The organism is Carboxylicivirga fragile (genome assembly GCF_050589805.1).
GTDB lineage: Bacteria > Bacteroidota > Bacteroidia > Bacteroidales > Marinilabiliaceae > Carboxylicivirga > Carboxylicivirga fragile.
In genome coordinates this window covers 1-57,671 of sequence record NZ_JBNGOY010000028.1, presented here as the reverse complement: position 1 = coordinate 57,671, position 57,671 = coordinate 1, and the positions used below count along the sequence as shown (strand labels likewise).

43 protein-coding genes and 1 pseudogene (1 of these 44 running past the window's edge) are annotated in these 57,671 nt (G+C 36.8%); 13 read left to right on the top strand and 31 right to left on the bottom strand.

Going from position 1 to position 57,671, the window contains the following annotated elements; genetic code table 11:
• The 4 genes from ACRD7B_RS13495 to ACRD7B_RS13480 all read right to left on the bottom strand — a co-directional run.
• Nucleotides 1-288, bottom strand: partial view of an MFS transporter gene (locus ACRD7B_RS13495; RefSeq protein WP_430825098.1) — the beginning only. Its footprint begins 1,266 nt before the window's first position; 288 of the gene's 1,554 nt are visible here — the first part of the coding sequence; its start codon is at nt 286-288; the stop codon falls past the left edge of the window.
• Nucleotides 289-352: 64 nt separating this feature from the next.
• Nucleotides 353-1,813: an aminoacyl-histidine dipeptidase gene (locus tag ACRD7B_RS13490; protein WP_430825097.1), complete on the bottom strand. Its 1,461-nt coding sequence runs from the start codon at nt 1,811-1,813 to the stop codon at nt 353-355.
• A 36-nt stretch (nt 1,814-1,849) separates the two neighbouring features.
• The gene (locus ACRD7B_RS13485) at nt 1,850-2,950 is read right to left on the bottom strand and encodes a DUF4831 family protein (protein WP_430825096.1); all 1,101 of its coding nucleotides are present in this window, start codon (nt 2,948-2,950) and stop codon (nt 1,850-1,852) included.
• Between the two features lie 173 nt (nt 2,951-3,123).
• Nucleotides 3,124-4,656, bottom strand: a complete 1,533-nt coding sequence (locus ACRD7B_RS13480) for an NAD(P)H-hydrate dehydratase (RefSeq protein ID WP_430825095.1) — start codon at nt 4,654-4,656, stop codon at nt 3,124-3,126.
• Between the two features lie 284 nt (nt 4,657-4,940).
• Here ACRD7B_RS13480 and ACRD7B_RS13475 point away from each other — a divergent pair, with 284 nt between their 5' ends.
• Entirely contained in the window at nt 4,941-6,473 is a 1,533-nt protein-coding gene (locus ACRD7B_RS13475) for a peptide MFS transporter (protein WP_430825094.1), read from the top strand.
• A 54-nt stretch (nt 6,474-6,527) separates the two neighbouring features.
• Here ACRD7B_RS13475 and ACRD7B_RS13470 read toward each other — a convergent pair whose 3' ends face one another.
• The 10 genes from ACRD7B_RS13470 to ACRD7B_RS13425 all read right to left on the bottom strand — a co-directional run bounded on the left by ACRD7B_RS13470 (nt 6,528) and on the right by ACRD7B_RS13425 (nt 16,909).
• Complete coding sequence (locus ACRD7B_RS13470; RefSeq protein ID WP_430825093.1) at nt 6,528-7,334, bottom strand: universal stress protein; 807 nt, start codon at nt 7,332-7,334, stop codon at nt 6,528-6,530.
• 255 nt (nt 7,335-7,589) lie between these two features.
• A complete protein-coding gene (locus tag ACRD7B_RS13465; protein ID WP_430825092.1) occupies nt 7,590-7,949 on the bottom strand; it encodes a hypothetical protein in 360 nt (119 codons plus the stop codon).
• Between the two features lie 139 nt (nt 7,950-8,088).
• On the bottom strand, nt 8,089-8,547 hold the full coding sequence (locus tag ACRD7B_RS13460; RefSeq protein WP_430825091.1) for a hypothetical protein: 459 nt from the start codon (nt 8,545-8,547) through the stop codon (nt 8,089-8,091).
• A 21-nt stretch (nt 8,548-8,568) separates the two neighbouring features.
• The gene (locus tag ACRD7B_RS13455) at nt 8,569-10,380 is read right to left on the bottom strand and encodes a V-type ATP synthase subunit I (RefSeq protein ID WP_430825090.1); all 1,812 of its coding nucleotides are present in this window, start codon (nt 10,378-10,380) and stop codon (nt 8,569-8,571) included.
• Nucleotides 10,381-10,388: 8 nt separating this feature from the next.
• Nucleotides 10,389-10,997: a V-type ATP synthase subunit D gene (locus ACRD7B_RS13450; RefSeq protein ID WP_430825089.1), complete on the bottom strand. Its 609-nt coding sequence runs from the start codon at nt 10,995-10,997 to the stop codon at nt 10,389-10,391.
• Nucleotides 10,997-11,500, bottom strand: coding sequence for a hypothetical protein (locus ACRD7B_RS13445; RefSeq protein ID WP_430825088.1), 504 nt, complete (start codon nt 11,498-11,500; stop codon nt 10,997-10,999). Before ACRD7B_RS13445 ends, ACRD7B_RS13450 begins: the two co-directional genes overlap by 1 nt.
• A 2-nt stretch (nt 11,501-11,502) precedes the next feature.
• Complete coding sequence (locus ACRD7B_RS13440) at nt 11,503-12,108, bottom strand: hypothetical protein (RefSeq protein ID WP_430825087.1); 606 nt, start codon at nt 12,106-12,108, stop codon at nt 11,503-11,505.
• Nucleotides 12,109-12,215: 107 nt separating this feature from the next.
• On the bottom strand, nt 12,216-13,526 hold the full coding sequence (locus ACRD7B_RS13435; RefSeq protein ID WP_430825086.1) for a V-type ATP synthase subunit B: 1,311 nt from the start codon (nt 13,524-13,526) through the stop codon (nt 12,216-12,218).
• On the bottom strand, nt 13,523-15,298 hold the full coding sequence (locus ACRD7B_RS13430) for a V-type ATP synthase subunit A (RefSeq protein WP_430825085.1): 1,776 nt from the start codon (nt 15,296-15,298) through the stop codon (nt 13,523-13,525). Before ACRD7B_RS13430 ends, ACRD7B_RS13435 begins: the two co-directional genes overlap by 4 nt.
• A gap of 348 nt (nt 15,299-15,646) precedes the next feature.
• Nucleotides 15,647-16,909, bottom strand: coding sequence for a cystathionine gamma-synthase family protein (locus ACRD7B_RS13425; RefSeq protein WP_430825084.1), 1,263 nt, complete (start codon nt 16,907-16,909; stop codon nt 15,647-15,649).
• A 142-nt stretch (nt 16,910-17,051) separates the two neighbouring features.
• On the opposite strand from ACRD7B_RS13425, the gene ACRD7B_RS13420 reads away from it, so the two are divergent.
• A complete protein-coding gene (locus ACRD7B_RS13420; RefSeq protein WP_430825083.1) occupies nt 17,052-17,540 on the top strand; it encodes an Lrp/AsnC family transcriptional regulator in 489 nt (162 codons plus the stop codon).
• A 9-nt stretch (nt 17,541-17,549) separates the two neighbouring features.
• Here ACRD7B_RS13420 and ACRD7B_RS13415 read toward each other — a convergent pair whose 3' ends face one another.
• Nucleotides 17,550-20,915, bottom strand: coding sequence for a ligand-binding sensor domain-containing protein (locus ACRD7B_RS13415; RefSeq protein WP_430825082.1), 3,366 nt, complete (start codon nt 20,913-20,915; stop codon nt 17,550-17,552).
• A 415-nt stretch (nt 20,916-21,330) separates the two neighbouring features.
• Between ACRD7B_RS13415 and ACRD7B_RS13410 the strand changes: the two genes are divergently transcribed.
• The 3 genes from ACRD7B_RS13410 to selD all read left to right on the top strand — a co-directional run bounded on the left by ACRD7B_RS13410 (nt 21,331) and on the right by selD (nt 24,537).
• The gene (locus tag ACRD7B_RS13410) at nt 21,331-22,371 is read left to right on the top strand and encodes a GMP reductase (protein ID WP_430825081.1); all 1,041 of its coding nucleotides are present in this window, start codon (nt 21,331-21,333) and stop codon (nt 22,369-22,371) included.
• Nucleotides 22,372-22,475: 104 nt separating this feature from the next.
• Entirely contained in the window at nt 22,476-23,504 is a 1,029-nt protein-coding gene (mnmH, locus tag ACRD7B_RS13405; protein ID WP_430825080.1) for a tRNA 2-selenouridine(34) synthase MnmH, read from the top strand.
• Between the two features lies 1 nt (nt 23,505).
• Entirely contained in the window at nt 23,506-24,537 is a 1,032-nt protein-coding gene (gene selD, locus ACRD7B_RS13400) for a selenide, water dikinase SelD (RefSeq protein ID WP_430825079.1), read from the top strand.
• A 16-nt stretch (nt 24,538-24,553) separates the two neighbouring features.
• Here selD and ACRD7B_RS13395 read toward each other — a convergent pair whose 3' ends face one another.
• The 7 genes from ACRD7B_RS13395 to ACRD7B_RS13365 form a co-directional block, all read right to left on the bottom strand.
• Complete coding sequence (locus ACRD7B_RS13395) at nt 24,554-24,910, bottom strand: hypothetical protein (RefSeq protein ID WP_430825078.1); 357 nt, start codon at nt 24,908-24,910, stop codon at nt 24,554-24,556.
• On the bottom strand, nt 24,907-25,458 hold the full coding sequence (locus tag ACRD7B_RS13390; RefSeq protein ID WP_430825077.1) for an RNA polymerase sigma factor: 552 nt from the start codon (nt 25,456-25,458) through the stop codon (nt 24,907-24,909). The genes ACRD7B_RS13395 and ACRD7B_RS13390 overlap by 4 nt, the downstream gene beginning before the upstream one ends.
• Before the next feature lie 3 nt (nt 25,459-25,461).
• Nucleotides 25,462-25,833, bottom strand: a complete 372-nt coding sequence (locus ACRD7B_RS13385; protein ID WP_430825076.1) for a DUF6249 domain-containing protein — start codon at nt 25,831-25,833, stop codon at nt 25,462-25,464.
• Between the two features lie 70 nt (nt 25,834-25,903).
• Nucleotides 25,904-26,116: an immunity 17 family protein gene (locus ACRD7B_RS13380; RefSeq protein WP_430825075.1), complete on the bottom strand. Its 213-nt coding sequence runs from the start codon at nt 26,114-26,116 to the stop codon at nt 25,904-25,906.
• A gap of 84 nt (nt 26,117-26,200) precedes the next feature.
• Entirely contained in the window at nt 26,201-26,563 is a 363-nt protein-coding gene (locus ACRD7B_RS13375) for a hypothetical protein (protein WP_430825074.1), read from the bottom strand.
• 135 nt (nt 26,564-26,698) lie between these two features.
• Entirely contained in the window at nt 26,699-27,670 is a 972-nt protein-coding gene (locus tag ACRD7B_RS13370; RefSeq protein WP_430825073.1) for a DUF4412 domain-containing protein, read from the bottom strand.
• A 164-nt stretch (nt 27,671-27,834) separates the two neighbouring features.
• Nucleotides 27,835-28,890 (bottom strand): DUF3810 domain-containing protein, encoded by a 1,056-nt coding sequence (locus ACRD7B_RS13365; protein WP_430825072.1) that lies wholly within the window; start codon nt 28,888-28,890, stop codon nt 27,835-27,837.
• Between the two features lie 238 nt (nt 28,891-29,128).
• Here ACRD7B_RS13365 and ACRD7B_RS13360 point away from each other — a divergent pair, with 238 nt between their 5' ends.
• Nucleotides 29,129-31,510 carry an ABC transporter substrate-binding protein gene (locus ACRD7B_RS13360; protein WP_430825071.1) on the top strand — a complete coding sequence of 794 codons (2,382 nt, stop codon included), beginning with the start codon at nt 29,129-29,131 and terminating at the stop codon, nt 31,508-31,510.
• A gap of 80 nt (nt 31,511-31,590) precedes the next feature.
• Here ACRD7B_RS13360 and ACRD7B_RS13355 read toward each other — a convergent pair whose 3' ends face one another.
• Nucleotides 31,591-31,929, bottom strand: a complete 339-nt coding sequence (locus tag ACRD7B_RS13355; protein ID WP_430825070.1) for a single-stranded DNA-binding protein — start codon at nt 31,927-31,929, stop codon at nt 31,591-31,593.
• Between the two features lie 170 nt (nt 31,930-32,099).
• Between ACRD7B_RS13355 and ACRD7B_RS13350 the strand changes: the two genes are divergently transcribed.
• Both ACRD7B_RS13350 and ACRD7B_RS13345 read left to right on the top strand, forming a co-directional pair.
• Nucleotides 32,100-32,456 (top strand): hypothetical protein, encoded by a 357-nt coding sequence (locus ACRD7B_RS13350; protein WP_430825069.1) that lies wholly within the window; start codon nt 32,100-32,102, stop codon nt 32,454-32,456.
• Between the two features lie 144 nt (nt 32,457-32,600).
• Nucleotides 32,601-33,770: an ATP-binding protein gene (locus ACRD7B_RS13345; RefSeq protein ID WP_430825068.1), complete on the top strand. Its 1,170-nt coding sequence runs from the start codon at nt 32,601-32,603 to the stop codon at nt 33,768-33,770.
• Between the two features lie 71 nt (nt 33,771-33,841).
• Here the strand turns inward: ACRD7B_RS13345 and ACRD7B_RS13340 are convergent, their stop codons facing one another.
• The 7 genes from ACRD7B_RS13340 to ACRD7B_RS13310 form a co-directional block, all read right to left on the bottom strand.
• Nucleotides 33,842-36,238: an ABC transporter permease gene (locus tag ACRD7B_RS13340; protein ID WP_430825067.1), complete on the bottom strand. Its 2,397-nt coding sequence runs from the start codon at nt 36,236-36,238 to the stop codon at nt 33,842-33,844.
• Between the two features lie 9 nt (nt 36,239-36,247).
• Complete coding sequence (locus tag ACRD7B_RS13335; RefSeq protein ID WP_430825066.1) at nt 36,248-37,756, bottom strand: DUF4933 domain-containing protein; 1,509 nt, start codon at nt 37,754-37,756, stop codon at nt 36,248-36,250.
• A gap of 119 nt (nt 37,757-37,875) precedes the next feature.
• Entirely contained in the window at nt 37,876-40,245 is a 2,370-nt protein-coding gene (locus tag ACRD7B_RS13330) for an ABC transporter permease (RefSeq protein WP_430825065.1), read from the bottom strand.
• Nucleotides 40,238-42,577, bottom strand: coding sequence for an ABC transporter permease (locus ACRD7B_RS13325; RefSeq protein WP_430825064.1), 2,340 nt, complete (start codon nt 42,575-42,577; stop codon nt 40,238-40,240). Before ACRD7B_RS13325 ends, ACRD7B_RS13330 begins: the two co-directional genes overlap by 8 nt.
• 36 nt (nt 42,578-42,613) lie before the next feature.
• Nucleotides 42,614-44,893 (bottom strand): ABC transporter permease, encoded by a 2,280-nt coding sequence (locus ACRD7B_RS13320; protein ID WP_430825063.1) that lies wholly within the window; start codon nt 44,891-44,893, stop codon nt 42,614-42,616.
• Between the two features lie 95 nt (nt 44,894-44,988).
• Nucleotides 44,989-45,681, bottom strand: a complete 693-nt coding sequence (locus ACRD7B_RS13315) for an ABC transporter ATP-binding protein (protein WP_430825062.1) — start codon at nt 45,679-45,681, stop codon at nt 44,989-44,991.
• Between the two features lie 68 nt (nt 45,682-45,749).
• The gene (locus ACRD7B_RS13310; protein WP_430825061.1) at nt 45,750-47,000 is read right to left on the bottom strand and encodes an efflux RND transporter periplasmic adaptor subunit; all 1,251 of its coding nucleotides are present in this window, start codon (nt 46,998-47,000) and stop codon (nt 45,750-45,752) included.
• Between the two features lie 188 nt (nt 47,001-47,188).
• On the opposite strand from ACRD7B_RS13310, the gene ACRD7B_RS13305 reads away from it, so the two are divergent.
• Together ACRD7B_RS13305 and ACRD7B_RS13300 are read left to right on the top strand one after the other, a co-directional pair.
• Complete coding sequence (locus ACRD7B_RS13305) at nt 47,189-48,559, top strand: sigma-54-dependent transcriptional regulator (protein WP_430825060.1); 1,371 nt, start codon at nt 47,189-47,191, stop codon at nt 48,557-48,559.
• On the top strand, nt 48,549-49,880 hold the full coding sequence (locus ACRD7B_RS13300) for a sensor histidine kinase (protein ID WP_430825059.1): 1,332 nt from the start codon (nt 48,549-48,551) through the stop codon (nt 49,878-49,880). Before ACRD7B_RS13305 ends, ACRD7B_RS13300 begins: the two co-directional genes overlap by 11 nt.
• Nucleotides 49,881-49,883: 3 nt before the next feature.
• On the opposite strand, the gene ACRD7B_RS13295 is transcribed toward ACRD7B_RS13300, so the two are convergent.
• The gene (locus ACRD7B_RS13295; protein WP_430825058.1) at nt 49,884-51,335 is read right to left on the bottom strand and encodes a carbon starvation CstA family protein; all 1,452 of its coding nucleotides are present in this window, start codon (nt 51,333-51,335) and stop codon (nt 49,884-49,886) included.
• Nucleotides 51,336-51,683: 348 nt separating this feature from the next.
• Here ACRD7B_RS13295 and ACRD7B_RS13290 point away from each other — a divergent pair, with 348 nt between their 5' ends.
• The 3 genes and pseudogenes from ACRD7B_RS13290 (at nt 51,684) to ACRD7B_RS13280 (ending at nt 57,138) form a co-directional block, all read left to right on the top strand.
• Nucleotides 51,684-53,600 (top strand): beta-N-acetylhexosaminidase, encoded by a 1,917-nt coding sequence (locus tag ACRD7B_RS13290; protein ID WP_430825057.1) that lies wholly within the window; start codon nt 51,684-51,686, stop codon nt 53,598-53,600.
• A 121-nt stretch (nt 53,601-53,721) separates the two neighbouring features.
• Nucleotides 53,722-54,027: pseudogene (locus ACRD7B_RS13285) on the top strand (two-component regulator propeller domain-containing protein); the annotation flags it as partial.
• Between the two features lie 21 nt (nt 54,028-54,048).
• Entirely contained in the window at nt 54,049-57,138 is a 3,090-nt protein-coding gene (locus tag ACRD7B_RS13280) for a two-component regulator propeller domain-containing protein (protein ID WP_430825056.1), read from the top strand.
• Nucleotides 57,139-57,671: the final 533 nt, after the last annotated feature.

Genomic DNA, 57,671 nt, shown 5'->3' with positions numbered 1-57,671 from the left:
TAAGGTTGCAATTGAACCAAATACGATACCCGCAATGCGAATACCCCATTTATCAAGCATGATACCACCAATAATAATCATACCAAACATATTGGCAATAGTAGTCATCCCGATGATACGGCCAAACTCTTCACTATCAATTCCCATTTCAGTTTCCATCAAGCCCTTTAAGCCTGAGAAGAAATCCTGAAACCAATAGGTTGAAAAAGTTAATGCACTTAATAAAATTAAGGCTCCCCAACGCAACGCAGCTGAGTCGCGCAAGGTCTTTTGAATTTTGTCAGTCATTTTGAATTTAGTTAGATATAAAAAAGGTTAGCTATCGAGGTGACAGCTAACCATTATTAAGGGTTTATTTTGTAGGAATATGCTTAAGTGTTTCAACTAAGTAATCCCAAAATTTCTCACAAGTCTCGATATTTACTTTTTCATCAGGAGAGTGAGGAAAACGAATGGTAGGACCAAACGAAATCATATCCCAATTTGGATAGGCACTTCCCAAAATACCACATTCCAAACCAGCGTGAATCGCTTTAATCTCTGGAATTTTACCCCATTTGTTGTTGTAAACGTCTTGCATGGCTTTTAAGATTGGCGAATCCATATTTGGTTTCCAACCCGGATACTGACCTCCAAAATTAATTTCAGCGCCTGCTAAACGGAATACACTTTCCATTTTCGACTCTAGGTCTTCAATAGCCGAATTTACCGAACTACGCATCAAGCATTGTACATCAACTACTCCATTAGCCGACTTCACAATAGCAAGGTTAGTTGATGTTTCAACCAATCCTTCCATATCGGTACTCATGCGCATTACACCATTTGGTGCAGCTATAATACCATTAACGATATCGTCTTGTGTTACTTCGTCGATTAATGATGCAGGTAAATCAGTTTTCTCAGCTACAAACGATAAGTAAGGCTCAACATCGCCAAACTCAGCTTTGTACATATCTTCATACTCTTCAAGTCCATCAGTAAACTCATCTGCCATAGCGGCTGGAACGGTAACAACAGCAAATGCCTCACGAGGAATAGCGTTACGTAAACTACCACCATCAATAGATGATAAACGTGTTTCCAAATTAGCAATTGCATACTTTAAGAAACGGAACAATAACAAGTTAGCATTACCTCTTCCACGTACGATATCTAATCCTGAGTGACCTCCTTTTAGTCCGGTTAAAGCCAAACGAAAAGCAACAGATCCTGCTGGCACTTCCGCCTCAGTATAAGAGAACTTAACATTGGCGTCAGAACCTCCTGCGCATCCAACATACAACTCACCTTCATCTTCTGAATCCATATTCAAAAGAATATCACCTTGTAATAAACCTGGCTTAAGTGCATTTGCACCAGTCATACCCGCCTCTTCATCCATGGTGATTAAAGCTTCAACAGGCCCATGAACTAAATCATTAGCTTGCAGTACAGCCATGGCAGCCGCTACTCCAATTCCATTATCGGCACCAAGTGTGGTTCCATTGGCAGTAACCCAACCATCCTCAATCATTGTTTCGATAGGGTCAGTCTCAAAATCATGCACTTTGTCGCTATTTTTTTGAGGTACCATATCGATGTGTCCCTGTAGGATAACACCCTTACGATCTTCCATGCCCGGTGTAGCAGGCTTGCGTATAATTACATTTCCTACTTCATCACGAATTGTTTCCAATCCTAATGATTTACCAAACTCTTCGATAAAGTCAATGGCTTTACCTTCCTTTTTTGAAGGGCGAGGAATTTGAGTTAGTTTGTAGAAGCTTTCCCACAAACCCTGAGGAGATAACTTTGCAATTTCGTTACTCATAACTTCATTTTTTAATAAGGGGGATTATTCAATAATTTATTTTCTCTCTATCGATTTTAAAGCACCTGTTTTACTGTCTAACTGAATGCTTATATTTTTTTCTTCCAGAACAGAAGATGGCATATTTACTACTTGTCCATATTGTCCCAGATAAACCTCTTGTGACCTTAATAATTTATTTCGATCAATAATTTTCACAGTTGCCTTACCAGGGCGACAATAGTATAAACCAGTTCTTACTTCTTCCTTGGTAATAGGCAGAGGTGCATCTGGTAATAACTCCTTCTCCTCGGCATCTATTTCAATATAGACTGGTGCGCCACTCATGTCCATTTTATCAACCACACCTTGTACGGTTGAAAAACGGAATAGTACGTCATTGTTTGCACTTAGAGCATTAGGGTGAATATCGTAAGTATAATTAAGCTCCACCTTCTCAACCTTGCCAATAAACAACTCCAGATAAGCTTCTTCCAAGGCATCTAACTCTCGAACCGTTACTTCATACGATTTTCCATCAGGAGGAAGGTTTTCATAATCGCTGGCCAAAATTTTAAAACGACGTTTGCGTATCTTATATATAAAATTGGCAGCTTCTTCGGCCATGGCAGCCGTTGACGTTTTGGCCAATTGCTTCTCCATCATCGGAACGGCGTTAAAATTAATGTCTGAGACAGAAGGCACCTCTTGCACATTGTAACTTTTTAAAGTACAAGACTCCTTAGGCAAATCGCTAAGATTAACACCCACTAAAACACCTTCATTATTTACATTCAACAAAGGCGCAACACTCTCGCCTGAATAACTAATGGCGTATTGCTTGTCTAAATCAGCAACACCAAATGTGCTTAAATTAATATCCTTAATGGCCCATTTTTCATCATCCTTAGTCACCACATCAGTCACATTTAACATTTTCTGCGAATAGCGGTAAAACGGCCCAACTTTACTTATCGTTTTTTCCACACTCACTTCAACTCTAATTTTGGTTGATGGCAAAGCATAAACCAAGGAATTAACGGAAGCATTGGAAAGTTTTGAGACTTCTTTAACGTTCACTTTCGATGGAATAGTTTGCTCTACGGCACACGAGGCCACTACAATCCCAAGACATATGTAAAGAAAAACCTTTCTCATAACACTATCATTTTCAAATAGTACACAATATAAACAATTAATGGTTTTGTCGTAATTAAACGACGAGCATCAAAGGTAAACGAAAATTTCAAAAAGCCAAGTTAGAAACCATGTGTTAAAACATGATATAAAGCAGAGTCACAGTCCTTTTATCCTAACATTAACCACGTTCACTATTTCTCTTGTTGCATCCTGTAAAAGGCCTTCCCAAGATAATCAATTAGCTCACTCGCTGTTAAACTTTCCTGCGCTTGCTCCCCGATATAAATATCACCGCTTAAACCATGCAGATACACTGCTAATCGAGCTGCATCAAGGGCCTCATATCCTTGTGCCAATAGTGCCAACACAACACCAGTTAAGGCATCTCCACTGCCAGCTGTTGCCATACCTGCATTACCACTCGAATTAAAATAACAATCACCCGAAGAATCAATCACAGCTGAGTATGCCCCTTTTAAAACAACAATGCATTGATGCTTTTTTGCAAAACCAATTGCCTTTTGTAATCGCTCAAAACCACTTGTTAATTTTCCGACTAATCGATCAAACTCTCCAGGATGAGGCGTTAATATTGTATTGGGAGGAAGAGCGCTCAAACACTCGGGATCAATGCCAAGTATATTAATGGCATCCGCATCAAGCACCAATGGTTTATCACTAACCATCTTAAGCAACTCTTTAAGTGCCAAGCACGAGTTAGGTTTTGTCCCCATACCTGGTCCAACACCAATGGCATTAAAAGTATCCAATTCAGGAAATTCTGAAATTAGTATATCAGATCGATCAACACTTGCCATTGCTTCGGGAACCGCTGTTTGAATAATATCATAACCTAAACGTGGCACATGGGCAGTCAACAATCCAACTCCGGCTCTCAAGCAAGCACGCGATGCCAAAACAGCTGCCCCCATTTTACCATACGAACCAGCCAATAACAAGGCATGCCCAAACTTACCTTTATGTGCAAAGGCATTTCGCTTCTTCAAAAGACTTTTAGCCTCATCAATACCTGTATAATAATAAGGAGTTGATTTTTGATTAATGATGCTTCGGTGCAGTCCAATGTCAACCACTTTCCAAAGTCCAACATACTCAGCATTCTCAGGCAATAAGAAACACAACTTTAGAAACTGAAATGAAATAGTAATATCAGCCTTTATAATCGCATGCAAATCATTTGCTGAATTATCTTCTCCCATTAAACCAGAAGGAATATCAATGGCAACAACATCATTTTCTAGGCTATTAACTAATTGCACAAGCTCCTTTTGCGTTCCCTGTAGTGGTCGATTCAAGCCCGACCCAAACAAACCATCAATAATTACAGATTTCTCATCTATAGCTTGTAATTGATGTACCTCTGCTACAGTCGAACATTCAATGTTACTTATTCCCTCTAAACGATTCAAATTAATTAGCGCATCGGCACTCAATTTATTATCATCAACCGAAAGCCAAACCCTAATACGATTAACTTTATTACTTAATAAACGTGCAATAGCCAAAGCATCGCCACCATTGTTTCCAGGCCCAACCAATACATCAATACTTTCAAGCACGCCTATATCTAATCCGTATAATCCAATAAACTTACAACAAAAAGCCAGTGAAGCTCTTTCCATTAAATCAATGGAACTTATGGGCTCATTTTGTACGGTATAAGCATCAATATCTGAAATTTGAGAAACGGGGAATAATTTCATTACAATAGATTTTATAGATAACCAAATTTACAAACTTTAGTTAAAGAGAAGATCCATCTCAATATAATTATCGCTGATCAACTCACATTAACAAATTAACATCAACCTTATAATAATTTTAAATAAGGCCCTAAAAACAAAAATAAACACCACATTACACAACTACCTCTCAACACTTTAAGCAAAGTGTGCTCTGCAACATGATACTTACGATTTGTAAGTGAAACAAATTTGTATATTTTTGCTTCCATTGAAAATAACAACTAATTATAAATTAAATAGATATGTTTAAACAACATCCTAAAGGACTCATACCTGCAGCACTGGCTAATATGGGTGAGCGTTTTGGTTTTTATACGATGATGGCTATTCTTGTGCTTTTCTTACAAGCCAAGTTTGGATTAAATGGTAAAGATGCTGGAATTATTTATTCCGTATTTTACGCTCTAATTTATATTCTAGCTCTTGCTGGTGGAGTTATTGCTGATAAAACACGAAATTATAAAGGAACCATTCTGAGTGGCTTGGTGGTAATGGGATTAGGTTATGTATTTTTAGCTATTCCTTCTCCTGCTTCAACATTTACATTAGTAATGACTTGCCTCGCATTATTTGTTATTGCATTCGGTAATGGTTTATTCAAAGGAAACCTTCAGGCACTAGTTGGCCAAATGTATGACAACGCTCAATACAGCAAGTTACGTGATTCTGGTTTCTCATTGTTTTACATGTTTATTAATGTAGGTGCCATTTTTGCTCCATTCGCAGCTGTTGGTGTTCGTAACTGGTGGTTAAGTCATAACGGCTTTAACTACAATGCTGATCTTCCGGCAATCTGTCACTCATTCAATGATGGAACTATTTCTGCAGAAGCAACAACGAAATTTCAAGAGATGGCTGATGCAGCTAACGGATCTGCAGTTGCAGACCTAAGCGCTTTCGCTAATGAATACCTTGGTGTATTCTCTACTGGTTTCCACTATGCCTTTGGAACTGCTATTGTAGCAATGTTAATTTCATTTGTTGTTTATATTGTAAATAAGAAAAACTTTCCAAATCCTGGTGGGCACGAAGTACATGAAGAAGCTTCAAAAGACAAAGTTCCACAGATGGATGCTAAAGAAGTTAAGCAACGTTTATATGCATTATTTGCAGTATTTGGTGTGGTAATTTTCTTCTGGTTCTCGTTCCACCAAAATGGCTTAACACTTACAATGTTCGCTAAGAACTTTACAGATCTTAGCTCCATCAACATTAACCTTGGCAGTGTAAGTATTCAAGGTGCAGAGTTATTCCAATCCATCAACCCATTCTTCGTAGTATTCCTTACTCCTGTAATAATGGCGATATTTGGATGGTTGAGGGCTCGTAACATTGAACCTTCTACTCCAAAGAAAATAGCGATTGGCATGTTTATTGCCGCTTTAGGATTTGTTGTTATGGTATTTGGTTCAGTAGGCTTACCATTATTCTCATCTATCGATCCTTCACAAGGAGGTACTCCGCTAGACGATGCAGCTAAAGTAACACCAATGCTATTAATTGGTACTTACTTTATCTTAACGGTAGCTGAGTTATTTATCAGTCCTTTAGGAATCTCATTTGTATCAAAAGTAGCTCCACCGCAATACCAAGGTATTATGCAAGGTGGTTGGTTAGGTGCAACAGCACTAGGAAACCAGTTATTATTTATTGGTGCAATCTTTTACGAGTCTATTCCAATTTGGGCAACATGGACAATCTTCGTGGTTGCATGTATCATCTCAATGTTCACCATGTTATTCATGTTAAAATGGCTAGAAAGAGTTTCGAAGTAATTTGAACTTTATCATATACTAAAAAAGAGGCCAATTGGCCTCTTTTTTTTATGCTCAATCGTGAAGTATAAGCATTGGATGTTCAGGATGAAGCACCATTTGTTTGGTGGTACTTGGGTGGAATAAGCGCTCAAAGAAACTTTCGTGATGCCTAACTAAAGTTACCATATCAGCATCATTATCATCCATGAATTTTAGAATACCATTACTTACATTTTCACCTTCGATAAAATTAAAGCTCAAGTTTAATCCTTGAAAATGTGCTGCAATTTTATCTTCCGCATCAAATCGATTAACGTAGTCATCCTCCAAAATATTAACAAAGGAAATACCAGCATGGAAATGATGGGCTAAATCGCGCAAAGGTTCAACCACATCATCAACAGAAAAATCTTTCAAATCGGTGGCAAACACAATTTTTTCTGGTTTTTTAAACTTGGCGTGTTTAGGAACAACTAAAATGGCTGCTTCAACATTCTTAACCATTTCGTAGGCATTACTGCCAAGAAGGAAGTTCTCCAGTGCCGTTTCACCACGACAACCCAAGACAATAAGTTCGGGCTTGAACTCTTCAACTTCGCCTTGAACAACATCAAGCAAAGAACCAAAACGAGAAGCTAATTCAACGCGTGCATTGGGAAAACGCCGATGCAAGAGGGACAATTCATTTTTAAGGCCTTTCAGGCTCTCTTCAGCCAACTCTTCCTTAACCTGCATAATGTAAGGACTACCGCTAAACTCAAGATCATAGGCGTTTAAGAGATCAAAATACACCTTTTCATTTTCAAACATCTTGAGTGCATACATGGCGGCATTCCTGGCAGTATCCGAAAAGTCGGTCATTAACAAAATCCGTTTCATAACATAGATTTTATACATTCCAGGAAAGCTAAGATACCGGTGCCGCTATTTGACCGTAAGTAAAGTCACTACCGAACGTCTTCGATAAAGGGGATAATAAACAACTAACGAAGAGTCAATTGCTATAAAGTAGTATACGAGATGAGTAAAAGATAGGTTTGGATTCTAGTGTACGCAAAACGCAACTTGATCAACACTTCTGAATCATTAATCAATAATACGTAACTAAAAACGGAAAGTCAAGTAGATTAATAGTTAACTTAAGCTCGACTCAAGACGACGAAGAATAAATCGTCCTTCCAAATCTTGGTCGTCGACACTGTGCCCTTCAATACGATCCGGATCAAGCAATTCAGCAATGCGCTCATCAAGGCAATATTCAATTTCAAAGGGACTGTCCAAAATTTCGTAGCTTTTACCAACAAACATTAAACGATCGTCAAGCACTTCACCTTCTATTTCAACTTCAATCAGAAAAGAAGCCTCTTCGTAGATATACTCGGTATAAATTAAAGTGCCTGATATTAATGTCCCCGACTGTTTAAACACGGCATGCCCCATATCAAATCCCGCATCAAACTGCTCAAAAAACTGCCACTGCCCTGTTAAATTCATGTATAAATTAGTTTCTAGTCAAAAGGCAGTAGTCAGTAGTTATAATTATAACCGACTAATCCATCTGCTCCTATAAACAAAAAGAGCTGGCAAAGATAGCCAACTCTTTTGATTATTCTATTTTAAATTAGATCTGAGCTTATGCTCCAGGGATACCACCCATACCGAATACCATAGCCAAAAGAGCTACTGTTTCGATCACACCCATGGCAGCAATATACATACCTGCTCCTTGCTTATCATCTACAGCTAAGTTAGAACAAGCGGCAGCACCAGCACGGCCTTGCATAATAGCAGAAGCAGCAATGGCAATACCTACAAATAATGCAAATACCATCTGGTTCATATAGCTATCTGGGTTTAGGTCAGCTCCAATTAAAGCATTCATGAAAATCATACCATAAATCACCTGACTCAAAGGCATACCAACCATTGCTAATGCCAATGCAGGCAACTTCTTCTTGTCTTTAATCGACTGCTTCCAAAGTCCCATTGCTCCCATGGCAGCAACTCCTGTTCCAATTGCAGAACCTACTCCTGCGATTCCTAAAGCGATGGCGTGGCCACCAAATCCATTTACTACTGTTAATAATGTCATCGTATATAATTTTATTAGATTTTACTTATTTTTCTTTAATTTAAACGGGTTGTATTCACTACCCGAAAACTCTACACTGGCATGACCAGCATATTCCAACATATTTAGTCGAACACCGTGTACTAATACTGCCATTGCTGCAAGTGTCATATTTAAAGCGTGACCAAGTACAAGTATTAGCACTGCACCTATCCCTGAAGCAATGGTTGTGATTCCATCACCTATAGCCATGTCGTTAAAACTACTCGCCATTAACACGGTTGATAAACCAACGGCATACAAACGGATGTACGAAATAACATCAGAAAAGCCATTAATTACGTTCAAGGGTAAATTACCAATAGATGATAACATACCTTTTAACACAGGCTGACCCGGACTTGAAAACAAAGCAACCAATATGGCTCCACCAATAAATAACCACACCATAAATTCAGGAGCTTCGATGCCCAGCACCATTTTATTCACCATAAAATAAAGGCCCCAAACAATGGCTACCCAACCTAACTGAGCTATTGGCAATACACTATTGATGTATTTCCAGCCCTTTTGAAGGTGACCAATGGTTAAATGTATAGCTCCAATCAAGAACATAAACTGCTGAATTTTGAGGGTTTCGCCACCAAAACTAGCCAGTTGCTGTACTTGCAATTGTTTTAAAAATGGAATATTCGCAATGGTTTCAGCTCCAAAATAAGTTCCGGTAAGCACACCCCATGTCATAACAGAAGCAGACAGCGTGTAAAACAAACCAAACTCTATCTTCTTAACAAAACCTGTTTTCCAGTGAGCTATTAGTGTAAGTGCAAAAAAGATAAGACCGTAACCAGCATCGCCCACAAGTATACCCGTGAAAAATGTAAAGAAGATTAAAAATACCTTTGATACATCAAGCTCGTCATAACCCGGAACCAATCCCATAAAGTTCATGACCGGCTTAATCTTATGTGTCCATTTTGGATTATGCAACAAAGTAGGTACAAAATCATACTCGTCAGGTCGCGGATCTTTAACCATGTAACCCCAGCCATTCTTTTCAGCTTCATCAACAACATTTTGCACTTTATTCTCAGGAAGGAATCCTTCCCAACAACGCAACTTATCATGAAAAGCTACACCACCATACTTAACGGTACGAACCTTCAGACGACGATTTCTTTCATCTAAAGCATCTGTCAACAATGGTTTTTGAGCATTCAACTTATGTAAAAATTCTTGACCAGATGCCAATTCAGCTCTCAATTCACTCAAAGAAAGTTCTACCTCTTGCTGTGATTTAAGGGGCAATTCTATTTGCTGATAATTCAGAGTAGTCCCTTCATCTTCAGAGATTAGAACCACCTGACTAAGACCATTAGAATTTCCAACAACCTGAACATTTCCTACAGCCTGAATGCTCTTCACATCTTTTTCAGGAACTTCGTAAAGTTTTAGGTAAACCCCGTTGTTATTTATGGTTTTTAAATCATCCAAGGAAACAGAACCCCAACTCTCGTACCATTGCTTTGCCTTGGTAAGCTCGGTTATCTGCCTTTGAAGTTCTTTAATCGAACCATTGGTATCTATTACTTTATCGAGTAAAGCTATTTCACCTTTCTCTTGCTTAGAATAATCTATAACATCAATTGATGAAGATGACTCAATGGCCTCACAATCATCCAATACGGAAATAGCCTTCTCCAATTGCTCAATGCGCTCTTGAACCCTTTCTATCGACTCATCTTTAGCCGGCTGAAATGGTGAGACATGCAGCAAACCTAATTGGCCTAATATCGTTAGGTCATCATCCATATCGTTGGTTGGGTGAGCCATGAAGAGCAATAATTTTTTCATTTTTGTAATCATGCCATCACTCCTTCCTTTTGACTGGTTTTAACTACTTTGGCTGTGGCAATTGTTAAACGCTCATCATCCTGTAGTTTTTGACCAATTTTGCGTATCGCCATTTTCGCATTCGGAATACGACGATTTTCGAACAACTTAATACGCGCACGTACATCCAAGAGTTCCTCTTCTAATAGACGAATCTGTTCATCCAGACATTCAATTTCAGCCATAAGCTGCAACTGTTCCTTCATTAACTCAATCGCATCGTCTACCCACAAAGGTGTATCATCCTGTATCGGCTCCACGTTAAAATCAACACCTTCGTATTGATCAACACGCACACCCGCCACATCAATATGTTTGGTGATAACCTCATTAACCGAAATAAACGATTTTATATCCACATGTGAATCGCTCATTACAGCTACCCATGGCTCTGCAGCTTTGTTGTTCTTGTCAATAACCTGGCGAATTTCCTCAATGCGTTCAGCAATTGTATTAATTGTTGACATCAAGGATTTCTCCATCGCTTCGAACAAAGGCAGCATACGTAGAGACACCTTCAGAATTTTCTTCTGGCGTGCACGCTCTGTTTTTGTATATTTTATTTTTACTCCAGCCATTATTCCTCCTTCTTTTTAGGTGGGTTAACAACCGATGCCAACACCTGTGCACCACATTCTTTATCAAAGGAGTTTAATCGATCTAATATCTGCAGTCGCAGTTTATAAATCATTACCTCCGTCAATGTAAACGCTTCGCCAGCCTGTATGGTATCCAGTTCTTCCCACTGCCAACGCATGATGAGCTTTTCGCGCTCCAATGGATTGGCATTAACAACAGCTAGTGGAAGTTGCGCCAGGTTGGGAGTTCGTCGTTGAGCTTTTGATGCTCTAAGCTCCGTCATGTCTTCTTTCGTTTCATCCAACATAACGGCAATGCTTTTCAAACTCACCTTCCCTTCCGAATCGGATGATTGATAGATATCAACCGGTTCGAGTTTTTTAAAGTGCTTTGCCGACAATTGACTTTTGGCATCTTCGGTAAACTCATCCATAGTGATGGGCGGTACCTGGCCAAACTTCAACGAAGGCAAACTACACATTAAATAAACCAAGTTTGACATGTTTAGCCCTCCTGGTTTTGGGTTATGCGCTCAACCAAATCTTTATTCAATAAAGTGAACATGGCTTGCTGTATATCACTATCGCTCAACACAAACTGAACACCACTATTTTCTTTTGACTGTATTATAATCTTAGCTTCACTATTGGCCAATGGCTTTAACTCCACTTGCTCTTTTAAACCTGCTTGAGCAATAAATGCCTCCATAGCCTTAAGGGTTTCAGCCGGTATTGATACCGTTTTCTGACCCTCAACCGAAGCAATAACAGCCTTGCTTAATTCCTGTAAGTACTGATCCTGCGTGAATAAACTTTTGCTTAAACCACCAAAAATCGACTCCATATACTTAAGAACAGCCACCTTAGTTGCCTCAACCATATCTCTCGAAGCTTGCTTTAAAGCTGTTTGCGCATTATTTTCTGCTTGCTCAGCTTTACTATTTGCCTCTTCAATAATAGTACGCTTTTGAGCTTCAGCCTCCGATACAATTGCTTCAGCCTGTTTCTTAGCTTCCTCAATAATGCGTTGCTTTTCAGCTTCACCAGCATCAATGCCTTGCTCCTTAAGCTTCGAAACTATCTTTTCAAGATTTTCTTTATTATCGTGCATTTCTTTCATTTTTAAAAATTAGTTTCAAGTATTCAGAAGTGAGTATCAAGACTAAAAACAGTTCTTAAAAAAGTCTTACTTCTTGATACTTTTATCTTACTACTTAATTAATTCTTATCCCAATATTCTTCAATCAGTTTTTTACTGAGGCCAGTTTCTGTTGGATCGAAATGGCGCTTAAGAATAGCCCAACATTTATCCAAAGCAGGCTCAAGCTCTATAGGTTCGCCAAAGGGCTCTTCAATATTGCTAATAAAGTCGCTACGGTAACGTAATAGTTTTTGCGAATAAGCATCGTTTGCAGCTCCAACTTCCGAAGCTTCATGTGCTTTCTCTGCATCGGCCAATAACGAAGCCATAGCCGTCATAATTGCACGGTGGTCGCTACGTGTTTTACCATTCACCCCTTGTTTCAAACGAGAAAGTGAACGCGCTAACTTCAGTTTACCATTTTCAAGGAAGAACTGTCCTTCGGTGATATAACCTGTATTATCAGGTACAGGATCTTCTAATGACTCAAGCGTTGTTGCACCAATAATGGTGATCGAACCAGCTCCTTCAATATCGGCCGCTACCTCGTATCTTTTGGCTAACTCTGAATATAAAGAACCAGGATATCCTTGTAATGAAGGAATCATATCCTGATAGTTAGCCACGTTACGTAAAATATTTGACCAGTTAGTCATATCAGTTAATAATACCAATACATCTTTTCCTTGATCTCCAAACTCACGCGCCACACTTAAAGCCACATCAGGAAGCATTAAACCTTTAATCTGCGAGTCACCTGCCAAGTGAGTAAACATGATGGTTTTATCAATGTTACCCGACTGAGATAGTTGCTCTTTAAAGTAATGGTACTCATCGAATTTAAGACCAATACCGGCAAAAATGATAACATCAGCCTGAGCTCCCTTTGCAATCTGCGACAGCAAACGGTTATATGGCTCTGTAGGTCCCGCAAAAATTGGAATTTTCTGCGATTTCACCAATGTGTTAAATACATCAATCATTGGAATACCCGTCCATAATGGCTGCTTTGGCACGTTACGTACAGTTGGATTTAAAGTATCTAAACGAGTAGAAACTTGCTTCTCGAAAATAACTTCTGGTCCACCATCTGACACTTCACCAGCACCATCAAAACTACGTCCTAACATTTTATTTGAAAAACCAGCTGTTAGCGGAATCTCGTGCATGCGAATTTTAGTCTTTGTACTTAACCCTGTGGTACCGTTAAACACCTGAAAACGTGTTGTATCTTCGGTGATATTAATCGCTTTAGCAAAAGAAAGACTTTGATTACTATCTGCCTCCAAAAGCTCAACAACGTGGTTAAGTGCCACTCCAGGATTACCTTCCACCGAAATAAGAGCTTTACCTACTTCGCTTATTTTATTTATTTCTTTTCTTATCATACGGCGTATTCCTCCTGTAAAATAAATTTATCCACTGCTAGCGGTAGGTTATTAATTTCCTCTTCAGATATTGCTGAATAGTTCCAAGCTCTCCACCACTGGCGCAACTCATCAAACTTATGCTTGATTAGCTCTTTTACCTGCTCATCATCCACATCTCCTGCCTGGAAATCTATTTCACTGCCAATTAAATTCTGAACAGCTTTATTAATTACTTCCAATCTTTCTGGACGTGTACAGGCATCATTTTTCTCAAATGCATCCTGCTGCATTACACAGAAGTCGATTGTTAAGCCTTTTTGAAACTGAACATAGTTAGCTACTGGCACTTTCTTTAATCCGATAGTACTTATGGTCTGATCAATATCATTGGCATCATTTAATATACCAAGCATCTTTTTGCGGTCTTCCCATGAAACAAAACCATCGTAAACCGATGTTGTATACACCAAAGGATCAATGGCCGGATACTTTTTAGCATCGGCACGATCCTGAGACAATCCCCAGAAACCACCTGTCGCATCCATGGTAGCTTGCGTTACAGGCTCCTGGAAGTTACCACCAGCTGGCGATACCGTTCCAATAAAGGTTAATGATCCACCAGTTCCTAAATCTTCACCAGCACGCTGATACATACCTTTAATCTGATCTGGAATATCCATTGGGAAGGCTTCCGGTCCAGGAATATCTCCCTGACGACCACTACGCTCGCGTAATGCCTGCGCCCAACGTGATGTTGAATCGGCTAACATCACCACTTTTTTGCCTTGGTAACGGTAGTATTCACCCACTGTTAAGGCAATGAATACAGAAGCTTCACGAGCTGCTACCGGCATCGAACTTGTGTTTCCGAAAATACACATGCGGTTCATCAAGGATTCACCTGTTGTTGGATCCTCCAACTCAGCAAACTCTTTAAATACCTCTACGGCCTCACCAGCACGCTCACCACAAGCGGCCATTATTATAATATCTGCTACTGCATATTTACAAAGCGAATGCTGTAAAACTGTTTTACCAGCACCGAAGGGACCTGGGTTACCAACGGTTCCTCCATAGCCTACTGGAGCTAATAAATCAATAACTCGTACTCCTGTAGAAATAGGTTTACTTGGAATAGCACGCTCCCTAAAAGGAATAGGAGATTTTACCGGCTGGCGAAAAGCCAACTGCAACTCATGCTTTTTATTAAGTTCATCAACTATTACAGCTACTTGCTGAACAATATTTACCGAACTTTTTTCGATAATACTTTCGATCTTGCAAGTACCGAATTTAAATGGCACTAAAATTTTATGGTCAACATTACCTTCCGGCACGTTTCCAATTACGTCGCCACCAGTAACCTCATCACCAACTTTTACACTTGGCGTAAAATCCCATAAAACTTCCTCATCCAAAGCAGGCGCATTCATTCCTGGCTTAAGGTAATGGTCCTCTTCACTCAATTTATACAATGGATTCTGTAATCCATCCCATACACTTGTCAGAAGACCTGGCCCTAATAATACAGACAAAGGTGTACCTTTAAAAACCACTTCGTCACCAATCTTGGCACCGGTTAAGTCCTCAAACACCTGCATCTCTACAATACCTGCATCGGCATTTTTAGGATCGGGCTGAATCTGCAAGACCTCTGCCTGAAGGAATTTTCCATCAACGGAAATCTCAGCAGTCTCCCCCATCACCACGTCATCAAAAAATCGGGCTTTCACCAACGAATCTTGAATGGAGATAAGGTTTCCCGTCCTCTTTTTATTGATATCGTTCATAATTTATATATTAATTCTTATTCATTATTCTTGAGACTCATCCAACTCACCACAAGCTATGCTGTGATTAATTCCTTCATATCATTTTCATTAGGGTGTCAAATATAGATTATTGTGACCAATTCAACAAAGTAAACGTTTGTCTGTACGGTTTTGTTAAAATGATTTTAATCATGATTTACACGAAGATAAAAGGAGTATTTTAAATTTCAGTATTAAATAAACTTAAACAGATAAAATAAGGTTTAAAACAGTCAATATTAGGAACCAACCTTAAAAATGCAAAAAGCCCCGCAAAAAGCGGGGCTTAGCAAAACATTAACCATAAAAACCAAATTCAGACCATTCTTAACAAACGGCCGAACTATTCGCCTTCTTAACCACTTCAAAGGCGTTTGCTATTTGATCTATCAAATCCTGAGGATTCTCTAGCCCTATACTTAATCGAACCAAAGACGGAGAAATACCTAATTTCAATCTGTCTTCGGGCGACACATCAACATGTGTCATTGTAGCAGGATGCTCTGCTAAACTCTCGGTAGAACCTAAGCTCACTGCTAATTTAAACAATTTAAGATTATTAAGAAACATAAATGCTTCTTTTTCACCACCAACAATGTCAAAGGCTATCATGGAACCAGTTGACAAGCATTGGCGGTTAAAAATATCTTGTAATTCAGATCCCTCTTCCAGGAAACCCAAATAGTGCATTTTCTCCACTAAAGGATGATCTTTTAAATAATCGGCAACAATTTTTGCACTTTTTGCCTGTGCTTCCATGCGAATTTTTACTGTCTCAAGACTACGTTGCAGCAACCAGCTTGAGTTTGGATCGAGCTGACTTCCAAAGAAAGTTCGCATCCCTTTTATCTGAGCAATTAATTCAGCTGAACCTGTGCAAGCTCCAGCAATTACATCGCTATGACCACCTATGTATTTAGTGGCTGAATAAACTACTAAATCGGCTCCAAACTCCATCGGATGTTGAAACACCGGTCCTAAGAAGGTATTGTCAACTGCCAATACACATTTTTTATCATTCGTACTGAAATATTTAGCAACTCGCGATGCCATTTCAATATCGATTAAAGAGTTGGTTGGATTACCAGGTGTTTCAACATACACCATTGAAGGTTTCTTACCTGGATAGGCTTTCTCAACACGATCAATAATTACATCTTCATTTTCTCCTTTAACGAAACCTACAACTCCAATATTGAATTGAGGCAAAACATGGTGAATAAAGTGATCGGTACCACCATACACCGGCGATGAAAACAACAATACATCACCCGGCTTAACAAAAGTCAATATAGATGTTGAAATTGCTGCCATACCACTCGAAAAGAAAGCGCCAGCCTCGGCTTCATCCCATGCTGCCAATCGCTTTTCAAGAATATTCATATTAGGATGATCCAAGCGAGAGTAAATCATTCCCATTTCTTCACCTTCTTCTTTCTCACGCAAACCATAAGCTAGCTCGAAAAAAGCTTTTCCCTCTTCACAATTATTAAATACAAAAGTTGAAGTTTGATAAATTGGACATTTAGCAGCTCCCTGATGTTCGTGAGCATCATATCCTAAGGTCATCATTAAACTTTCTGGTTTCATATCTTCACCCTTCTTGGTTCAACTTATTTTCAACAAAAATACGAATATGTAGATTATTATACCAGTTAAAATATAAAATTCAGATTATAATACTTTATATTTTAAAAATATTAGTAAATTTACCTCACAAAAGCTCAATAACATGAAAGCCAAAGAAAAATTTTCGCCCATCCAATTAGATGATACAGATAAAAAGCTTCTAAAACTCTTACAGCAAAATGCCAAGATGACCACAAAGCAGTTGTCCCATCATCTTAATTTAAGCATTACTCCAGTATTTGAGCGCATAAAGCGTTTGGAACGAAACGGTGTTATTGAAAAGTACGTAGCATTGATAAATAAGGAAAAAGTCGGAAAGAATTTGGTTGCCATTTGTAATGTATCATTAAAAGAACATTCGCATGATATGATACAAGCCTTTGAAACAAGCATCAATCAACTACCTGAGGTTCTAGAGTGTCATCATATTGCTGGTATGTTTGACTATATGCTAAAGGTAATTACCGAAGACATGGAAACCTATCACCACTTCATCTACAATAAATTAGCTTCGGTAAATAACGTTGGTAACGTACAAAGCTCCTTTGTAATGCGTGAAATAAAATCGGGAACAGCTCTGTACTTTGATTAGGAGAGTTTACTAGTTTAACAAGTCAATGTGAAAATAAAAAAGAGACCCCTTACCAAGCTCTGACTGCATGCCAATACTTCCACCTAAAATTTCAACCAGATTTTTGGTTATGGTTAGGCCTAAACCATTGCCACGATAAATATTCTTAACTGTATTTTCAACTTTCAAGAATCGTTCGAATATTCGCTTCTGATGCGCTCTATCAATACCAATACCTGTATCTTCCACAAAAAAGCGTACACGCGAATTCTCAATGGTAAAACCTAACTTCACATGTCCATTTTCAGTAAATTTAATGGCATTACCTACTAGGTTGTTTAATATCTGCTTTAAGCGAAAAACATCGGTGCAAACATGAACCTCTTCATCTGGCATATCTATTAACAATTGTACTCCATTTTTCTTTTTAAGGATTGGAGATGCCTGAAAACTCACATGAATCATATTTACCAATTCATTAACATTAATGTTTGATAAATTAGTTTTCAATTGCCCCGATTCAATCATCGAGATATCAATAATATCATTCAACAGATTAAGCAATTCATCACCATTGCTTTTTATAACCTGAGCATATTCCATCCGCTCCTTAGAGTCCAAAGACGAATCCAACAATAATTCGGAAAAACCAATAATGGCATTCATTGGTGTGCGAATTTCGTGACTCATATTGGATAAGAAGGCCGATTTAAGCTGATCAGACTCTTCTGCTGCCAGCTTTGCCTTTTCAAGCTCTGATGTTCGCTCTTTCACTTTGACTTCTAACTTACCTGCAAAATTCTCCAACTGACTCTTTTGCTTGGCTATTTCATCTCTTTGCTTATGAGCAATATTTCTCTGCAATTCCATCTCTTGCGTTCGCTCAACAATCGTTTCTTCCAACAGTTGCTTATCGCTACTTAAGCGACGCATGCGCACCCTTATGAAAAGATAAATTAAGAATACGCCACAAAAAACCATTAATAATATAAACCAAAACTCCTTCCATACCGGAGGGTTAATCCGAATATCAATTCCCTTAACATTATCACAAATAAATCCATCTGAATTTGTTGAACGCACTTCCAAGCGGTAATCGCCCGGATTTAAATCAATAAATGTCAGGTATTTCTGACTCTTTAGTGGCACCCAATGCTCCGATTTTGGAAGCATTCGATAGAAATACTCAATCTTTTTAGGATTTTCATAATCCAGGGCAGCAAATCGTAAAGTAAAAAAACGTTCTTTATAGGTAAAGGCAATACGACTGGCCATAATCAAGGATTTTTCAATTACCACATCCGACCAATTAGCTGTGTCACGCGCCGAAATGTCCATACCAAACAACTGCAAACCTGTAAAATATATTGGTGGCGAATAAACTGAATGGGTTACACTATCAGGATGAAAAATATTAAAACCATTTAAACCTCCAAAAGCCAATCGATCATCACTTAAGCGAAATGATGCCGTATTGAATTCGTTACCTTGCATGCCATCATGACCGTTAAAGTTGGTGACCTCATTTGTTTTAAGATCAACACGACTTATTCCCTGATTAGTTGAAGCCCAAAGGTTCTGATTATGATGATACAACTGATATATATAGCTATTATTTAATCCGCTTTCGTCATCAAAGTGTACAAGTACTTCCATACTATCTGACAAACAATCAATACCAAGACTGGTGGCTACCCATAAATTACCGCTTTCATCTTCCGTTACTTTCATAATGATGCTCGATGATAAAGATTTGTCATCGTCTACCTCATGATAGTATTTTTTAAAATCATTGGTGTTATAGTTGAATTTATTCAAACCAAAATCAGATGAAATCCAAAAACGACCTTTACTATCCTCATAAAAATCCCAAATGGAATAACTACTAATGGAACCTTCATTATCATATGGCATGAAACGCGTAAAAGTCTCTCCATCTGCATTCATATAACAAGCACCATTGGCCGTACCAACCCACAAACGATTCAACGAATCTTTCCCAAAAGCATACACATGATCATCGTTAATACTCAATGGGTTCTCATCCTCGTATCTAAAAGTTTTCTGAGCCAATGTCTGCGTATCATATTTAATAAAGCCATTGGATGTGCCAACATACATATACCTTTCTTCATCGTAATACAAGGCCCACACAGACATATCTTCACCCTGAGAACAAAGCTGTATTCTTTCATATTCTGACTCATCGAGTCGGCACTTGGTAAGCCCATCAATTGTTCCTACCCATAAATTACCTTGATTATCTTCTTCAAAAGCAAATACAGAATTACCGTGAAGACTTGGCTTATCGGGCACACTATAATAATGCACAAATGGATTTATCTTTACATCCATTAAAATCAAGCCCTTTGTACGTGAACCAATCCATAAACCATCACGCTCGTCCCTGTATAACTTCATGATATTATCATCAGGTAACGACCACCTATCGTATTCACTATGGCGTAATTGCTCAATTACCTCGTAAACATCATTTAAATGAATTATACCATTTCCGGCAGAAGCAACCCAATAATCATTTTCACTTCCATTAATTACATCGTTAATAGATTTACCTGGCAACAATAATGATTTAAATAATTTTGTCTTTGTGTCAAACTCATACAAACCTCCTTCTGTAGCAAGCAATAAATTACCATCCTGAGTTTCGCATATATTATTAATATAATTATGAGTTGAAAAACTGGCCTTCTCTAATACATTCCTATATTGGATAAATGATTGCGTTTCATCATCAAAATAATATAATCCTTTCCCATAGGTACCAAACCACTTCTTATTATCTGATGTTATTAAAATTGTGGTAATAGCCTCTTTAGGGACAGAATTTGCCTCATCGCCATTATCGTAGTTAGTAATAATTTCAGTATCCGGATCTAAAACACTAATACCGTGCGTTGTTGTAATCCATACTTTCCCTTCCACATCCATATCCAATGCATAGGTAAAATCTGAAACGATAGTGCCCGGAATGGTGTCGAACACATAATGTTTAAAAGTTTCCGACACCTGATCAAACACGCTTAAGCCGCCACCATTTGTGGCTATATAAATCTTGTCGCGCTCAACATCTTCTAACAAATCAAAAACAAAACCATTAATTAACGAAAACTCGCCTCCGCCATTAGCTTCAAATACTGTTACACTAACCCCATCGTAGCGGTTCAAACCATCGCTGGTTCCAACCCAAATAAAACCACGCTTATCTTTTAAAAGGCTTAATACTGAGTTTTGTGAGAGGCCATCGTCAATAGAAAAACGGTTAAAAGTATAATTACGCTTTTGAGCACCCGCATTATTAACAACCGATAATAGTATTAGAACCGCTAATAACAGTTTAAAGGCAATGGTGTATGTTCTCTCAGAAATGTGCAATTTTTAGACTTTTGTTTACATGAATTAAATAGGGTGCGCTGTTTTTAACAGAGAACAATAATAGTTATTTGAAATTTTCCTAGCAACCTACTTATCAGCTATTTTGATCATTTTATCAAATTAAATATGTAAAACAAAATGACCAATCACGCTAAATGTTTTCCTTTTGCTTATTAAAAAAACACTACCAAACCACTAAGGTCTTGACTTTTTTCTATTCACATAATCGCTTTATACAATTGCCACCAACCGACCTATCAGTTCAATCTACAAGTAGCAAATAAATAATACTTCCACACAACAATAGGAATATGCTTATCTCTGAATGTCAATAACAACATTTAGTCGAGCCACAGTTATTTCATTTAGTTAAATCCAAACGATTTGTTAATTTTGAAGGTAAAAAAAAAGATTTATGAGGATAGAAAACGAAATTAAGTTGGGGTTTAAGGATGTGATGTTTCGTCCTAAAAGATCGACATTAAAGAGTCGCTCACAGGTAAATTTAGAGCGAACATTTAAGTTTATGCACTCCAATAATGAGTGGACTGGCGTTCCAATAATGGCAGCCAATATGGATACCGTTGGCACATTTGAAATGGCACTTAAGTTAGCTGAGAAAAAGATTTTCACTGCCGTACACAAGCACTATAGTTTTGAAGAATGGAACGACTTTTTAGATAAAGCATCAGGCGATATCGAAAACTACATTGCCATTAGTACAGGAACCGGCGAAAATGATTTAGATAGAATTACCAAAGTGATTGATGCTCATCCAAAGCTAAAATTCATTTGCATTGATGTGGCCAACGGCTATTCCGAGCACTTTGTTGCCTTTGTCAAAAGCACACGTCAGCGATTCCCTGACAAAGTAATATTAGCTGGAAACGTGGTAACCGGAGAAATGGTAGAAGAATTACTATTAGCCGGAGCCGATATAATAAAAGTTGGTATTGGCCCGGGTTCAGTTTGCACTACGCGTGTAAAAACTGGTGTTGGTTACCCGCAATTATCTGCTATTATCGAATGTGCTGATGCTGCTCATGGCTTAGGTGGACAAATTATCAGCGACGGTGGCTGTGCCATTCCTGGTGATGTGGCGAAAGCATTTGGTGCTGGTGCCGACTTCGTTATGTTAGGAGGCATGTTAGCCGGTCATGATGAAAGTGGTGGTGAGATGATTGAAGAGGATGGTAAAAAGTATAAGCAATTCTATGGTATGAGTTCCGCAACAGCTATGGAAAAACATGTTGGTGGCGTGGCTAATTACCGGGCAAGTGAAGGAAAAACAGTTAAAGTTGCTTACAAAGGAGCCGTTGAAAATACTGTTCAGGATATACTTGGTGGTGTAAGAAGCACCTGCACCTACGTTGGTGCTCAACAACTAAAAGAACTAACTAAACGAACTACATTTATTAGAGTAGCAGAACAAGAAAACAGAGTTTACACTCAATAATAACTTCTTTCTTAAGTCCATACTCACCTTTCCATTTCGAGTGTGGACTTAATTATTTTAAATATTTTTCATTTCACCTTCAAGTAAATATTTACCTTTGGCACATGCCACAAGACATCAGTATTGAAACATACCTCAAGCAATACCAGGACCTAGCTCTTATAGATGTTCGCTCTCCAGGCGAATTTGATAAAGGCCACATTCCGTCTGCAATTAACATTCCTTTATTCAGTAACGATGAACGAGCGCATGTTGGTACTGTTTATAAGCAACAATCGAAAGAAAAAGCCATTGAGTTAGGATACACCTATGTCAACCCAAAGCTAGAGGATTTCATTTCACAATCTTTAAAGGCTGCATCTAATAAAAAGGCGGTGATACATTGCTGGCGAGGTGGTATGCGCAGTCATGCTTTTGCACAACATTTAAGTGACAATGGATTCGAGGAAGTATACGTCATTAAACATGGCTACAAAGCCTATCGACGCTTGGCACTAAATAGCTTTGGTGATCATCAGATTAAAGTGCTTGGAGGTTACACCGGCTCAGGAAAAACACATATTCTACACCAAATAAAAGCCCGAGGTAAGCAGGTACTGGATCTTGAAAAGCTCGCCAACCATAAAGGCTCAGCTTTTGGAAGCATTGGTCAGGATATGCAACCTAGCACCGAACAATTCGAAAACAATATTTATTGGCAATGGCGATTATTTGACAAAACTAAACCCGTTTGGCTCGAAGATGAAAGTCCCAACATTGGCAATGTTAACATACCCATGCATCTTTTCAGGAAAATGAGAGAAGTACCATTGATTTTTGTTGACATTAAAAAAGAAGAACGTGCCAATCATTTGGTTGAAGAATATGCCGATAAAACACATCAAGAGAAATTAATTGATAGCGTCCAACGCATCAGTAAACGGCTGGGACACGAAGCTACAAGCAAGGCATTAAACAACCTGAAACAAGGCAACTACTACGACGTTGCATTACTGACCCTAAATTATTACGACAAGTATTACCTCAGAGGTATGAACCGACGAGACGCAAAAAAAATAAACATTCTAAAGCTGGATACGATTGACCATGCAAAGAATGCACAACTCATATTAGAATTCGCAGATACCATTTAAGATGACCGATATAAAACTCACACAATATAGCCATGGAGCTGGTTGCGGCTGCAAAATAGCTCCTTCTGTTTTAAGTACCATTTTAAAAAGTAACATTACTCCCAGCTTTGATGAAAAACTGATAGTGGGTAATTCGAGCAGAGATGATGCCGCGGTTTATGACTGGGGAGATGGAAGTGCCCTAATTAGTACCACCGACTTTTTCATGCCCATTGTAGATGATCCTTTTACCTTTGGTCGTATTGCAGCTACCAATGCCATTAGCGATATCTACGCCATGGGTGGTAAACCAATATTAGCCATTGCCATACTTGGCTGGCCTATTGATAAACTTCCCGCAGAAGTGGCCTCACAAGTGATGGAAGGTGGCCGTCAAGTATGCAAAGAAGCAGGCATTATATTGGCTGGCGGACATAGTATCGACAATCCGGAACCAATTTTTGGTTTGGCTGTGAATGGTAAAGTTGAACTCGATCAGCTAAAACGTAACGACACAGCTACAGAAGGCTGTGAATTATTCTTAACCAAACCTCTTGGGGTTGGTATTTTAAGTACGGCTCAAAAAAAGGGCTTGTTAAAAGATGAGCATGCTACTATTGCTCCCGACTTGATGTGCCAGCTTAATAAGATAGGTACAGAACTAGCACAGTTTGATGGTATTAAAGCCATGACTGATGTAACTGGCTTTGGATTAATTGGTCACCTAAGCGAAATGTGCGAAGGCAGTAGTTTATCAGCTACCATTGAATACGACAAGATTCCTAAAATAGACGTATTGGATTATTACATTGATAAGAAATGCATTCCGGGAGGTACTACGCGAAATTGGTTATCGTACGGAGAGCATGTTAATCTAAAGGATGAAGCCTGTAAAAATATTCTTTGCGACCCACAAACAAGTGGCGGTTTATTAATAGCTGTAGAACCTAAGGCCATTGAAGAAGTGAAAGCTTTTCTTAAAAAAAATAATTTAAGCACGATCTCATTTGGCAAACTTACTAAAGCAAGTGATAAATTGATTAAAGTAATTTAGAACATCGGAATAATAACTATTTAACTCGCTTAGTTCGGCTTTGAGCACTTTGTTTAATCATGGCGTCGAGTTGCCATATAAACACAAATGTTATAACCAATAATATTGGTATCTGTATCAATTGAATGTCTAAGCCAAAGAAATTACGCTTAATTAAGGGTAATAAAATGGTTGCCAGAATACCAAAGAGTGAACCAATGGTAAAAAACAACCACGACAATCGCATGTTTTTTCCAACGCTTTTTTTCCAACTTGATTCAGAAGCAATACGACTCATCAAGCGAGATTCGAAATCAGAGAATGGCATTTCAACCTTACTCTGCTCCATCATTCGCCTGAGCTTATCATCTTCAAATGGTTCTTGCTTCATCATAATATTGAATTTACTTCAGTTTTTAAAAGTGCATTTATCAAGGTGTAGAAACGCTTACGTGCACGGTGCAATATAACTTTCACATTACTCAACGACCAGCCCGTTACATCTTGTAATTCCTCCATCGACATCTCTTGTAAATAGAATAAACGCAAAGCTAAACTCTCCTTGGGAGGCATCTGCTGTAGGGTTTCGTTGATGTAATAACTTTGCTCATCTTTACTCAATGGCTCAAATGAGTCATCCGACAAAACAGTCTCTGCATCATCAATAGACTCGTAGGATAACTTCTTTTGTTTATCCAAACTACGGAAAGCTTTGTTAATAACAATGCGATAAAGCCAGGTGCTAAATTTTGAATTCCCTTTAAACGAATCCAATTTATTGTACACATTAATGAATGCTTCCTGAACAACTTCCTCAGCTAAGAATTCATCTTTCACAACAGATATGGCAACAGAATAGGCCATGTGTTGGTACTGCCGGACAAAATACCGGAAAGCCTCCACATCGCCATTCTTAACTTTTTCGATGTATATATCATCCATCAACTATACTTCAGTTGATTTAGGTTTATCTACATAATGTGACAACATCATTCCTATACCGCCAAAAATAAAAGTGGTGGCAAAAACAATTCCAGGTCCAACATCTTCCATACTTCTTTCTAAGCCAGGTAATGATATTACAAATAAGCCAATTCCTAAACCAAAACCTAAGCCACAAAGCAATAATCCAAACTTCATCCAGGGAAAAGAAAAACGCTTTTTGCTTTCCTTTTTCGCAAAAAAGTTAGCGGCATCAGCGCCTTTTTCTATTAACGCCAAGCGTTCTTTATTTCGTGCTTGTATGAAGAAATACCAAGCAAAAAAAGCTGCTGCAAATAAACCTAACCAGATGAATGCAATACCAATCATTTCCATAATTCTATCGTTTTGTTTGTCGGTATGATACAAGTTGCAATTAAAAGGTTACATCTGGTTCTAAAAAATATTACCCTACATCAATTCTTCCGTTCAGAACCATCCATGCAAAAAAAACAAACAACAGTCCCAAGACAGCATATAGTATACGAGCACCGTTTCGTCCCATTAACTTAATCATGGTTTGTGCCCGGCGCTGCTTAAAGTACCAATCCCAATTTGTTACTGCTGCTATAAATATCAAGGCTCCAAGAACCAACATCAAATAATAAAGAATAGACATAAATCAACTTTACGATTAATAATAGTAAATACGAAAAAAGGGACCTAAGTCCCTTATATTTTAAAACACAATATTATGCATTTATTAGTTGGCAGACAACCAATCTTGTGCCACCATTATATTTTCAAACGAACGAATATCACGTCCCGTTAATTTCATTATACCATTATATACAATTCGCTGCAAACCACCTAAACCAACAACAGCACTGGCTTTGATATAAGGTTTATTTCCTTTCAGAAAATCGGAAAACACATTTTTAATTTCGCTATTAAAATGCATTCCTGTTATGTTCGAAAGTGTTAGAACCGATTTTTCAGGCTGACTTCGAATGTAATTAGCACTTTCTTGAACCATGTCTTTAACCGCTTCTACCTCTATTAAATCAGAGAAATTCATGTAGAAAAAAGTCTTGCCATTGTAGTTAATAAATTCAGGTTTTCTCATTGATTCGATATTTGACGATTTTTATTCACAGACCACCACTCAGGGCTTTTAATATAATAACAGTTTAAGAAACGCAAAAACTTCTCAGGAAGTTTCACATTTAATTAATTAAATTACTTAGAATCAATCTATATTCTATTCCTTTCCAATATCTTCTGGCAATTGTATGGTTCCAACATTCGTAATTTCATAACTAGACATCGGAAATGTAGTATTCTTCGATTGATTAATATCAACTACTGTGTATGTATGTTTTTCACCATCTGCCTTATCAACACTTTCACTTTCCATCAAGAAACCTCCCCAAACTCCATTTGAATACATTGATGACCGAAACATGGTTGTCATGAAATCTTTACTATTCCAATCCACATCTTTGGTTATCCAGGAATTAGCTTCCGAATTTTCATCTTCATAACGGTACTCTTCGCACTTATAACCAAGTATTGTTTTTGTTCTACCTGTCTTAGTGAGATGTGGATTATATTCTTCTACCTCTCCTTCATCAAACACATCATTACTTTCTTCATCTTCCCACGATGATGCATCCATAAAACCATTACCGCCATACACAACTCCAGTTTTCTTACCATTATCATCTGACAAAATAATACTAGCCTCGTTCTTGAAATCCATTATAATGATGCCTTTATCATTTTTTGTTTTTGACTCAAGCTCTCCAGATACAAATTCATAGGCAAATGACTTATCACCAGCATTAGCATAAATTTTCATCACACCATCACTTTTTAACGTACCTTCCTTGGAGTAAGTTTTCATATTCATTGTGATGGAAGATTGAAAGGTATAACTATCCTCAAAAGTAGCGGGCTCAGACGAAACACCTGCTTTTTTCATTAAAGCATTTAGGTCAAATGATTCTGATTGAGATGACTCTGTTTTCTTTTCATCTTCCATTGATTTTTCGGCTTTTTCAAAAGCCTCATCTAATTTCTTTTCTGCTTCCTTTTCAGCTTTTTTTTCGGCAGCAGCCTCTGCCTTCTTTGCTGCTTTTTCGGCCATCTTTTCTAAAAAAGATTGACCATGGGCTGGCACTACTATTAACGATGCGATAAACAGACTTAGACAAAATACGATTCTATTCATTAGTTTGGAGTTAAAAGATTATTCTTTTGATCTTGAAAATACCATGTTTTTTAATGATATTCAATTGCATACAAAAACATAAATCACAAAAAAACTAACGTTCAAAAGAAAGAATGGTGTATTGGTGTAACTAAATGTAAGCTTAATAAAAATCGAGAAATAATTTAATGATTAACAGTATTATAAAAATCCATAACATGTTTCACCACACCATCGTAATCATCAATGCCTCCCTCAACTTTATTTGTTTTTAAGTAAGCATCGTTCACCTTATGGGCCACCTCCTCCACTTCCCTATTCATTAAAGCTCTCCAATGTTTTATATGCCGCCTGTAATCAGCTTTTACCTCAGGGCGAATCGTCTTAAGAAGCGCTTCGGCACCATCCAAATTATAAACGTGAGGCAGAAAATAACCCAGTAGATGAAGATGACCACTGTACTGAATGCGTTTATCTTTTGTTTGGCTACAAACATACCAGGCATAGAAATTGGCTTCAGATTCATCAGTTATGCCATAACGATGGGCTAATTCATGCGCTAAAATAGCCGGATATTCCATTGGGAGTAAATACGCATTCACATGAACCTCACTAAAAAATGGCCCATAATATCCACCTATGGTGGCAGCTGCAAAAAAGCGACTTAAGGTAATATTTTTGGGTCGGGTTGAACACAAGTCAGCATCAATCTGTAAAAAGTCAGCCTGAAGGGCATATTCTTTTTCTATAAGCTGGCAGAAAATAGCGTATTCAGTACTATCAAGTTGCGAATAAGTCTGATTACATTCGTTAATTAATTGCCTAAACACGTTCATTAATTCGACACTATCCGTTTTAGCTTCCACAAAATTCAAACGTGTTTCTAAATCATTTCGGTAATAATTAAAACCCCAAAACCAATAAAAACACACATATACCAAGGCCAATGTGCCAAGCCAATGAAGCAATACCTTCTTCCATCTAATTCGTTTAAAAATAGCCAAAAGTGGAAGCAGCATTAACCAGGTAACCATTAGGGCATAGAAAGCATCATCTAGAGAAAAAGGAAGCCGGGTACTAAAAAAAGAAAGTAGTTTGGCAATAGTTGGATACATGCCTTGACTATATGTGCGCTCTATAAATTCAGGGTACAAAGCCGCCAGCTCAGTTAAAGCAAAAGTTGTTAGGGTCAACAATAAATAGACAAACAAACTTAAATATGTATTCTTTTTTACTTTCATTATTCTACTTTAAGCATTTTAATCCCCTGCTTTTCAAATGTAAACTTAATGTTCCCAAATCACCTAATTCCATACTAACTATTTACCCAGATTACACCTGTCTTTACGCTTCAACTACAGATAAAAAACAATACTACAAATCCTATCAACATAATATAGACCCATTCTACCTTAATTAATTGAAGATAAAGAATAAAAATCTTAGTACATTTAAAGTACTTTATTAAACCATTCCATTATGCCTAAAGTTTTGTTTCGCTTATTAATAGCACTTTGCATTTTTTTCGCAGCAACGATACAAAATGCGTATTCGGCAAAATTAGACTCGGTAAAAATTCAATTAAAATGGAAGCATCAATTTCAGTTTGCAGGCTTTTATGCAGCATTAGAACAAGGTTTTTATTCAAATGCAGGACTTGATGTTACACTTATTGAGGGAGACAACCACACAAATACTATCGAGGAAGTAATATCGGGCAGAGCAAACTATGGCTTAGATTCTCCAAAATTACTGATCGCTCGCACCCATGGTGTGCCGGTAGTAGCAATGGCAGCAATCTTTCAGCATTCGCCCGAAGTATTAATAAGCACCAAGGATAAAGAAATAACCAGCATTAATCAATTAAAAGGTAAGAAACTTATCCTTAGCGAATACGGCATTGCTTCAACCCAGGCCATGTTCAGAAAACACAACATAACTGTTGACAGCATGCAAGTTCTTTCTGGTGGCAACTATAGAGACAGTTTATTATTAGGAACGGTGGATGCCATTGACGACTATATTATTGATGCCCCATACTTAATTCAAAAAGCAGGTAAAGAAACTGTGATTTTTAAACCAATCGATTATGGCATTGATTTTTATGGCGATATATTTTTCACATCAGAAAAAGAACTAAAAAACAATAGGCAACGTAGTAGACTCATTCACGAGGCAACAATTCAAGGCTGGATATATGCCATGAATAATAAAGAAGAAATCATAAACTTAATTCTGGAGAAATACGATCCTTCGCTTAGTAGAGAAATGTTAGTTTACGAAGCTCAACAAATGGAGGATTTATTAATGCCTAAATTGGTTAGGCCAGGGCATATGAATATTGAGCGTTGGCATCACATAGCTGAAACATACCAATTACTGGGTTTGATTGGAGACGATTATTCACTTGATGGATTCTTACTCTCGCACTACATCAGCGAATCGGATAAAACTTTACGAAAATGGATTAGGATTATTCTTGCAATATTAGGCATCACCTTGGCCATTTTAACCTTATTAATTAGTTTTAATAGAAGGTTGAAAAAAGCTGTGGAATACAGAACAAAAGAGCTTTCTTTATTCAATCAGAATCTGCAAAGTAAGATTGAAGAACGCAATTTATTAATGCAATCTTTAGAAACCAGCGAAGAGCGTTTTAAACGCCTCTTCGAAGATGCCCCCATTTCGCTGTGGGAAGAAGATTTTAGTGAGTTAAAAAAAACAATTGATAAATTAAGATTGAAAGGCGTTAGCAATTTTAGAGAATATCTTAATGATAACCCTGAAGAACTTGTGAACTTAGTTCGAAAAATACGTTTTATTAACCTCAACAAAACAACTTTAAAATACTTCAAAGCCAACACTAAAGAAGAATTACTTAACAACATTCAAAAAACCTTTTTCCCTGGTTCTCTAAACTCATTAAAAGAAGGTATTGTTGCTTTTTCCGAAGGCAAGTATTTTTATAGTTCACGCGATAAACAATCAACGCTTAAGGGAGAATCATTGCACGTTTCGGTAAATGCCAAAATAATGGCAGGTCATGAACATACCTGGGAGAAGGTACTGGTTTCGTTATTAGATATTACAGAATTAGTTCGGCTCACCAAAGATTTAGAAAACACAAATGTGGAATTAGGAACTGCCAAACAAAAAGCTGAAGAAAGTGATCGACTAAAAACTGCCTTTTTATCAAACATGAGTCACGAAGTTCGTACTCCAATGATGGGCATACTTGGCTTTATTGATCTATTAAAAACAGGTGATGCTTCGCGAGAAGAGGCAATACATTTTTTACAACTCATTGAAGAAAATGCCATTCAACTGCTAAATATCATCACCAATATTGTTGAGATAAGTAAAATGGAGGCCGGGCAAATTAATGTGGAGTACAAGCCTATCGACCTAAAGGATTTTATTAGTCATATAAAAGATGTTTTCACGCTCAAATTAAAAGAGCACAACAAGAGTAAGCTTCAACTCGTTTATCACATTGATGAGGGCATTCCTGAAAAAATGACCATTAAAAGTGATGAAACAAGATTACGACAAATTATATCTAACCTAATTGAAAATGCCATTAAATTTACATCAGAAGGAAGCATCACACTAGGTGTAAAAAAATCTGACACAGCGGAACAACTACTTTTGTTCTATGTCGCAGATACCGGAAGAGGAATTAACGACGAGCAAAAAGAAAAAATATTTAATCGCTTTTACAAAGAAAATAGCCCAAACGGGACCGGTCTTGGACTCTCAATTGCGCAATCTTTAGTTAATTTATTAGGCGGATCAATTGAAGTAGAGAGCTCTATTGGCAAAGGCTCTACATTTAAATTCACCCATCCTATAAATAATTAAACAACATTTTATTCTGTCATAAAAAACCACCAAAGCATCCTATTCTGCTTTGGTGGTTTTCTTGAATACTTAAGTACTACCTATTTCTTCAATCCCGGATAAACGACATAACTACCCAAAACAATCTCGGTAAAATAACGCGTCTGTTGGTTTTTATCCTCGTACTTACGATGCGTTAATCGTCCTTCAATCGCTACTTCATTGCCTTTTTTCAGGTGTTGCTCTGCAATTTCGGCCTGCTTGCCCCATGCAATTATCGTATGCCATTCTGTTTCGGTACGTTCCTGACCATTAACCCCAAAAGTTTCGTTGGTAGCCAAAGAAAACTTTGCCATTTTACGTCCGTTATCAAATGATTTAATTTCAGGGTTCATTCCCAAATTTCCTACTAACTGTACTCTGTTCCTTAAACTAGCCATGACTCTTTGTTTTAAATGAATAATAAATTGATGAAACAAAGTTGCGTCAAGTCGTCTATTCAAGTCGGTTTTTAAATATTTAGAGTCATTTAAGTTTCGTTTAAAACCGTTTGTAATTACTTAAAAACGTTTATATCTTTATGTATGTATCACTTACAAAAAGCTAACTGATGTCTGAAAAACGTTTATGCCCGGTGTGTAAGGATCCAATAATTGGGCGAATCGATAAGAAATTTTGTTCCGATCAATGTCGGAATAGTTTTAATAATCGCCGCTATAGCAGTGATAATACCTTGGTACAAAAAGTTAATCGTACACTAAAAAAGAATTACCACATTCTTCAGTCCCTAAATAAAAGTGGTAAAAGCAAAGTAAAGCGATCAAAACTACTCCAAGAAGGTTTCGACTTTTCTTACTTCACCGGTATCTATACTACACAAAAAGGTGCCTGTTACCACTTGTGTTACGACCAGGGCTATCTACCATTAAGCGATGAATTGTATTTATTAATTTATTGGGATGCGTAGATAAGTGTATTTCATTGTCGATTAAAAATAATTCACATTTAAGATAATTTGCAATAAAAATTAAGATAGTTTGCAGTTGAAAGTAAGATAATTTGCAGTTTGATTGCAAATTATCTTATATTTGCATGGCTATACTAAGGACAAATGTGGATTTCGAGACAACATATTGCTAAAATAGAAAGAGCCATCAATTCAAGACCGGCTGTGCTTTTAACAGGAGTAAGGCAAAGTGGAAAAAGTTCTTTGCTAAAGAAACTATTACCGCAAGCCGAATACGTTACACTCGACAGGGTTGCCCTAGCCGAAGAAGCAGAAATAAATCCCACGCGATTTCTGAAAAAATTCAATAAACAAACCATTATTGATGAAGTACAGTATGCTCCATCCTTATTTCGTGATCTAAAATCACTTATTGATGAAAATAGAAGCTTAAAAGGCAAATGGATTTTAACCGGCAGTCAGCAATTTGCATTAATGAGTGGCGTACACGAATCATTGGCCGGTCGTATACGCATTATTCACCTAGGCACTTTAAGTGCCAATGAACTAAATGCCACTAATTTAATAAAGAAAAAACGCGATCTAATATGGAAAGGTGGCTTTCCGGAGATATGGGCTGAAAAGCTGGACGCAGAAGAATTTTTTGAAGATTATATACAAACATACCTGGAACGTGATTTAAAAGATGTACTCAACATTACTAACTTAAGGGATTTTAGACGCCTACTATCGTTGCTAGCATTGCGCTGTGGTCAGCTACTCAATTTCTCTACTTTAGCTAAAGACATTGGTGTATCAGTAAACACCATTAAATCATGGGTAAGCGCACTTGAAGCATCAGGGCTGGTGATACTACTACCCCCTTACTACAACAATTTAGGTAAGCGATTAATTAAAGCTCCCAAATTGTATTTCTGCGATTCCGGACTAGCAGCTGCATTATTAAACATCAACTCACTTAAAACACTGGATAATTCGACACACAGTGGTCATTTATGGGAGAACTTCGTTTTTGCGGAGTTCATTAAAGAAGGCTTCATAGCCGGCAAAAACCTATTTTATTATCGCGATCAAAATAGCGTTGAAATCGATTTTATTGTTGAAAAAGACGGACAAACCCATTTAATAGAAGCCAAAGAAAGCGAACGCCCCGATAGGAAAAAACTTAATTTTAAGAAGGTAGCAAAACTGTTTTCGGAGGATGTGAAATGCATATTAGCCTGTGGTATTGAAGAAAAAGGCCGATTAGATTTAACTGATTTTTCTGTTTACAATCCTTTGTATGGATTTAGTTTATTTGATAAAAAAAATTAGTTCGCTTGCTAATTTCACCAGCCCATTAACGAGTAATAAACAGATCAATAATTGATTTCGTTCGATAAAAGTTACTCATAACGCAATGCTTTTACAGGGTTTTGCCTAGCTGCCCACCAACTTTGCCAGCTAACTGTAATCAAGACTATAATCAAAGCTAAAAAACCAGCTAGGGCAAATATCCACCAACTTAGGTCGGTTTTATAAGCGAAATTATTTAACCACCTGGTCATAACTAAATAGGCTATTGGGCAAGCAATAACAAATGCAATACCTACCCATTTTATAAAGTTTCGATTAAGCAATAATAGAATCTCAGAGACCTTAGCTCCATTAACCTTTCGAATTCCAATTTCTTTAGTTTTTTGTTCGGCAGCAAAAATTGATAAGCCCAAAATACCCATGATCGCTATTATAAGTGCTAAAACACTAAACTTTACGATTAAGTCGTTAAGTCTTGTTTCATCATTATACACTTGCTTTAATTTATCGTCAAAATAAGCAAAAGAGAAAAACCGCCCTTGTCTGTGTTTCATATAAATGGATCGAATAAAAGCAATGGTTTGAGCTTTATTATTTGGGCGCATCTTGACATTCATTGTCATAATATTCTGCGGGTCGTTAAGCATTACCATTGGGCTTACCTTTCGATGAAGCGGTTGATAATGGAAATCATCAACCACACCAACAATCACATAATCGCGATTAATTCGTCTACCAATCGGATCATCCACATTCATTTGACGAGCAAAAGACTGATTAACAACAACTGGCAAAGTAACTTTGTGCTGCTTATTGTTTTTTGCAGTTTCAAACTCTTTCCAATAGTCAGCATACGATTGTCGCAAAAATTCTCCTTTAACCACTTCAAGTTCATATGTTTTGGCAAAATCACTATCTACAAAAAGCATACAAGCTTGTATAGTATCATTACTATTTATCCCCGACAATGAAAAGCCTTGTTTCCAACCGAGATTAATAGGGGCTTGCGTACTAGCTGATGCACTAATAATATTTGGATGACTTAGCAATTCATGCTTAAAACTACTCGACGAATACCACAAACCTGTAGGAATCACCACTACGTTATTTTTATTTAGTCCCAGATTATAATTATTAATATAATTCATCTGCCGTGTAATCGTTATGGACGAAATCAATAACACAATGGCAATACTAAACTGAATAACTACTAATAACTGGGCATATCCAGCTCTACCATATGTAGTTAGCTTGCCTTTGATCGTGTGGATAGGATTAAACGAAGTAAGATAAAAAGCTGGATAAATACCTGAAACAACACCAGTGATAAGAACTAGCAATAGACCAGTAAAAAGTAAAGCAGGAGAAAACGTAATTGCCAATGTTTTACCGGTAATTCCCTCAAAACAAGGTAACATAATAACAGTGGCAATAATAGCCAGAACAGTAGCAATGCTAGTTTGCATCAATGATTCAAGGATAAATTGAACGACCAACTGTTTTTTGCTCGAACCATTAACCTTACGTACACCTATTTCTGTTGCTCGCTCCGATGCGCGAGCCGTTGTTAAGGATGCAAAATTCAATGCCGCCATAGCCACAATAAGCATTGCTAAACCTGCAAATATCCATACATATTTTACATCACTAATGTGCCTGTCGTAAAGATAAGTATCATAATCTGTATACAAATGAATATCTGCAATTGGTTGAAAAGTAAGTTTCTCCTGGCGATATGCGTTTTCCTGCACATGGCTGCTAATTTGTTTTAGGAAAGACTTATCGATATTCGCATCGGCTTGCAGCATGATGTATGTATGACAATGTGCCGAGATACGCCACGAATGGCTCGTATGATTATAATCCACCATTGCCTTATTTGATTGAATAAATCCAAAATCAATATGACTTTGCGCGGGTATGTTCACCACACCACCAACTGTAAAAATCAACTCCTCGTATTTATCGCTTATCAAAGTTTTTCCTAAGGCTTTATCATCGCCAAATAGCTTGCGGGCTGTTGCTTTTGACAACACCACTTTTAAAGGATTATCTAGCGCAGTCAAGCTATTACCTTCAACAAAATTAAAACCCTGAAATACTTGAAAGAAGTTGTCATCCACCCAAGCTCGTCGTGCCTCGATCTTTTTCGACTCTCTATTCAATTTCAAGGGCGAATTTTCAGAGCTAAAACTAATATGCGTAGCTGTTTCAATCTGTGGATAGCTATCTTGTAAGCTACCAGAAAGAGCCGTATAACTGCTCGCCGTTTTCTCTAAGTTTCCTTTGTTATTCCTTAGCGACAAAACCCTATAAATGCGTTCATAATTAGGATGAAACTTTTCGTAACTAAGCTCATCAAGCACCCAAAAATAAATAAGTATACTCGCAGCAATACCAATTGCAAATCCAAAAATTGAGATGAATGAATAAATTGGCTTCTGCCTAATACTTCTAAGCAATACCTTACTATCGAATCGGAACATAAACGAGGGTTATTTGACAATCATTAATACATCATCATCAGCTTTTAAGGTCTGACAAAATTGGATGAGATTCTGTTTTTTATCACTGTCGGTAGAATTAATAAACTCCGATGATTTGATATGCTTAATCAGCTCGTATCCTTTTAATGCCATTAGCATGCTATGGTCGTTAGAAATCATATAATCCAATGGCCAAACGGATGGACCTCCATCAATATCATTCAATAGAATTTTAGGCTCGTAATTGGTTGGATCACCCTTAATAATATATAACTCCTTGTTTTGTTTTGAATACACGGCTTGATAAATATTTACGCTTTTATTGCGCCTATTACGCGGTGATGCATAGTTATCTTTAGAGAAAGTAAGAAATGCATAATTAGCAGTTTCGGCCCAACTCATTGGCACTATTTTTCCCTGCAGACTAACATCTGGGTCGGATCCTTCCATAATATCCATTTTGTATTTCCCCAACTTAAATACATATTTAGGCAGCAATTTATTGGGTGGAATAACCTGAAAGAGCGTATCATTAAAACTGGGGCGAATATATAATTTATTAGCAATTGTATACGTTGAACCTCCATCCGTACCACGAACCAGGTTTTTTGTATAGCTCTGTAGACGTTCATATTTAGTAAATGAACATAACGTATCACCATTAGAATTAAAGGTAAACAACATATTATCACCAGATTGCCTTTTTATGTAGTTACCCTTATCATCGCTAAAAATGCCAATATGTTCATACAAGGACTCAGGCGACATAGACATCATTCCATTCTTATTTTTAGGATTGTAAGGTTTATTATTACCATGCATCAAATCCACACTTACTGTTCCTTTGGCAAGTATTTTTTGTTGGTTTTCAACATCAAACTCACTTGAAGTCAATAATTGAGGAGATACACAATCATATTCCATAATACTCTTTTGCCCGGTTATAGAATTTGTATAAACGTAATATACTCTATCGCCTCGTGTCCAAATATTCATGTCGCCGCCAATACGAGTATGATCGTTAAATATCAACACACTTCCCCTTTTCTCATCATATGAAATACCATCTAATCTATTTCTCACAAGCGTATTGTTATAGCTGCCATCTATATTAAATAGATGTATACCAAAAAGATTTGCTGCTACAATATAATTATCAGTCAAAGAAAAACGATACTTCATATCGGTACGTAATTCTTTATTGTCGAGTGGTTGTAGGCGAATATACTGAATGGTTGTAGCTACATCTGACAACTTAAGTTCTTTGATATTATTCAAACTACCTTCAATATCAATTACTATTGGCTTTAAGTTTGTTTCGATTGTACGATTTTCAGGTAGCCTTATACCTTTAAAGCCCCCCACTATTGCCTCTTGTTGTTCTGTGATGACTGGTTCAATTGCCTTCAATTCTTCTCTTATTTCGTCTTCATCTACCTTTAATTTACTGCGTTGCTTACACGCTGTAGTAATGACTAAAAGCATGAAGGTTGAAAAGAATAGTGTTTGTTTTATCATAATTGATTCGTTTATTCCTTAGATGTTGCTAAAAGTTACTTTTTGTCAATTCCTCTTGTCTATTGTTCCAAATAAATTCATTCTGCTATTCCGATCTATGAAAGGAAGAACACTTAGTTTTATTCATAACGCAATGCTTTTATAGGATTCTGTTTGGCAGCTTTCCAACTGACTAAAACTACTGTGCAAACAGTAATAAAAGCCACTGGCAATATTGCCTTTAATAAATCGATTGTTTCAATGGAAGTTTTGTACGGGTATATCTGTAACCATGAAGCTATTATTGGCCAAACTAAAATCAAGGCAATTATAAAGGCAATGCCCATTAGCACGAGAGACTGTTTAAGAAAAAGAAATACAATATCTTTTTCATTAGCTCCATTGACCTTGCGTATGCCTATCTCCTTAGTACGTTGCTGTGCGCTCAGGTATACAAATGCCAAGAGTCCAATAAAGGCAACACCAAATACTAATAAAGTGAACAACTTCAATAATGATGAAAAAACATTCTCATCCTGATATCTTTTTTGAAGCTGGGAAGTAAAAAAATTAACCTCTACATTATTGTCATTTAATAGTGTCGCATAGGTATCTTTAACTTTATTAATGGTATTAAATTGATTGTGCACATCTAATCTGATTGTTACATACGAATACCAACCTTCATAGTAATATAAACAGTAAACTAATGGCCTTATCTCCTCAACTAAATCCTGCATATGAAAATCCTTGACAACACCTACCACTTTAAAGTCGATACCAACTCTCGACAATGTTAAATCTTCATGACTTTCAATATCTACTTTTCTCATTAAGGCTTCATTTACCAAAACTTCTTTAATATTGCGTTTGAGCCCATGACCACTGCGCAACTCGATCCCCATCGTTGTGAGATAAGATGAATCAATAAAGCTATGGCGAAACGAGTTAAAATTACCATCGCCATTCACCTCAAAGCCATTTCCTGAAAAGCCGTAGAAAGGGACATCAGAAGACAGGCTACTTGACTTAACACCAGTAATTTCACTAATTTGCTTATTCAAAGCCTTGGCCCTGGAGAAACTTAAATTCTCAGGCAGCTCAATGTAAACCAAATTCTCTTCGTTATAACCAAGTGCTTTATTACTCATGTAGGAGGTTTGCTTCACCACCAAAATTGTAAAAAGTAATACACCTGCCGATACAGCTAATTGAAAAACAGTTAAACCTTGACGCAGATACTTTTGAGTAAACGATCCGAAAGACATATTTTGCAGCAAATCTATTGGTTGCTTTCGACTATTACGTAATATTGGAAATAATGCCCCAACTATGGATATCATGATGATGATTCCGATAAAGACGAACCAAAACCCAACATTATCTATCTCTAAATTCAAGTTGATATTTAAATAATCAGAAACCAGAGATAGCATCATCGGACTAAGAAGCAAAGCAATGCCACCAGCCAGAGCCGTAAAAACCAAACTTTCTAGTACAAAATATACAACACTCTGCCATCGTTTCTGACCAAATATAAGGGGCATCGTAGAATGAACATTTCTTTTAATCAACGAAGACAGGGAGATAAATGTATAGTTAAAGGCAGAAATGACAACAATTAGCACAGCCGCAAGGAACAGTATATAAATTCGATGCATTATCTCATTACCTGAGTGTTTTAGGTATATGTCTTTTAACGGTTGTAATAATGGCGTAATATAAATTCCTCTTTGAGCTTCGGCTGCATAATCGTAATACTTCTGCAATACGGGCATCAAAAGCGGCTCCACAGCATTGTAATCAACACTAGGAGAAAGCTTGACATAATGGATAAAACTATCACCTCCACCCCATCCTGTATAAAGACTCTTCTCAGCTTCGATAGTAGAAAAGGAAACCAGGCAATCGAAAGGCATGGTAATATTATTTGGCGGATCGGCAATAATACCCTTCACAATTAACCCTTCTAAATTGTTAATTCTAATTTCTCTGCCAATGGGATTTTCCTCACCAAATACGGCTCTTGCAAGACTTTTAGTCAGTACAACACTATAGGGAGCTTTTAATACATCATTAATATTTCCATTTATGAGGTCAAAACCAAAAAATCGTATAAAAGTAGAATCAACATATTTCATGTTACACCTATACCACTTCTCATTATGTAATAGGCTTTGTTGACTTACGGGCCGACAAAGCGTATAGTCTACTACCATTGACAAATCGTTATACAATGCCGGACTCCAAGGAGCTTCAATCATGGTATTAACACTTCGATTTTGTGGACTTTCCCAAATTCGTGCTAAACGGTAAATATCAGCTCTATACTTTATCGCAGAATTTTTAGTTAACTCAGCATTAAGCCAATTAAAAATTATTAACGCCGAACATATGCCCAACACTAAACCCAGTAACTTAAAAACAGTTAATAGCTTATCAAACAAGGCGCGCCTTATAATAATTCGCATCCAAAAAAGCAATATTCCAACATGTCGCTTATTACTCATAACGCAGTGCTTTTATAGGGTTTAAATGAGCTGCTTTTATCGCCTGATATAAACTCGAAAGCAGTGTTACTAAAATGGTTATTCCACAAACAATGAGTACATCGATAAGAGTAAACTGATATTTATAATGACCAGGTAAAATGTTTTGAATCAGTTTGGCAACAGGGTATATGATAATATTAGCTACCAAAGCAATTACAAGGTAGCGTTTGGTGATGAGTGGAATGATTTGTTGCATGCTGGCACCTTGAACTTTCCTAACACCAATTTCTTTTATGCGACGCTGCATCGAAAAGAAAACTAAACCAAACAATCCGAGAGATGCAATTATTACCGCCAAAATAGTAAAAAAGGCAAATGAGTTTTTAGCATTGTTCCATATTTTCAACTCTATTCGATTACTATTAGCCTTATAATCATCTACAATAAATAATACATCGGGAAAGTACTTTTGCATTATTAAAATAATATGCTCTTTAGCAGCCTGTCTCTGAGGCATATCAATTTTAAAATTAAAATCATTCTCAATGGCCAAATCGCTATCGCGTAGAAATAAAACATATGGGATTATGGGATTGTGAACATCATCTATATTAAAATCCTTTATTACGCCAATCACTCTATATTCACCTTCCATCTGCAATGTTTTACCAATAGGGTTATCCCATCCATAAGCTCTTGCCGCTGTCTCATTAATTAAACAAGAACCTATATCAGTCGCTAAGTCCTCAGAAAAAGAACGGCCTTCTACAATGTCCATACTCATTGCATTTATAAAATGATGACAAGCACTGTTCCACCTAGTAAAAATCGGAGTCTCCTTATCCTCACCTTCCGGAATTACATAACAACCCCAGTTTAAAATCATTGGTGAGTTTAATGAGATGGCCATTTCCGAAACGCCTGGGTGAGATAATATCTCTTTCCGAAAGGCGGCATATGATACCGTAGAATTATTACTTGGTACATGGCCATTTAATAATACCTTATTATCAAAACCGATATCCTTTGTTTCTAAAAACTCAACTTGCTTGTATATCCATAAACTGGCTGTGATTAATGTAATAGATAAAACAAATTGGACATACACCATTGCTTGCAAACCCGTTATTCTTCCCTTCTTAAAAGGGCTTTTCCCCTTTAAAACAACAACCGGCTTAAATGATGAAATGATAAAAGCAGGATACACGCCAGCTAGAATACCTGTTAACACAACTGCCATTAATATAAAGGCAAGAAAAGGCCAATCAGTGAAAATATGCAATTCAATATTGCGATCAACAACCGAATTAAATAATGGTAAAATCAAATGGGCGATGAAAACTGCAACAAGAAATGAGATAAAAGCCACAACCACAGCTTCCACAAGAAATTGTATACGAAGGTAATTTTTAGAACTACCCACAACTTTACGTATACCAATTTCAATAAAACGAAGTGACGAAAAGGATGTAGCCAGATTCATAAAGCTAACACATGCCAATATCAGGATGAGTAGTCCTATAAACGAGAAAAAATAAATAATAACACTTCTATCATCGCGAGGATTTTCGTTTAAATGAAGTTGACTGAGCGGCCGTAGATATAAGGTGCGTTTAGCGCTTATATCATGAATATTAATGACATCCTTTATTTTAGCATTGAAACTTTGCACGGATACACCTGGCTCGAGTAGTACATATGTTTTATAAGAATTATTGTACCAATTACTACCATAATCCTCCAATAGCTGTGCATTTGATTTAAAGTAATCTGCTTGAATGTGCGATTGCTCTGGAATATCCGCCATTACACCGGTAACTACCAGTTCATTTTTATTGCTATCAAAAATCACCTTTCCGATGGGATCTACACCTGAAAAATACTTTTCGGCCATTGATTCACTTAGAACAATTGAACTAGGAATATCCAAAACCGTTTTCCGATCACCTCTAAGTAACTTAAATGAAAAAACATCAAATAACTGCGATGGTGCCAAAAAGCCATTTTTTTCATTATACACTTTTTCATTATCTGGCGAAAGGTTTTCGCTCCATATCTCACGTATAACAAGTGATTGATTTACTTCGGGATAATTTATCTTTAAATACTCTGCAACTGGAACGGGAATTTGGGTATTATCATTAAGTCGATCATCAATTTTATAAGCTTGTGCACGATATATAAGTGAGTAATGCTCATTAAACCTATCCCAATCTTTCTCGTATTGAATAAAACGAGCAATAAGCATAAAGGCAGCCAAACCAATTGAAAGACATAAGATTTGAATTAACGAAAGTAACTTACGTCTTTTCAGGTTTCGCCAGGCAATTATTATATAGTGCTTTATCATTTTAACACAGGTTAAATTTTATAAATACTAAGCAACTTACTCATACCTTAAACACTTAACAGGATTTTGGTTAACTGCATGTTTCGTTTGCACAATCATTACCAAAGAATTGATAATCCAAACGAAAAGACCTCCAATTAGAAAGTAATACCAACGAATTGAAATGTGTTGTGAAAAAATTTGTAGCCATTGCTCCATAAAATACAACACTGGGGCTATGGACAGTATAAAACCAGTTAAGATTGGTACGGATATTTTCTTATTCAGGAAAAAAACAATATTTAAACTGCTTGCACCATTTACCTTTCTTATACCAATTTCTTTAGTTCGTTCTTGGATGACAATCGAAGTCATACCCATCATACCAATGAGTGCAATAACTAAAGCTAATAAACTAAAAGATGAGAGTAACTTAAAAATCTTAAGTTCATCAGTATAATAGGCATCTAGAGTATCCGATAAAAACTGATAATTAAATAGCTGTTCTGGTAAAAATTTATTGACACATTCTTGAAGGTGTTTAATTGCCATTAAGGCATTATCATTATACCTGACATAAACTCTGTTGAGTATATTATAGTTGCAAAGGATAACTAATGGTGCAACTTCGTTATGCAAGGATGCAAAATGAAAATCTTCGCAAACACCAATACACTGTTTACCCATTACACCATCAATATTCTTATTTAAGTAACTTTCCCAATCATAGCTATGCAAAGCTTTTTCGTTTATAATAAATGAATAGGCATCGCCTGGCATTTGACTGAACCCCCTACCTTTTATCATTTTTATATTGAAAAAATTAAGAAAATTATCATCAGTAACCCATAAGCCATAACTGATCTGTTGATTGTTTGAATAACCCGAAACATATTCAATGTTTTCAGGTCCATTGGATGCGAAAGTGACATCAGAGATTCCACTATAATTTAATAACTCATCTTTAAAAGCATCAGCATCTTTCATCATGGATGAACTAAGCTGTAACGAAATAACTCTATCCGTATTTAAACCAGTATCAAAGTCTAATAAAAACTCTTTTTGATGATAAACTACAATTGAGGAAACAACAAGCAAAAAAGCGATAAAGAACTGAATATTAATCAACCCAACACAAAGTCGATCATTCAATTTTAAAGTCTCATTACTTAGCATCGAAATAAGGTTTCTAAAAGGTATTAAAGCCAGCGAAAGCAATGTTAAAAGGGATATCAGACATACTATCAAAATATTGGACGAAGCATTATTGCTCAGCTTAACACCAAACAAGCTATTCGCATTTGCAACCATTAATACCTGAAAAACCACATATGTTACTATTGCAGAACAGAGAATGATTAACATTGATTCAATAAAATATTGAATCTTAACATGCCTTTTATGTGCTCCATTATAACGTGCAATTCTGATACTTTGTAATCTCGACTTATATTTGCCAATGCGAAACGACTGGTAGTTAACAATGCTTGTGAATAGTATAAGTAAACCAATAAAAGCAAAAAGATATATGTACGTCCTATTGCTTTTGCTTATATAATCAAATGAGTTTTGTTTTGTGAAACGAATTTCGGACAAGCTAGTCAAACTCACTTTAGCATCATAAACTTCACCTCCATTAGTAAGATGTTGAAGAATTGATTGTTCAACTATATGGGATGAACTGTTATTACTAAGCTTAATAAAAACGGAGTATATTTTTTCTTGTTTATTGTGGTAGGCCAATGATGATATACTCACTAATCCTATTGGCGCTATACTTGAATTATCAGGCACATCAATATAAACGGCTGCAACTTTCTTTTTTATCCCAGGGCCAAAAGCTTTATTCACAATAAGGTTTTTACCAATTGGTGACTCATTACCAAATAATTGCATTGCCGTATTTTGACTTATAGCAATTAATGCATCATTATTAAAAACATCATTTAGTTTTCCTTCTGTCGTATTTGTTTGAAAAACAGATTGCCACTCATGATTGGTATTATAGACAGAACCCGATACTTTATATTTACCATCAATAGTACTAATTGACAAACTGCCACGAGCTTGAATAGGGCATACATGTTCTACCCCAGGTATATTATTCTTGATTAAACCAACCGACTTACCGTTAATAAATAATTTGTTTCCAAACTGCAAGCGATACACTTGTTCATGTCCCTTAACATGCTTATCAAAACTTAATTCATGAACGACATATTTAAAAATTATCATTGATGCGGTAAAAGCAATGATAAAGCCCAGAACACTCAGTATGCTATAGAACTTTTGGCTCCATAAATATCTAAGGACTAATTTGGTAATATATGGTATCATTTCTGTTTTGAATTACTCATAAAACAATTAACTAACGGCAATACCCAACTAGGATCATCGAACGCACATTTTATTACGCACTTGAAATCAACCCTTTATCCAACAATCATTTCTTTATTCATTTTTTCAGTCACCACATGCCCATCAAATAAATTAATTACACGGTGTGCATATTCAGCATGTTCGGCGGAGTGCGTTACCATCACAATGGTAGTACCTTCTTCGTTTAATTGACGTAGCAGATTCATTACTTCAGCACCATTTTTTGAGTCGAGATTACCTGTAGGCTCATCGGCTAATATTAACTTTGGATTAGCTACCACCGCACGCGCAATAGCCACACGCTGTTGCTGTCCACCCGATAACTGTTGAGGAATATGCTTGGCACGATGTGCAATTTGCATGCGTTCCATTACTTTTTGCACACGCTCTTTACGCTCTTTGGCAGACATTTTCAGATAAACCAATGGCATCTCAATATTTTCGAAAACATTTAATTCATCAATCAGGTTAAAGCTTTGAAATACAAAACCAATATTCCCTTTTCGCAAGTTGGTACGTTGACGCTCTTTAAATGAAGCAATCTCTTGCCCATCAAAATACAATTCACCACCTGAAGGATTATCCAATAGGCCAATAATATTTAACAAGGTTGATTTACCACAACCCGAAGGTCCCATAATGGCAACAAATTCGCCGTTTTGAATATGAATGTTAACATTATTCAATGCAGTAGTTTCTACTTCTTCGGTTCTGAATACTTTCTGTAGGTTATTAGTTCGTAACATATTTTATAATGATTAATGATCAATTATTAGTTATTAATGTTGCGTATGAATGTATAATAGCTATAAACTTAATTTAATATTACCACTTCATTATCTCCAAATATCTCGTAGCCAGATGTAATAACTTCTTCTCCTACTTCAAGCCCTTCAATTATCTCAAAGAATTTTGGATTTTGGCGACCAATACTAATTTCTCGCCTATAGGCCATCGACTTATCTTTACTTAAAACAAAGGCCCATTGACCTCCCGTACTTTGAAAGAAGCTTCCACGAGCTAATAACAAGGATTCTGAAGGATTGCCCAATTCTAATTTAACATGACTGGTTTGTCCAATACGAAGTCCTTGAATTTCTTTGCTGTCAAATTCCAAATCCACAATAAATTTACCGTCCTCCACTTCAGCATAAATTTTAGATACGGTAGCATCGATGGATCTACTTGGGAATTGACAACTGGCTTTTAAACCCTTAATTATACGCGAAATATAGTGTTCATCAACTTCAGCCTTAAGCTTAAAACGATCCAACACATTTACTTTTCCAATTCGAGTTCCATAATTAATCACTTGTCCTTCTTCTAGGTTAAGCGAAGCCAACTGACCAGTAACGGGCGCTTTAATAATCAAGTTATCTAGTCGTTGGCGAATAATACCTTGATTTTCCTCCATCCTAACAGCAGATCCTTCCAGCGTTTCAATCTGAATTCCACGATATAGCGAATCGCGTTTAAAACTTTCTTTCAACAAAGTCATTTGACGGAAAGAAGCTTCATAACTGGTTTTATCTTTTAAGTATTCGTCCTCTGAGATAAGTCCTTCCTGAAAGAAAACTTTTGAATTATTGTACTTACGTTTTTGTATAAACAGATCTCCCTCCAATTGTACAATTTGATTTTGAAGCTCCATGGCATTCATTTCCATTTGCAAGCGTGCCGTTCGTAACTCGTTAATGGCACGGGCTACATTTGCTTCGTTATTTGAAATTTCAAGGATAAGATTCGTATTACTTAATTGTGCAATAGGATCGCCCTCGGTAAGCATATTACCCTCCTCCATAAGAATCTGCTCAACACGCCCTCCTTCAATGGCATCTAAAAAGATCGTTCTATAAGGTTCAACAGTAGCTGTTACACTGATGTAATCCTGAAAATAATCGTCTTGAACGATTGATATAGTTAATCGCTCTTTATCAATTTTAACCTGACTACGATGATCAGCAAAAGCTATAAAATAAACGCACCAAAATAAGAATAAGGAAGCACTTATAATCCAATATAACTGCTTTCGCCACCAAGGTTTTTTTTCAATTTGTCGATCCATAGTTCTTATTTTATTATGCCATCTATATATCCAAGCTCGTGCCACTTATACTGAATTCTTATTTTCAAACACTTAACTAACTCATCGAAAATTATTGTGTCGGAAATTCCAACACTCATGTATGTAATTCCAACAATAAAGATGTATTTTGTAAGTAGAAATAAACAACAAAATTGATAATAAGAAAAATGCCCACAAAAGAAGGAAACATCTTAATTGTTGATGATAACAAAGATTTATTACTGGCGCTAAAATTGTATTTAAAGCCGCATTTTAGTGTTATAAAAACAGAGCACAATCCTAATAGAATAAAGGAACACCTTCAAAAAGATAATTATGACATTGTAATGCTCGATATGAATTTCACATCGGGCATCAACAATGGTAACGAAGGCCTGTTCTGGATGCGAGAGGTTCATAAGTATGACAGTGAATTGGCCGTTGTTTTTATTACCGGATACAGCGATGTTGAATTAGCCGTTAAAGCCATTAAGGAAGGTGCGGCCGATTTTATTGAAAAATCATGGGATGAGCGTAAAATTCTGTCAACACTACTATCCGTTTTCAAACTACAGAAATCAAAGAAAGCCATTTCGGGTTTGAAGAAAAAACAGAAACACCTGAAAGAGTGTATTGATGCGGGTCAAGATGTGTTTATTGGTAACTCGCCTGAAATAAAAGCAGTAATGGGCATGGTTAATAAGGTTGCTCCTACCGATGTAAATGTGCTTATACTTGGTGAAAATGGCACGGGAAAAGAAGTGATGGCACGCGCCATTCATCGACTTTCGAAACGAAGTGACGAAATGTTTGTAAGTGTGGATTTGGGTAGCCTTCATGAAAACTTGTTTGAGAGTGAACTTTTCGGACATAAAAAAGGCGCCTTTACCGATGCTAAAACAGACAGAACAGGTCGTTTTGAATTAGCCAATGGTGGCACCCTGTTTTTGGATGAGATTGGTAATCTATCGCTATCGGCTCAGGCAAAACTTTTATCAGTTCTACAAAACAGAGAAATTACACCCGTAGGTGGTACGAAGCCCATTAAGGTTGATATCCGACTCATCTGCGCTACCAACATGCCACTTAACAAAATGGTTGAAGAAGGTAGTTTTCGCGAAGATTTACTTTACCGTATCAATACCATTGCCATTGAACTACCAGCGCTTCGAAACAGAAAAGATGATATAAGTGGACTTGCCCAATTCTTTTTAGAGCAATTGGCCAATAAGTATAATAAAAAAGATATGAAGTTTTGCGCTAATGCTCTCACAGCATTAAAGACTCAAAACTGGAAAGGAAATATTAGAGAACTACAGCACAACATCGAAAAAGCTGTTATTTTGGCTGATGGGCCGATCATAACGACTGAAGATCTTTTCTTAAACAATGAGGACAGCAACATGATTGACGATAATTGCTTTAACATCATGGATCATGAACGCCTGCTTATTCAAAAGGCTCTTACTAATTGCAAAGGTAACATGAGTAAAGCAGCTCAAAAATTAGGCATTAATCGCTCTACCCTATACGATAAAATTAAGAAGTATGACTTATAAGCATTTCTCAATCAATATAATTATTCAAGCTTGTTTTATAGCGCTTACTCCAGTGGTGATTGCCTATATTTGGAGCTCCGATAGCTTGTTGCTTTTACGCAATCTGCTCTTCATAGTTTATGGGATTCAGGTTTGGAACTTAATTTATTCGGTAAGAAAAACCAACCGTGAACTGGCTAAGTTTATTCAATCCTTCGGCTTTGGTGACACAACCATCCATTTTCATAATCAGGATAAGGACGTTTCATTTGGCGACCTTTTCAAAGCTTTTAATCAGGTGGTAGGTAGTTTCAGACAATTAAAAATTGATAAAGAGAAGGAATACTTGTTTTTTGAGAATGCCTTAAAAAACCTTGGAGTTGCTATTGTTGTGGTTAACGAACATGGTAATGTACTGATGACCAACGATGCCTTGCTAAAAATGCTCAATATTAAATACCTGCATCGCCTTGAAAAACTAAATGGATTTAAATCGGGTTTGGCTATTGAATTATTAAAACTTCAACCCAATCAGCAAAAGTTGGTTGAACTGATTGTTGATGGGCGTTTGTTGCAGGTTGCACTGACTTCTGTTTTAATGAAACAAGAGCAGAAAACTTTGCGTTTATTAGCTTTTCAGGATATACGAAGTGAAATTGAAGAGAAAGAATTAGAGTCGTGGCAGAAATTAATAAGGGTACTTACCCATGAAGTGATGAACTCGCTTAGCCCAGTCAATATACTATCAGCAAGTTTAATGCAACGCTTCAATCCCGAAAACAAATCCATTGAATTAAATCAGGATGAGCAACAAGAAATACATGAGGCACTCGATGCCATTCATTCACGAAGCAAAGGCTTAACTCGATTTGTAGAAAGTTATCGCAGCATGGCAGGTCTAAAAAGTGCCCAAACTGCAGCTTGCAATATCAATGCGCTTTTGTCAAGAATACAGGTACTATTTCAAAGTGAAATGAAAGCTGACAACATCAGTTTAGAAATTCGAATTGAAGACAAGATTGAACATCAAATTGATGAAAAACTAGTTGAACAGGTACTTATCAACTTAGTCAAAAACAGTAGGGAAGCGCTTAGTAATAAAGGAAAAATCGTCCTTAGAGCGACAAAGGAAAATCTAGGCCTGATTATTAGTGTAAGCGATAATGGCAAAGGTATTCCAAAGGATGAACTTGATAAAGTTTGTGTTCCTTTTTACACTACGCGCAAAGGTGGTAACGGCATTGGCTTGGCACTATCACGTCAGGTTATGCGTCTGCACGGTGGTCAATTAAAAATTCAATCAGAAGAAGGTGAAGGAACGGAGGTTAGTTTGCAATTTTAACAACTAATCTTCTTTAATTTTTGTCACTCGTTTTATACGAATTATAAATAAAGCAAAAGCAAAAATACCACCCATGCATCCAATTAGTATTCCCATTTCAGTATCAATGGCTAAGCCTCCATTCTTATTAGGTGCTACCAATAAATAAGCCAAACAAACCACAGTCATAAAGGTGGCAGGTAAGGAAAGCATCCAATGTGGTTTTCGGGTCTTCGCCAAATACATGGCTCCTGTCCACAATACAATTACAGCCAATACCTGGTTCGATAAACCAAGGTATTTCCAGATGGTTGCAAAGTCGAGTTGCGATAACACAAAACCAACTGCAAACAAAGGAATGCTAATTATTAAGCGCTTTTTAATGGTAGACTGGTCAAATTTAAATACATCAGCTATCGTGAGTCGAGCACTGCGAAAAGCAGTATCACCAGTAGTAATAGGACAAGCAATGACACCTATAATTGCAAAAATAGCACCAATACTTCCTAACCAGGCAATACTGATTTCGTTAACCACCCAAGCCGGATTGTGTTTCGGCATCTGCATGGTTTCATTCAGGCCTTCGGCTCCATTAAAAAATGTCATCGCAGCCGTTGCCCAAATTATTGCCACAATGCCTTCCGCTATCATAGCGCCAAAAAACACATAACGTCCATAACTTTCTTTCTTGATGGTTCGTGCCATCATGGGTGCTTGTGTACTATGAAAACCACTCAAGGCTCCACATGAAATCACAATAAACAACATGGGGAAAAGGATATTTTCAGTTGGATGATGGTGAAAATTCTTAAAACTAGCAGCACTTAATTCAGGCATTATTACCGACCCGTTTATATTTCCAAACAACATAGCCCCACCAATGGCAAGCGCCATTATAATTAAAGCTGCCCCAAAGACCGGATAAATCTTCCCAATAATTTTATTAATGGGTAAAAGCGTAGCAACTAAGTAATAAGTAAAAATAACATAGAGCCATATTTTTAAGCCGCCACCTGTTAAATTTGCCAACAAACCTGCAGGCCCGGATACAAAAGCCACTCCCACAAAAATCAAAAGCAACAAAGAGAAAAGACGTAGAAAATTCTGGAACCCTGGACCAAGGTATTTACCAACTATTTCAGGAATACTGGCTCCTCCATTCCGTATCGAAAGCATCCCAGAAAAATAATCATGGACAGCACCCATAAATATGCAACCAAACACAATCCACACGTAGGCCATTGGGCCGTACATTGCGCCTAGTATTGCTCCAAATATGGGGCCCAGGCCAGCAATGTTTAAAAATTCAATGGTGAACACCTTCCAGGTTGGCATGGGCGAAAAATCAACCCCATCGGATTTGGCAAAAGCTGGAGTTGGCTTACTATCATCCGCCCCAAAGAAACGTTCCACGAACTTTCCGTAAAAAACAAAACCTAAAACCAGGGTGACGATTGCCAGAATAAATGTCCACATAAATACCTTATTTATTTTGAGGCCACCAAATTATAAAATTCATTCAATAATTAACTTTGTTTTATTCAAAGCTTATGAGTCATTATATTTTTTTTACCACAAAGTACGCAAAGCGGTATTTCACAAAGGACACAAAGCTATTTTTATTCTTAGTTTGCTAAATAATTATCTTTGAGTACTTAGCGGCTAATTTTTACACTCAATAAAAAACACAGAAAGAATTTTTAACAATGGGTGCGAACTTATATTTACCTTAGTCTACTAAAAGATGACCTAAGTGGTTAATTTTTCCACTGTCGTATTTCAACTAATTATTTATGTACGCACAGACAATAATAAAATAAAACGATGCAAAAATCTCTTCTCATAACCCTCATATTTCAATTCACTTTTTTAATTAATGGGCAAGAAATAAGAAAACATCTCTTCCCAACACCTGAAATAGTCAACTTAACCGAAAAGCTATTTTCGCCCACACAATTAACTATTATCTATAATCAGGAAGACAAAAGACTTATGCCAAGCATTCTTGAAGTGCAGAATAATCTCCTGCAATTAGGAATAAATGTGGACATTATTGCTAATCGCTATGCCTATCATGCAAACACCATAGAACTCAAAATAGATCCAAACAAAAACACTCAATCCTATACAATAGATATCAACCAATGTAATATTAGCATAAGTGCTGGAAGTTCAGTAGGATTAAAGTATGGACTTATAAGCTTATCGCAAGTACTTCAGTACGCAAAAGAAAATGACGGCATTCCTTGTCTTTACATTGCTGATCGGCCAGATTTTGAACGTCGAAGCATTATGCTGGATATTAGTCGCGACAAAGTGCCTACCATGCAAACATTATATATGTTAGTTGATAAATTTACTTCCTGGAAGATAAATGAACTCCAACTCTACACCGAACACACTTTTGCCTACGAAAATCACGAAACAGTTTGGAAAAACGCCAGCCCTATGACGGCAGAGCAAATTCAAAAATTAGATAGCTACTGCAAAGCAAACTTTATTGATCTGGTACCAAATCAAAACTCTTTCGGCCATATGAAACGATGGCTCATTCACGAAGAGTATGAGCATTTGGCAGAATTAACTAAACCCGGAAAAACCATTTGGGGCATGCGTTCGCGAAATAGCCTGAGCCCGGTGGAGCCTGGCTCCTTAGATTTAATGAAAGATTTATATGCACAACTCATTCCCAATTTTAGCAGTCAATATTTTAATATTGGTTGTGACGAAACAGTTGAACTTGGTGTTGGCAAATCAAAAGCGCTTTGTGCTGAGATAGGAAAAGGACGAGTATATCTTGATTTTGTTCTGGAATTAAAAGAAGAAGTTGACAAGTACGATAAAACAGTTCAATTCTGGGGAGACATCATTTTACATTACCCAAAATTAATACCTGAAATTCCTAAAGATATGATCTCCCTTGTGTGGGGATATAATCCGAATCATCCATTTGACAAAGAATGTGCAAAATTTAAAGAGGCAGGATTGGAATACTATGTCTGCCCCGGTACCTCAACATGGAATTCAATACTAGGAAGAAACGAACATGCCTTTGCCAACCTACGCAATGCAGCTATTAATGGCAACGAATACGATGCGATGGGTTATATGATAACCAATTGGGGCGATCAAGGTCATTGGCAACCTTTAAGCACAAGTTATCCAACGTTCCTTTATGGTGCTGGCTTGGCTTGGCAAACTGATGCCAATATCGATATAAATATAGCTGATAATCTTTCGAAGTTTGTATTAAACGACAATAGTGAAACAGCGGGACAAGCCTTGGTAAACCTTGGCAATGCTTATTTACAAACAGGTGTAGAGACTGATAATAGCAATGTATTTCATCAATTGCTGATTCGTAGAAAACAACCACTAAAGAGCGACAGGTGGTTAAACCCTGTAAGCAAGAGAGATATAGATAAAACCATTGATTATATCAATACTAATATGGCCATAATAGAAAGTGTACCAATGAATTGCATTGATGCAGATATTATAAAAGCCGAGCTGGCACAAGCATGTGCGCTAAGCCTACATGCCTGTCAATTAGCTCTGGTAAAATTACAGACTAGCAATACTGATCTTGCCAATATATCTCAAGAAGATAGAAACATTCTTATCAAAGAACTTGAAGAAATTATTAAAGGACATGAACAAACGTGGATGTTAAGGAATCGGATTGGAGGATTAAGCGACTCAAGCATCAAATTAAATAGAGTACTTAATAGTTACAAATAACGATAATTCATCAATATTTCTAGGGCTTTCATAAAGGAGTGTCTAATCAACTTTTAATTACACCAGAAAATTAGTACTTTGGGAATTCACATATCCCTTATCGCCTTGAAAAAAAACCTTTATACGAAATATTTGCCTGTTCTACACTATTCTTTTTCTTTCGGTTTTTTGTACAACTAACAGCTATGCCGTAAAAGAAGTCAGCTTCCGTCAACTAAATCTTAATCACGGTTTATCCGACAATACCGTTAATGTTTTTTTTCAGGATAAGGACGGCTATATATGGATCGGCACATCACATGGTTTAAACCGATACGATGGAAATAACTTTGTAAAATTTCAAAATACTCACAACGATACAAGCTCACTATCGAGTGGCACAATAAGGGCAATAGCCCAAGATATAGATGGAAACCTTTGGATTGGCACCAATAATGGTATCGACATTATGGATGTTGAAACAAGAACGGTTATACGACGAATCAATACCAGTACATATCCGAATTTACCTTCTAATGCATGCATGTTTATTCATCGCGATTTAGAAAACAACATTTGGATTGGAACCAACCAAGGGCTTGTAAAATACACGCATGAATTAAATGAGCTAATTGAGCCAAGATCAAAAAACAATTTTGACTTTAAATCAGAAAACAACATTGCTCGTAGTATTACTGAAGATACTAATGGTAACATATGGCTTGGGTGTAATGCGGGCCTAATAAAACATAACTACCGGGATAAAATTACAGAACTCTTACCAGTAAAATTAAACTCTAAGCAATATAAGGTCTTGTGTATTCATAATTCAAACGATGGTAAAATATGGCTTGGAACCAATGGTGCTTTTATTTTTAGCATTGATACAAATTCAGATCTTAAACTGCAAACGATTGATCCCGTATGGTTCAATAATAAAAGTGATATACCGATTAAGGCTATCGGTCAATTCGAAAACACACTTTGGGTCGGCACCCAGGGAGTTGGCCTATACTACTATAACACTATCTCTAAAAAAATACATCAACAAACAGCCCATAAAGGCATTTCCGGGAGCTTGAGTTGGGACGTTATTCTATCCTTATTTAAAAGTGAATGCGGTACAATGTGGGTAGGAACCTATGGCAAAGGTTGTAATTATTGGCACCCATCCATTCAAAAATTTAATTATTACCGAAAGACAGCAAATAATCGCTTATCTCTGGATCTTGAAAGTATTAATTCCATCGCCTTAGATAATAAAAATAGAATATGGGTGAGTGGATATGGTGGAGGCTCTTCGTTAAACATATTAGATAGATCACAAAACAAAGTATTGAGTTTAAATACAGAAATCGACAACCATTATAATTATTTACATCTCGACAAAACTGAACCAGAACGATACATGTGGGCATGTCGTTCCGATTACTCTGAACAGTTATATCGAATAGACATTTTAAACAGAACCATTGATAAAGCCTACGATATATCAAAAAATCACCTGACGATATATCATATTACTGAAGCCGACAACAACTTATGGTTATCGAGTACAAAAGGAATTATACGCTTTAACAAGCAAAGTGGTACATCGAAATATTACTATAATCTATTGGGCGATTCAGCAAACGTTGCCACTGCGCAGGTATTTAACACAACCACAGATGCAGATGGCTGGTTATGGCTAGGAACTAATAAAGGTTTAATACATTATCATCCCGAAAGTGGTAAAAAAGAGACCTACACGATTAACAGCCACAAAAGCCGATCTATTTCATCAAACATTGTATTGTCAGTACTTAAAGATAAAAATGGAAATATTTGGATGGGTACCGACAATGGACTTAATAAACTTAATCCATCCAGTAAAACCATTACTACTTACAACACAAAAAATGGTTTAAGTAGCGACCTGATCATTAGCCTCCAAGAGGATGAGCAAGGAAATATTTGGATGAGTTCAAACCAAGGGTTAATTAGTTTGAATCCGATTAGCAATATAGTAACTAACTACACAAAAGATGATGGTCTGCAAAGTAACGATTTTGCACAGAACTCAAGTTTCAAAGCGGCAGATGGTGAATTATTCTTTGGAGGAACAAGTGGACTAAACTCTTTTTTACCCGATAAACTAAAATTAAACACATGCCCTGCCAACATAAAAATATCACAACTAAACATTAACAACCAAACAATTAACTTCAACAAAAACTCTAATGCCAAGCAAAAACTTAAAAAGAACATTGAATACACCAAGGAAATAAACTTAACACATAACGATAGAATCGTTTCATTCGAATTTAGCTCGTTGAACTATATTTCATCACATCGCAACTTTTTTAGCTATAAGCTCGATGGTTTTGATGATGAATGGAGCAAACCCACCCAACGAAATTTTGTATCCTTCACCAACCTCAGGCATGGTGAATATACATTAATGGTAAAAGCATCGAACAACGATGGACTATGGAGTAAGGATATTAAAGAATTAAAAATTGTTGTCACGCCACCATTTTACCACACGCTATGGTTCAGGACTTTGCTGGTATTAAGCATTATAAGTTTAACACTAGGGTTCTACTTTATTCGCATTCGTCTGCTTAAAAACAATGAAAAGAAACTTAAAAAGCTTGTTAAGGAAAGAACAACCAGCTTGCAGGAAACCAACGTGATATTAGAAGAAAAGTCAGAAGAAATAATGCTTCAAAAAGAGTTGCTCGAGCAGAAAAATGAGGAAATTGTCACACAGTATGAAGCGCTGGAGCAACATCGAACCAATCTTGAAGGCATCGTCTCCATCAGGACACAAGAGTTAGAAATAGCAAAAAATAAGGCAGAAGAATCAGACCGTCTAAAATCTGCTTTTTTGGCAAACATGAGTCATGAGATTAGAACACCAATGAATGCTATCATTGGCTTCTCAACTCTATTAAAGCAAAGCGAATTGAGCGATGATGAAAAGGACAACTTCATTGATCAAATTCAAACCAATGGTGATTCTTTGCTACATTTGATTGACGATATAATTGACATTGCAAAAATTGAAGCCGGACAATTACAGCTAATACCCAAAGCAATAGAACTGCATAGTCTACTCAATGAATTAGAGTCTAATTTCAATCAAGAAACAGTTCGCCTAAACAAAGCCAATTTAAAGCTTCTCTTGTCCTTGCCGCAACAAGAGCCCAAACACTTTGTTAGCGACCCTTATCGTATCAAACAAGTATTAAGCAACTTACTAAGCAATGCCATAAAGTATACCAACGAGGGAAGTATTGAATTCGGATATACCTACGAATCCAATTCAATGTTATTATTCTATGTTAAAGATACTGGTATTGGAATTGCATCGAACTATCTGCAAACAATTTTCGATCGCTTTAATAAGGCAGCTAACCCCGAGGATCGTCTGTATTCAGGAACCGGATTAGGTCTGTCAATATCAAAGCAAATTGTTACTAATTTAGGAGGAGAAATGAAAGTTGAGTCAAAATTGGAGAAAGGCTCGCGTTTTTCATTCACACTCCCCTTAATTTTCAATAACTCTAAATCTTAACCAGCTTTTTAAGAATTTAACAAAAGCTAATACCCTTGGGCTTTACTGAAGAACTGTTCTTTCAGACGCCACCCTCTACCTTAGGCTGAAATGACTTAAGGCTTCAGTCTTGCTAAATTTGAAATGAGAATAGTTTCTCAAATATGAGACTCGGCAGTTATTTGTCATTTTTCAAGAACACCCCTTAATATACCAATTGTAATCCCATAAAAACAACAAATAAACACAAACACCCTATAGAATTTAGGGGGTTGGTGAAATATTTTTGGTTTTTATAGTGGGTTTGGAAAATAATTACCATATTTGTAGTGGATTTTTTCATAAAAACTTGGATTTAGTTAGCTGATTTAAGGGTAAGGACAGATAAACGTATCTGTCCTCCTTTTTAAGAATCAAATCACTGATAAGCTTAATCCTTAATTAACAATTTAGAAATACAATCACTATTAACCGACTAAAGTCGGGATTCATAAAATTCTCTTCTACAGCGCCCATTTATTGGGCGTTTGGTTTTTTATTTCAAATTAGACCCC

Coding starts and splice junctions, on each gene's coding strand:
- ACRD7B_RS13350 (WP_430825069.1), top strand. CDS start 32,100: ATGTCTGAAAAACGTTTATGCCCGGTGTGTAAGGATCCAATAATTGGG.
- ACRD7B_RS13410 (WP_430825081.1), top strand. CDS start 21,331: ATGAGGATAGAAAACGAAATTAAGTTGGGGTTTAAGGATGTGATGTTT.
- ACRD7B_RS13365 (WP_430825072.1), bottom strand. CDS start 28,890: ATGAAAGTAAAAAAGAATACATATTTAAGTTTGTTTGTCTATTTATTG.
- ACRD7B_RS13320 (WP_430825063.1), bottom strand. CDS start 44,893: ATGATACCATATATTACCAAATTAGTCCTTAGATATTTATGGAGCCAA.
- ACRD7B_RS13445 (WP_430825088.1), bottom strand. CDS start 11,500: ATGTCAAACTTGGTTTATTTAATGTGTAGTTTGCCTTCGTTGAAGTTT.
- ACRD7B_RS13375 (WP_430825074.1), bottom strand. CDS start 26,563: ATGAGAAAACCTGAATTTATTAACTACAATGGCAAGACTTTTTTCTAC.
- ACRD7B_RS13355 (WP_430825070.1), bottom strand. CDS start 31,929: ATGGCTAGTTTAAGGAACAGAGTACAGTTAGTAGGAAATTTGGGAATG.
- ACRD7B_RS13300 (WP_430825059.1), top strand. CDS start 48,549: ATGACTTATAAGCATTTCTCAATCAATATAATTATTCAAGCTTGTTTT.
- mnmH (WP_430825080.1), top strand. CDS start 22,476: ATGCCACAAGACATCAGTATTGAAACATACCTCAAGCAATACCAGGAC.
- ACRD7B_RS13455 (WP_430825090.1), bottom strand. CDS start 10,380: ATGAAAAAATTATTGCTCTTCATGGCTCACCCAACCAACGATATGGAT.
- ACRD7B_RS13470 (WP_430825093.1), bottom strand. CDS start 7,334: ATGAAACGGATTTTGTTAATGACCGACTTTTCGGATACTGCCAGGAAT.
- ACRD7B_RS13480 (WP_430825095.1), bottom strand. CDS start 4,656: ATGAAATTATTCCCCGTTTCTCAAATTTCAGATATTGATGCTTATACC.
- ACRD7B_RS13485 (WP_430825096.1), bottom strand. CDS start 2,950: ATGAGAAAGGTTTTTCTTTACATATGTCTTGGGATTGTAGTGGCCTCG.
- selD (WP_430825079.1), top strand. CDS start 23,506: ATGACCGATATAAAACTCACACAATATAGCCATGGAGCTGGTTGCGGC.
- ACRD7B_RS13420 (WP_430825083.1), top strand. CDS start 17,052: ATGAAAGCCAAAGAAAAATTTTCGCCCATCCAATTAGATGATACAGAT.
- ACRD7B_RS13395 (WP_430825078.1), bottom strand. CDS start 24,910: ATGATGAAGCAAGAACCATTTGAAGATGATAAGCTCAGGCGAATGATG.
- ACRD7B_RS13475 (WP_430825094.1), top strand. CDS start 4,941: ATGTTTAAACAACATCCTAAAGGACTCATACCTGCAGCACTGGCTAAT.
- ACRD7B_RS13435 (WP_430825086.1), bottom strand. CDS start 13,526: ATGATAAGAAAAGAAATAAATAAAATAAGCGAAGTAGGTAAAGCTCTT.
- ACRD7B_RS13380 (WP_430825075.1), bottom strand. CDS start 26,116: ATGTCTATTCTTTATTATTTGATGTTGGTTCTTGGAGCCTTGATATTT.
- ACRD7B_RS13460 (WP_430825091.1), bottom strand. CDS start 8,547: ATGACATTATTAACAGTAGTAAATGGATTTGGTGGCCACGCCATCGCT.
- ACRD7B_RS13360 (WP_430825071.1), top strand. CDS start 29,129: ATGCCTAAAGTTTTGTTTCGCTTATTAATAGCACTTTGCATTTTTTTC.
- ACRD7B_RS13310 (WP_430825061.1), bottom strand. CDS start 47,000: ATGGATCGACAAATTGAAAAAAAACCTTGGTGGCGAAAGCAGTTATAT.
- ACRD7B_RS13305 (WP_430825060.1), top strand. CDS start 47,189: ATGCCCACAAAAGAAGGAAACATCTTAATTGTTGATGATAACAAAGAT.
- ACRD7B_RS13385 (WP_430825076.1), bottom strand. CDS start 25,833: ATGGAAATGATTGGTATTGCATTCATCTGGTTAGGTTTATTTGCAGCA.
- ACRD7B_RS13280 (WP_430825056.1), top strand. CDS start 54,049: ATGGATGTTGAAACAAGAACGGTTATACGACGAATCAATACCAGTACA.
- ACRD7B_RS13325 (WP_430825064.1), bottom strand. CDS start 42,577: ATGATAAAGCACTATATAATAATTGCCTGGCGAAACCTGAAAAGACGT.
- ACRD7B_RS13440 (WP_430825087.1), bottom strand. CDS start 12,108: ATGCACGATAATAAAGAAAATCTTGAAAAGATAGTTTCGAAGCTTAAG.
- ACRD7B_RS13490 (WP_430825097.1), bottom strand. CDS start 1,813: ATGAGTAACGAAATTGCAAAGTTATCTCCTCAGGGTTTGTGGGAAAGC.
- ACRD7B_RS13465 (WP_430825092.1), bottom strand. CDS start 7,949: ATGAATTTAACAGGGCAGTGGCAGTTTTTTGAGCAGTTTGATGCGGGA.
- ACRD7B_RS13290 (WP_430825057.1), top strand. CDS start 51,684: ATGCAAAAATCTCTTCTCATAACCCTCATATTTCAATTCACTTTTTTA.
- ACRD7B_RS13295 (WP_430825058.1), bottom strand. CDS start 51,335: ATGTGGACATTTATTCTGGCAATCGTCACCCTGGTTTTAGGTTTTGTT.
- ACRD7B_RS13345 (WP_430825068.1), top strand. CDS start 32,601: ATGTGGATTTCGAGACAACATATTGCTAAAATAGAAAGAGCCATCAAT.
- ACRD7B_RS13330 (WP_430825065.1), bottom strand. CDS start 40,245: ATGAGTAATAAGCGACATGTTGGAATATTGCTTTTTTGGATGCGAATT.
- ACRD7B_RS13335 (WP_430825066.1), bottom strand. CDS start 37,756: ATGATAAAACAAACACTATTCTTTTCAACCTTCATGCTTTTAGTCATT.
- ACRD7B_RS13390 (WP_430825077.1), bottom strand. CDS start 25,458: ATGGATGATATATACATCGAAAAAGTTAAGAATGGCGATGTGGAGGCT.
- ACRD7B_RS13425 (WP_430825084.1), bottom strand. CDS start 16,909: ATGAAACCAGAAAGTTTAATGATGACCTTAGGATATGATGCTCACGAA.
- ACRD7B_RS13450 (WP_430825089.1), bottom strand. CDS start 10,997: ATGGCTGGAGTAAAAATAAAATATACAAAAACAGAGCGTGCACGCCAG.
- ACRD7B_RS13315 (WP_430825062.1), bottom strand. CDS start 45,681: ATGTTACGAACTAATAACCTACAGAAAGTATTCAGAACCGAAGAAGTA.
- ACRD7B_RS13430 (WP_430825085.1), bottom strand. CDS start 15,298: ATGAACGATATCAATAAAAAGAGGACGGGAAACCTTATCTCCATTCAA.
- ACRD7B_RS13370 (WP_430825073.1), bottom strand. CDS start 27,670: ATGAATAGAATCGTATTTTGTCTAAGTCTGTTTATCGCATCGTTAATA.
- ACRD7B_RS13340 (WP_430825067.1), bottom strand. CDS start 36,238: ATGTTCCGATTCGATAGTAAGGTATTGCTTAGAAGTATTAGGCAGAAG.